This is a genomic window from Streptomyces sp. NPDC006624 (genome assembly GCF_040611555.1).
GTDB lineage: Bacteria > Actinomycetota > Actinomycetes > Streptomycetales > Streptomycetaceae > Streptomyces.
In genome coordinates, this window is record NZ_JBEXOM010000010.1 from 56,545 (window position 1) to 112,763 (window position 56,219).

The 56,219-nt window shown below is 72.8% G+C and carries 50 protein-coding genes, 1 tRNA gene, 1 pseudogene and 1 riboswitch (1 of these 53 running past the window's edge); of the genes and pseudogenes, 30 read left to right on the forward strand and 22 right to left on the reverse strand.

The features are described from left to right. Window positions 1–103 precede the first annotated feature (103 nt). Complete coding sequence (gene fahA / locus ABZY20_RS19895; RefSeq protein WP_356442833.1) at window positions 104–1,315, reverse strand: fumarylacetoacetase; 1,212 nt, start codon at window positions 1,313–1,315, stop codon at window positions 104–106. A gap of 318 nt (window positions 1,316–1,633) precedes the next feature. Here fahA and ABZY20_RS19900 point away from each other — a divergent pair, with 318 nt between their 5' ends. From ABZY20_RS19900 to ABZY20_RS19920, 5 genes are read left to right on the forward strand one after another with little or no spacing between them, the layout of a single operon-like run. Then, a complete protein-coding gene (locus ABZY20_RS19900) occupies window positions 1,634–2,884 on the forward strand; it encodes a DegT/DnrJ/EryC1/StrS family aminotransferase (RefSeq protein ID WP_356442834.1) in 1,251 nt (416 codons plus the stop codon). Window positions 2,885–2,888: 4 nt separating this feature from the next. Continuing rightward, on the forward strand, window positions 2,889–5,522 hold the full coding sequence (locus ABZY20_RS19905) for a lipopolysaccharide biosynthesis protein (protein WP_356442835.1): 2,634 nt from the start codon (window positions 2,889–2,891) through the stop codon (window positions 5,520–5,522). A gap of 45 nt (window positions 5,523–5,567) precedes the next feature. Then, the gene (locus tag ABZY20_RS19910) at window positions 5,568–7,532 is read left to right on the forward strand and encodes a glycosyltransferase (protein ID WP_356442836.1); all 1,965 of its coding nucleotides are present in this window, start codon (window positions 5,568–5,570) and stop codon (window positions 7,530–7,532) included. Beyond that, window positions 7,529–7,966 carry a hypothetical protein gene (locus ABZY20_RS19915; RefSeq protein WP_356442837.1) on the forward strand — a complete coding sequence of 146 codons (438 nt, stop codon included), beginning with the start codon at window positions 7,529–7,531 and terminating at the stop codon, window positions 7,964–7,966. Before ABZY20_RS19910 ends, ABZY20_RS19915 begins: the two co-directional genes overlap by 4 nt. Window positions 7,967–7,998: 32 nt before the next feature. Further along, a complete protein-coding gene (locus ABZY20_RS19920; RefSeq protein WP_356442838.1) occupies window positions 7,999–9,144 on the forward strand; it encodes a glycosyl hydrolase in 1,146 nt (381 codons plus the stop codon). A 37-nt stretch (window positions 9,145–9,181) separates the two neighbouring features. Here the strand turns inward: ABZY20_RS19920 and ABZY20_RS19925 are convergent, their stop codons facing one another. From ABZY20_RS19925 to ABZY20_RS19935, 3 genes are all read right to left on the reverse strand, one after another. Next, window positions 9,182–9,958: a polysaccharide deacetylase family protein gene (locus tag ABZY20_RS19925; RefSeq protein WP_356442839.1), complete on the reverse strand. Its 777-nt coding sequence runs from the start codon at window positions 9,956–9,958 to the stop codon at window positions 9,182–9,184. Between the two features lie 599 nt (window positions 9,959–10,557). Further along, entirely contained in the window at window positions 10,558–11,847 is a 1,290-nt protein-coding gene (locus ABZY20_RS19930; RefSeq protein ID WP_356442840.1) for a glycosyltransferase, read from the reverse strand. A gap of 23 nt (window positions 11,848–11,870) precedes the next feature. Next, window positions 11,871–12,956: a GNAT family N-acetyltransferase gene (locus ABZY20_RS19935; protein ID WP_356442841.1), complete on the reverse strand. Its 1,086-nt coding sequence runs from the start codon at window positions 12,954–12,956 to the stop codon at window positions 11,871–11,873. Between the two features lie 174 nt (window positions 12,957–13,130). On the opposite strand from ABZY20_RS19935, the gene ABZY20_RS19940 reads away from it, so the two are divergent. Then, window positions 13,131–13,979 (forward strand): HAD family hydrolase, encoded by an 849-nt coding sequence (locus ABZY20_RS19940; protein ID WP_356442842.1) that lies wholly within the window; start codon window positions 13,131–13,133, stop codon window positions 13,977–13,979. Here ABZY20_RS19940 and ABZY20_RS19945 read toward each other — a convergent pair. Beyond that, window positions 13,943–14,713: a LysM peptidoglycan-binding domain-containing protein gene (locus tag ABZY20_RS19945; RefSeq protein ID WP_356442843.1), complete on the reverse strand. Its 771-nt coding sequence runs from the start codon at window positions 14,711–14,713 to the stop codon at window positions 13,943–13,945. The two genes, ABZY20_RS19940 and ABZY20_RS19945, sit on opposite strands and share 37 nt — an antisense overlap. A 3-nt stretch (window positions 14,714–14,716) precedes the next feature. Beyond that, a riboswitch (cyclic di-AMP (ydaO/yuaA leader) is annotated at window positions 14,717–14,891 on the reverse strand. A gap of 505 nt (window positions 14,892–15,396) precedes the next feature. Between ABZY20_RS19945 and ABZY20_RS19950 the strand changes: the two genes are divergently transcribed. The 4 genes from ABZY20_RS19950 (at window position 15,397) to ABZY20_RS19965 (ending at window position 19,821) form a co-directional block, all read left to right on the forward strand. Next, entirely contained in the window at window positions 15,397–16,410 is a 1,014-nt protein-coding gene (locus tag ABZY20_RS19950) for a polyprenyl synthetase family protein (protein WP_356442844.1), read from the forward strand. Window positions 16,411–16,641: 231 nt separating this feature from the next. Further along, window positions 16,642–17,904, forward strand: coding sequence for a sigma-E factor regulatory protein RseB domain-containing protein (locus ABZY20_RS19955; RefSeq protein WP_356442845.1), 1,263 nt, complete (start codon window positions 16,642–16,644; stop codon window positions 17,902–17,904). 65 nt (window positions 17,905–17,969) lie between these two features. Continuing rightward, window positions 17,970–18,956 (forward strand): ABC transporter ATP-binding protein, encoded by a 987-nt coding sequence (locus tag ABZY20_RS19960; protein ID WP_356442846.1) that lies wholly within the window; start codon window positions 17,970–17,972, stop codon window positions 18,954–18,956. Next, window positions 18,943–19,821 (forward strand): ABC transporter permease, encoded by an 879-nt coding sequence (locus tag ABZY20_RS19965; RefSeq protein WP_356442847.1) that lies wholly within the window; start codon window positions 18,943–18,945, stop codon window positions 19,819–19,821. The genes ABZY20_RS19960 and ABZY20_RS19965 overlap by 14 nt, the downstream gene beginning before the upstream one ends. Here ABZY20_RS19965 and ABZY20_RS19970 read toward each other — a convergent pair. The 3 genes from ABZY20_RS19970 to ABZY20_RS19980 form a co-directional block, all read right to left on the reverse strand. Beyond that, complete coding sequence (locus ABZY20_RS19970) at window positions 19,818–20,405, reverse strand: NAD(P)H-dependent oxidoreductase (protein WP_356442848.1); 588 nt, start codon at window positions 20,403–20,405, stop codon at window positions 19,818–19,820. The genes ABZY20_RS19965 and ABZY20_RS19970 overlap by 4 nt on opposite strands. Window positions 20,406–20,561: 156 nt before the next feature. After that, on the reverse strand, window positions 20,562–21,653 hold the full coding sequence (locus ABZY20_RS19975; protein ID WP_356442849.1) for an amidase: 1,092 nt from the start codon (window positions 21,651–21,653) through the stop codon (window positions 20,562–20,564). A gap of 68 nt (window positions 21,654–21,721) precedes the next feature. Next, a complete protein-coding gene (locus ABZY20_RS19980; protein WP_356442850.1) occupies window positions 21,722–22,219 on the reverse strand; it encodes a DUF6668 family protein in 498 nt (165 codons plus the stop codon). A gap of 159 nt (window positions 22,220–22,378) precedes the next feature. Here ABZY20_RS19980 and ABZY20_RS19985 point away from each other — a divergent pair, with 159 nt between their 5' ends. After that, on the forward strand, window positions 22,379–24,025 hold the full coding sequence (locus ABZY20_RS19985) for a tetratricopeptide repeat protein (protein ID WP_356442851.1): 1,647 nt from the start codon (window positions 22,379–22,381) through the stop codon (window positions 24,023–24,025). A gap of 14 nt (window positions 24,026–24,039) precedes the next feature. On the opposite strand, the gene ABZY20_RS19990 is transcribed toward ABZY20_RS19985, so the two are convergent. Further along, a complete protein-coding gene (locus ABZY20_RS19990) occupies window positions 24,040–24,990 on the reverse strand; it encodes a M28 family metallopeptidase (RefSeq protein ID WP_356442852.1) in 951 nt (316 codons plus the stop codon). 154 nt (window positions 24,991–25,144) lie between these two features. Then, window positions 25,145–25,618 (reverse strand): VOC family protein, encoded by a 474-nt coding sequence (locus tag ABZY20_RS19995; RefSeq protein ID WP_356442853.1) that lies wholly within the window; start codon window positions 25,616–25,618, stop codon window positions 25,145–25,147. 21 nt (window positions 25,619–25,639) lie between these two features. Between ABZY20_RS19995 and ABZY20_RS20000 the strand changes: the two genes are divergently transcribed. Continuing rightward, window positions 25,640–26,263 (forward strand): CGNR zinc finger domain-containing protein, encoded by a 624-nt coding sequence (locus ABZY20_RS20000; RefSeq protein WP_356442854.1) that lies wholly within the window; start codon window positions 25,640–25,642, stop codon window positions 26,261–26,263. A gap of 95 nt (window positions 26,264–26,358) precedes the next feature. On the opposite strand, the gene rarD is transcribed toward ABZY20_RS20000, so the two are convergent. Further along, on the reverse strand, window positions 26,359–27,396 hold the full coding sequence (rarD, locus tag ABZY20_RS20005; protein WP_356442855.1) for an EamA family transporter RarD: 1,038 nt from the start codon (window positions 27,394–27,396) through the stop codon (window positions 26,359–26,361). A gap of 123 nt (window positions 27,397–27,519) precedes the next feature. Continuing rightward, window positions 27,520–28,374, reverse strand: a complete 855-nt coding sequence (locus tag ABZY20_RS20010; RefSeq protein WP_356442856.1) for an NAD(P)H-binding protein — start codon at window positions 28,372–28,374, stop codon at window positions 27,520–27,522. 91 nt (window positions 28,375–28,465) lie between these two features. Between ABZY20_RS20010 and ABZY20_RS20015 the strand changes: the two genes are divergently transcribed. Continuing rightward, window positions 28,466–28,846: a helix-turn-helix domain-containing protein gene (locus ABZY20_RS20015; protein WP_356442857.1), complete on the forward strand. Its 381-nt coding sequence runs from the start codon at window positions 28,466–28,468 to the stop codon at window positions 28,844–28,846. Between the two features lie 34 nt (window positions 28,847–28,880). Here ABZY20_RS20015 and ABZY20_RS20020 read toward each other — a convergent pair whose 3' ends face one another. The 5 genes from ABZY20_RS20020 to ABZY20_RS20040 form a co-directional block, all read right to left on the reverse strand. Next, on the reverse strand, window positions 28,881–29,960 hold the full coding sequence (locus tag ABZY20_RS20020) for a 2-oxoacid:ferredoxin oxidoreductase subunit beta (protein ID WP_356442858.1): 1,080 nt from the start codon (window positions 29,958–29,960) through the stop codon (window positions 28,881–28,883). Beyond that, window positions 29,953–31,881: a 2-oxoacid:acceptor oxidoreductase subunit alpha gene (locus ABZY20_RS20025; RefSeq protein ID WP_356442859.1), complete on the reverse strand. Its 1,929-nt coding sequence runs from the start codon at window positions 31,879–31,881 to the stop codon at window positions 29,953–29,955. Before ABZY20_RS20025 ends, ABZY20_RS20020 begins: the two co-directional genes overlap by 8 nt. Before the next feature lie 166 nt (window positions 31,882–32,047). Further along, on the reverse strand, window positions 32,048–32,707 hold the full coding sequence (locus ABZY20_RS20030) for a response regulator transcription factor (protein WP_356443006.1): 660 nt from the start codon (window positions 32,705–32,707) through the stop codon (window positions 32,048–32,050). A 365-nt stretch (window positions 32,708–33,072) separates the two neighbouring features. After that, the gene (locus ABZY20_RS20035; protein ID WP_356442860.1) at window positions 33,073–34,434 is read right to left on the reverse strand and encodes a sensor domain-containing protein; all 1,362 of its coding nucleotides are present in this window, start codon (window positions 34,432–34,434) and stop codon (window positions 33,073–33,075) included. 295 nt (window positions 34,435–34,729) lie between these two features. Beyond that, entirely contained in the window at window positions 34,730–35,953 is a 1,224-nt protein-coding gene (locus ABZY20_RS20040) for a sensor domain-containing protein (protein ID WP_356442861.1), read from the reverse strand. Between the two features lie 253 nt (window positions 35,954–36,206). Here ABZY20_RS20040 and ABZY20_RS20045 point away from each other — a divergent pair, with 253 nt between their 5' ends. From ABZY20_RS20045 to ABZY20_RS20100, 12 genes are all read left to right on the forward strand, one after another. Then, window positions 36,207–36,614: an NADH-quinone oxidoreductase subunit A gene (locus tag ABZY20_RS20045; RefSeq protein WP_010041427.1), complete on the forward strand. Its 408-nt coding sequence runs from the start codon at window positions 36,207–36,209 to the stop codon at window positions 36,612–36,614. Further along, complete coding sequence (locus ABZY20_RS20050) at window positions 36,605–37,219, forward strand: NADH-quinone oxidoreductase subunit B family protein (protein WP_356442862.1); 615 nt, start codon at window positions 36,605–36,607, stop codon at window positions 37,217–37,219. The genes ABZY20_RS20045 and ABZY20_RS20050 overlap by 10 nt, the downstream gene beginning before the upstream one ends. Beyond that, window positions 37,216–38,667, forward strand: coding sequence for an NADH-quinone oxidoreductase subunit C (locus ABZY20_RS20055; RefSeq protein WP_356442863.1), 1,452 nt, complete (start codon window positions 37,216–37,218; stop codon window positions 38,665–38,667). Before ABZY20_RS20050 ends, ABZY20_RS20055 begins: the two co-directional genes overlap by 4 nt. Next, complete coding sequence (locus ABZY20_RS20060) at window positions 38,664–39,632, forward strand: complex I subunit 1 family protein (protein ID WP_356442864.1); 969 nt, start codon at window positions 38,664–38,666, stop codon at window positions 39,630–39,632. Before ABZY20_RS20055 ends, ABZY20_RS20060 begins: the two co-directional genes overlap by 4 nt. A 2-nt stretch (window positions 39,633–39,634) precedes the next feature. Next, window positions 39,635–40,372 carry a 4Fe-4S binding protein gene (locus ABZY20_RS20065; RefSeq protein WP_356442865.1) on the forward strand — a complete coding sequence of 246 codons (738 nt, stop codon included), beginning with the start codon at window positions 39,635–39,637 and terminating at the stop codon, window positions 40,370–40,372. Further along, window positions 40,369–41,010: an NADH-quinone oxidoreductase subunit J gene (locus ABZY20_RS20070; protein WP_356442866.1), complete on the forward strand. Its 642-nt coding sequence runs from the start codon at window positions 40,369–40,371 to the stop codon at window positions 41,008–41,010. Before ABZY20_RS20065 ends, ABZY20_RS20070 begins: the two co-directional genes overlap by 4 nt. Continuing rightward, window positions 41,010–41,423 (forward strand): NADH-quinone oxidoreductase subunit NuoK, encoded by a 414-nt coding sequence (nuoK, locus tag ABZY20_RS20075; RefSeq protein ID WP_356442867.1) that lies wholly within the window; start codon window positions 41,010–41,012, stop codon window positions 41,421–41,423. The genes ABZY20_RS20070 and nuoK overlap by 1 nt, the downstream gene beginning before the upstream one ends. Then, the gene (locus ABZY20_RS20080; protein WP_356442868.1) at window positions 41,420–43,414 is read left to right on the forward strand and encodes an NADH-quinone oxidoreductase subunit L; all 1,995 of its coding nucleotides are present in this window, start codon (window positions 41,420–41,422) and stop codon (window positions 43,412–43,414) included. The genes nuoK and ABZY20_RS20080 overlap by 4 nt, the downstream gene beginning before the upstream one ends. Before the next feature lie 6 nt (window positions 43,415–43,420). Beyond that, entirely contained in the window at window positions 43,421–44,995 is a 1,575-nt protein-coding gene (locus tag ABZY20_RS20085; RefSeq protein ID WP_356442869.1) for an NADH-quinone oxidoreductase subunit M, read from the forward strand. Then, window positions 44,992–46,515 carry an NADH-quinone oxidoreductase subunit N gene (locus ABZY20_RS20090; RefSeq protein ID WP_356442870.1) on the forward strand — a complete coding sequence of 508 codons (1,524 nt, stop codon included), beginning with the start codon at window positions 44,992–44,994 and terminating at the stop codon, window positions 46,513–46,515. The genes ABZY20_RS20085 and ABZY20_RS20090 overlap by 4 nt, the downstream gene beginning before the upstream one ends. A gap of 299 nt (window positions 46,516–46,814) precedes the next feature. Then, window positions 46,815–47,678 (forward strand): zinc metalloprotease HtpX, encoded by an 864-nt coding sequence (gene htpX, locus ABZY20_RS20095; protein ID WP_356442871.1) that lies wholly within the window; start codon window positions 46,815–46,817, stop codon window positions 47,676–47,678. Further along, the gene (locus ABZY20_RS20100) at window positions 47,675–48,067 is read left to right on the forward strand and encodes a YccF domain-containing protein (protein ID WP_356442872.1); all 393 of its coding nucleotides are present in this window, start codon (window positions 47,675–47,677) and stop codon (window positions 48,065–48,067) included. Before htpX ends, ABZY20_RS20100 begins: the two co-directional genes overlap by 4 nt. 476 nt (window positions 48,068–48,543) lie before the next feature. On the opposite strand, the gene ABZY20_RS20105 is transcribed toward ABZY20_RS20100, so the two are convergent. Continuing rightward, window positions 48,544–49,788 (reverse strand): APC family permease, encoded by a 1,245-nt coding sequence (locus tag ABZY20_RS20105; RefSeq protein ID WP_356442873.1) that lies wholly within the window; start codon window positions 49,786–49,788, stop codon window positions 48,544–48,546. Window positions 49,789–49,983: 195 nt separating this feature from the next. Between ABZY20_RS20105 and ABZY20_RS20110 the strand changes: the two genes are divergently transcribed. Next, a complete protein-coding gene (locus ABZY20_RS20110) occupies window positions 49,984–50,250 on the forward strand; it encodes a GlsB/YeaQ/YmgE family stress response membrane protein (RefSeq protein ID WP_356442874.1) in 267 nt (88 codons plus the stop codon). 138 nt (window positions 50,251–50,388) lie between these two features. On the opposite strand, the gene ABZY20_RS20115 is transcribed toward ABZY20_RS20110, so the two are convergent. Further along, entirely contained in the window at window positions 50,389–50,877 is a 489-nt protein-coding gene (locus ABZY20_RS20115; RefSeq protein ID WP_094054423.1) for a YajQ family cyclic di-GMP-binding protein, read from the reverse strand. Window positions 50,878–51,096: 219 nt separating this feature from the next. On the opposite strand from ABZY20_RS20115, the gene ABZY20_RS20120 reads away from it, so the two are divergent. From ABZY20_RS20120 to rox, 3 genes are all read left to right on the forward strand, one after another. Beyond that, window positions 51,097–51,178, forward strand: a tRNA-Tyr gene (locus ABZY20_RS20120). A gap of 329 nt (window positions 51,179–51,507) precedes the next feature. Then, complete coding sequence (locus ABZY20_RS20125) at window positions 51,508–52,119, forward strand: CAP domain-containing protein (RefSeq protein ID WP_356442875.1); 612 nt, start codon at window positions 51,508–51,510, stop codon at window positions 52,117–52,119. A 182-nt stretch (window positions 52,120–52,301) separates the two neighbouring features. After that, window positions 52,302–53,729, forward strand: coding sequence for a rifampin monooxygenase (gene rox, locus ABZY20_RS20130; RefSeq protein ID WP_356443007.1), 1,428 nt, complete (start codon window positions 52,302–52,304; stop codon window positions 53,727–53,729). Between the two features lie 124 nt (window positions 53,730–53,853). On the opposite strand, the gene ABZY20_RS20135 is transcribed toward rox, so the two are convergent. Further along, a complete protein-coding gene (locus ABZY20_RS20135) occupies window positions 53,854–54,099 on the reverse strand; it encodes a hypothetical protein (RefSeq protein ID WP_356442876.1) in 246 nt (81 codons plus the stop codon). Window positions 54,100–54,141: 42 nt separating this feature from the next. Here ABZY20_RS20135 and ABZY20_RS20140 point away from each other — a divergent pair. Then, window positions 54,142–55,009 (forward strand): annotated as a pseudogene (locus tag ABZY20_RS20140) (IS5 family transposase); the annotation flags it as partial. Here the strand turns inward: ABZY20_RS20140 and ABZY20_RS20145 are convergent. After that, on the reverse strand, window positions 55,006–55,383 hold the full coding sequence (locus ABZY20_RS20145; RefSeq protein WP_356442877.1) for a hypothetical protein: 378 nt from the start codon (window positions 55,381–55,383) through the stop codon (window positions 55,006–55,008). The pseudogene ABZY20_RS20140 and the gene ABZY20_RS20145 overlap by 4 nt on opposite strands. A 100-nt stretch (window positions 55,384–55,483) precedes the next feature. After that, window positions 55,484–56,219: the 3' portion of a transposase family protein gene (locus tag ABZY20_RS20150; protein WP_356442878.1), read on the reverse strand. The gene runs 35 nt beyond the window's last position; 736 of the gene's 771 nt are visible here — the last part of the coding sequence; its start codon lies off the right edge, out of view; its stop codon occupies window positions 55,484–55,486.

The following is a 56,219-nucleotide window of genomic DNA, read 5'->3' on the forward strand; positions in this document are numbered from 1 at the left end:
GCCCAGTATGACGGGCCGGGCGGTGTGCGTCAGGGTCCGAGCGCACGGGAGAACCGGGAGGGGCGACGGGCGACCCGTCAGGCCGTCCCCGGCTCGCGCCGCGTCAGCCCTGCACGATCCGCCCGGTCACCTCGCCCAGCCCCACCCGCACGCCGTCGGGCCCGGGGGCCCAGGCCGACAGGGTCACCACGTCGCCGTCCTCCAGGAACGTCCGCTTGCCGTCCGGGAGTTCGAGCGGGTCGCGGCCGTTCCACGTCAGTTCCAGCAGGGAGCCGCGCTCGCGTTCCGACGGGCCGCTGACCGTGCCGGAGCCGTAGAGGTCGCCGGTGCGCAGGGAGGCGCCGTTCACGGTCATGTGGGCCAGCTGCTGTGCGGCCGTCCAGTACATGGTGGAGAAGGGCGGTTCGGAGACGACGTGGCCGTTGACGGCGACGCTGATGCGCAGGTCGTAGCCGCCGGGTTCCTCGTCGCTGTCGTCCAGGTACGGCAGCAGCTCGTGGGTACGGGCCGGGGGTGCCACGAGGGCCTCCTCCAGGGCGTCCAGCGGGGTGATCCACGCCGACACGGAGGTGGCGAAGGACTTGCCGAGGAACGGGCCGAGGGGGACGTACTCCCAGGCCTGGATGTCGCGCGCGGACCAGTCGTTGAGCAGGCACAGCCCGAAGACGTGCTCGCGGAAGTCGCCGAGGGCCACCGGCGCGCCCATCCGGGACGGCACGCCCACCACGAAGCCGACCTCCGCCTCGATGTCCAGGCGGACGGACGGGCCGAAGACGGGAGCGGCGTCGGTGGGCGCCTTGCGCTGGCCCGAGGGGCGCGCGACGTCGGTGCCCGAGACGACGACCGTGCCGGAGCGGCCGTGATAGCCGATGGGCAGGTGCTTCCAGTTGGGGGTGAGGGAGTCCTCGGCGTCCGGCCGGAAGATCTGCCCGACGTTGCGGGCGTGGTTCTCCGAGGCGTAGAAGTCGACGTAGTCGGCGACCTCGAAGGGCAGGTGCAGCGTCACCCCGGACAGCGGGTGGAACAGCGGCTCGACCGTCTCGCGGTGGGACGGCACGGTCACCCACGCCGTCAGTGCCCGGCGCACGTCCGACCAGGCCGTACGGCCCGCCGCCAGCAGCGCGTTGAGGCTCGGCCGGGCCAGCAGGGAGGCGTAGGGGGAGCCGAGCGCGTGGGCCGCCGCGCCCGCGTCCAGCACGTGGTCGCCGAGCCGGACGCCCACCGTCCGTCGGTCGGAGCCGGGGAGGGAGAACACGCCGTACGGCAGGTTGTGCGGGCCGAAGGGGTCGCCCTCGGGGACATCGAAGGGGGGCATCGGGTGCTGCCTCGCTTTCGGGTGCGCCATGTCGTCGCCACGCGTTCGTGGTCGTGCCACACGTTACGGGTGACATGGCCGTCCTGGGCAGAGCCGCAGGAGACGGATGCGGGCGATCGGGGCAGGTGGGCCCGGCTGCGACCGGAGGGTTCGGCCGGCCGTGACCGGTGCGGCGGACGAGGCCGCACATGTGTACGTGCCGGAAGTTATCCACAGGACGCGACGCAATCTTGACGGAGCGGTGCGAACGGGGCGACTCTGGGCGGGTGCCGGAAGGCCTCGGGGAGGGGGCGTTCCGACGGCACACCAGGGGGGCGGATGGCCATTGGGGAGGCCGGTCCGGGCTCGGCGCGGCGTGGTCTCCAGCCGGAGCGGCTGGAACAGACCATGCGCGGACGGCTCGGCCGGGAATGCGTGTACGTACCGTCGTGCCGCTTCGGGTTGTACGTGGCGCTGCGCCACTGGTGCCCGCCCGGCGGACGGGTGCTGATGTCGCCGGTCAACGACGACGTGATCTTCTTCGTGGTGCTCGCGGCCGGACTGCGGCCGGTGCAGGCGCCGTTGCACCCGCTCGACGCGACCCTCGACGTCGACGCCGTGCCCGAGGACGTCTGGGGCTCGGTGTCGGCCGTGCTGACGACGAACCTGTACGGCAATCCGGACCCGGCGCCGCGCCTGAGGCGGAAGTGCGACGCCCTGGGCATCCCGCTGTTCGAGGACGGGGCGCACGCGATCGGCAGCAGGGCGGGCGACCGGCCGGTCGGGGCGTGGGGCGAGGCGTCGGTGTTCAGCCTGTCCAAGCACGTGGGAGCCAAGGCGGGAGGGATGCTGGCCCTCGCCGACGCAGGGCTGCGGGAGGCCGTGGCGGAGACCTGCGCGGCCCTGCTCGCGCCGCGCCGGGCACGCGCCGAACTCGCCTACGCGGTCCGGCCGTACGCGGAGGCGGCGGTGCGCGGGCTGCGGCTGCGGCGGGCCGCCCGGGCCGCGATCCGGCAGCTGGGACTCGCCGACCGCGAGGGGATCCGCATGCCGCTGCGCCCGGACGCGCTCGCGCGGGCCGCGCACCGGGCGCCGGGACTCGACGCCCACCACCCGTGGCTGCGCGTCGACCTGCACGACTACCGCCTGCGGTCCGGTCCGCTGCGGCTGCGGCGCATCGGCCGCGCGCTCGACCGGCTCGACGAGGTGCTGGACGCCTGCCGCGCCGGCACGGAGCTGCTGCTGGCCACACCGTGGGCCAGGCCGCGGGACGACGCGTACGGGACCCAGCCGCTGTTCCGCGTCCCGCTGTTCGTCGAGGACCGCGACGCGGCGATCGCGGCCCTGGCACGGCGGGGCGTCGTCGTCGGCTACCTCTACGACCCGCCCCTGGACGACTACGCGGGCCCGGAGTTCACCGACCCCTCGCCGGCCCCCGAGGCGGCGCGCTGGTTCGCGCGGCACGCGCTGCCCGTGGACCCGCTGCGGGCGCGGACGGTGATCGAGGTGCTGGAGCGGTCCGGGGTCCGGCCGGCCCAGGCCCCGGGACGGCTGTCCCGGAGCGGGCCGACACCGGGAGGGCTGGGGTAGTCCCGTGGCGGAGATCCAGGTGCACGAGCCCGCCGCCGCGCGCACCGGCGACGGCGCACCGCAGCCGGCCGACGGCGGGCACACCCACGACTCGCTGTTCAAGAACGCCTACTTCCTCATGCTCAGCACCGGCGTGTCCGCCGTGCTGGGCCTGGGGTTCTGGCTGGTGGCGGCCCGCTACTACACGGAGGAGGCCGTCGGGCAGGGCTCCGCCGCCATCGCCGCCATGCGGCTGCTCGCCAGCATCACGGCGACCACGATGATCGGCGCCGTCGTCCGCTTCGTGCCGCGCGCGGGGCGGGAGACCGGACGCCTGGTGTGGGGCACGTACGCGGTCAGTTCGCTGGTCGTGGCGCTCGCCGCGGCCGTCTTCCTGCTCACCCTCGACGCGTGGGGGGACTCGTTCGCGCCCCTGGGCACCCCGGCGGCGGGCGCGGTGTTCGTCGCCGCGTGCGTGGCCTGGGCGCTGCTCACCCTCCAGGACGGGGTGCTCACCGGACTGCGCAAGGCGGAGTGGGTGCCGGCGGGGAACGCGGTCTTCTCGGTGGGCAAGCTCGTCCTGCTGGCCGTCTTCGCCGGCTCGCTGCCCGTCCTCGGCATCTTCGTGTCCTGGGCGGCCGCGATCGCCCTGTCCACGCTGCCGCTGGGCTGGCTGATCTTCCGCAGGCTCATCCCGGGGCAGGCGGAGGCCGACCGCGACAAGGACCCGCCGAAAGCCCGGGAGATGGGCCGCTTCCTGGCCGGGGACTCGCTGGGGGCGCTGTTCAGCCTGGCGATGATCAATCTGCTGCCGGTGATGGTCGCGGTCCGCTTCAGCGCCGCGGAGAACGGCTACTTCTACGTGGCGTACACCGTCGGCGGCACGATGGAGTTCATGGCCATCAACATGGCCTCCTCCCTCACCGCGCACGCCTCGCACGACCCGCGCCGCCTCGCCGACGGCGTCAGGGGCGCGCTGCGCCGGATGACGCTGCTCCTGGTCCCGGTCGTGCTGGTGCTGGTCGCGTTCGCCCCGCAGATCCTCACGCCCTTCAGCCCGGACTACGCCGAGCACGGTTCGACGGTGCTGCGGCTGCTCGCCCTCGGCGCGCTGCCCCGGGTGGTGGTGGAGCTGTACATCGGCGTGCTGCGCGTGCAGGGGCGCACGGGAGTGCTGGCCGCGCTCCAGGGGGCCATGTGCGCGCTGGTGCTGGGCAGCGCGGCCCTGCTGTTCACCCCGGCCGGGATCGCCGGCGCCGGCTGGGCGGTCCTGCTGAGCATGACCGTCATCGCCGTGGTCGCGACGGCCGGCCTGCGCGCGGCCCTGCGACCCGGCGACAGCGCCCCCGCCGTCCGCCCGCCCGGCGACGACCCGTCCTACGGCACCCGCTGGGCGAGGCTGAACGCCACCGCCGGATACGGCACGACCTGGGCCCGTCGGGCGGCGTACCAGCCCGGGGACGACGACCGGGACACGGTCACGCTGTTCATCGGCCGCCCCGGCTACGAGCGCGAGGCACTGCAGGCGGACACGCTGGCGCTGATCGTGCGGCCGGAAGGACCGGGGCGGGGTGCATTGCCCGTACCCGACTCGGACGAGGGGCCGGGCCGGGGCGCACCGCGTGCACCCGAGGTGCCCGACCCGGACGAGGGTTCGGGGTGGGGTGCACCGCGCGTACCCGGTGCGGGCGACTCGGACGAGGGGCCGGGCGGGGACGGATCGCGCGTGTCGGGTGTCCCGGGCCGGGGCGAGAGGCCGGGCCGGGGAGCACTGCCCATACCCGACTCGGACGAGGGGGCGGGGCGGGGTGCACCACGCGTACCCGGTGCGCCTGGCCGGGAGGAGGAACCGGGCCGGGGAGCACTGCCCGTACCCGACTCGGACGAGGGGCCGGGCCGGGGCGCACCGCGTGCACCCGAGGTGCCCGACCCGGACGAGGGGCCGAGGGAGCGGCGGCTGCGGGGTGCCCTGTGGAGCCTGCTCGGCGTCGCCGCGGTCTTCTTCGTGGCGCCGCTGCGCGACCTGCCCTGGTCCGGTGCGGCAGGAGGAGCTTCCCAAGCGGCCCTGACCGGACGGCAGTTGCTGGACGGCCTGCCGCTGCCGTCGCTCACCGCGGGCGGCCTGCTGCTCGTGGTGTTCGCCGCCGCCGTCACCCTGTGCGTGCGGCGCGACCCGTGGCTGCCGGGCGCGGCGCTGTCCGCCGCCCTGCTCGCCCTGTGGACCGCGCCGGCCGCCCTCGGAGCCGAACCCCGGCCGGTGGACGGGGCGTTGTACGACAGGGCGGCCGGCTTCCTCGCGGACGCGCTGGGCCTCGGCGGGCCCGAACCGCTGCTGCGCTGGGCGCCGCCGGTCTGCCAGTTGCTGTGTCTCGTGCCGCTGTGGCTGCTGCTCGCGCGTGCGGGCGGGCGGCTCACGTGGCCGGGGCGCTGGGGGGTGCTGTATCTCCTCGCGGTCGGCGGCTGGGTGTGGCGCGAGGCGCTCGCACCGTTCGCGCCGCCCCTGCTCGCCGCCCTCACCGTCTTCGCCGTCTTCGCCGTCCTCGTCCCGCTCCTGCCGCTCGGTCTCCGTGCCGTGCGGGCGCGGGACCCTGACCGCTTCGCCCGCGCCACCGGGAGCGAAGCGGCCGACCGATCACCGAACGGCCCGTACAGCGCCTGATCGAGCCCGCAGCCGACAGAGCCGAACCGCCAGGGGGGAACCACCGTGCGTCCGCCAGCAACACCGAAGGAGAGAGCCACGCCGGAGCCCACGCCCGCGCGCGACGGCGCCGACGCCCCCGGCAGCGGCCCCGAGACCGCCGGCCAGTCCTCCAGCCCTGCGTCCCAGGAGTCGTCCAGCCCCGCGCCCGAGCCCGTGACGGACCTGTCCGACCTCGCCCCGGTGTGGCCGGGGCGCCGTGCACTGGCCTGGCCCGGCCTCCCGCTGCTCGCCGCGCTCGCGCTCTGGGCGTACGCCGTGCGGCACACCGACGTCTCGCGGCTCGACGACTACGGCCTGGTCACCGCGCTGCACCCCGCCTTCTGGGCCGGGCTCGCGGTGCTCACCGCCGGTTTCTGGTGGACGGTCCGCGATCCGCGCAGGCCGGGCGCCTGGGCGGCGGCCTACGTCGTCGGCCTGCTCGTGATGGAGCGGGCCACCCAGGCGCTGGTCTACCCGACGCCGCTGTACGCCTGGGCGTGGAAGCACGACGCGGTCGTCGACCACCTGCTGAGCGCCGGCGGCCTGCAGACGGCCGACCAGGTCGGCGACATGGCGGTGTACGACCAGTGGCCGGGCTTCTTCGCCGCCCAGGCCGCCCTGGTGCGGCTGCTGGGCGTGGAGTCCGCCACGATGTTCATGGCCTGGTGGCCCCTGGCCTCCAGCCTGATGCTGCTGCTCCCGCTGCTGCTGATCTACCGCACCTTCACCGAGGACCGGCGGCTGATCTGGACGGCCGTCTGGCTCTTCTGCGTCGCCAACTGGGTCGGGCAGGACTACTTCTCGCCCCAGTCGGTGGCCTACGCGCTGCACGTGGGCGTCCTCGCGGTCGTCCTGCGCCGCTTCGGCCGGTCCGCGGTGCGGCGGGGGCGGCCCCGGCAGGCGGTGTGGACGGTGGTGATCACCGTCATGATCGTGGCGATCGTCATCTCCCACCAGCTCACGCCGGGCATGCTGGCCGTCTGCCTGCTCGCCCTGTGCCTCAGCCGCCGCCACCGCGACTGGGTCCCGGTGGTCACGACGGTGGTGATCTTCCTGGCCTGGTGCCTGACGGCCGCGCTGCCCTTCTTGTCCGCCGCGATGCCGGACATGATCCGCTCCGTCGGCGACATCGGCGCCAACGTCGAGACCGGCTACGGCACCACCCCGACCGGCACCGGAGCCGTCGCGACCTCCTGGGCGGCGCGGCTGCTGTCCGGCTCGGTCCTGCTGCTCGCGGCGCTCGGCGTGCTGCGCCGGCGGGCGCTGCGCCACCGCGCCCGGCCCCTGCTGCTGGTCGCGGCGGCCCCGCTGCCGATGGTCGCGGCGAGCAGCTACGGCAGCGAGATGATCTTCCGGGTGCTGCTGTTCATGCTGCCCGGAGCCGCCTTCTTCGCCGCCGCCGCGCTGCTGCCCGAGGTCCGCACACCGGCCGCCGACGCCACCGCCGGGGAGACGGGCGGCTTCCGGCCCGCCCCAGTACAGGGCCGCCGACGGGGGATCGCCACCTGGGTGCCCCTCGGCGCCCTGCTGCTCGGCACCCTGGCGTTCGTCCCGGCCTACTCCGGCAAGGACCGGATCAACTACTTCCCGCCCCAGGAGGTCGCACTCGTACGGCAGCTCCTCGACCAGGCGCCCGACGGCTCCCTCGTGGTGGCCGCCAACCGCAACTACCCGATGGCGTACGGCTCCTACGGCAGCATCGACCACTACTGGTTCCTCGACGACGCCCGCGGTCACGTCGACCGGATCGTCCGGAGCCCGGCCGCCACCCTCGCCGGCGACATGGCCGGGGTGGAGCGGCCGGCCCGGGCCTACTTCCTGCTCACCCAGGGGCAGATGGCCGACTCCGAGATGAACGGGCAGCTCACCGGAGCGCAGCTGGACCGCGTCCGCAGGTCTGTCGCCGCCTCGCCGCGGTTCCGCCTCGTGGCGGCCAACGACGCCGGATGGCTCTACGAACTCAGGCGTACGGGAGGAGCGGAGCGATGACACCGCAGGAACTCGTGGTCCGGATGCTGCCGCCGTTCGGCGGCTGGCTGGCGCTCGCCGCGCTCGCCCTGCCCGGCGGGTCACCGCTGCGGGGCGCGGCGGTCGTCGTCTTCCTGGCGGCCGGGCCGGGCGCCGCACTCGTCAGAGTGTGCGCCCCCGCGCTGGGGGCGCGGCCCGCCGAAGGGCCCGGCGAGCACCGCGACGCGGACTTCGCCCGCCGCTCCGACCTGCTGGAACGGCTGATGCTGACGCTGTTCCTGAGCATCGGCGCCGTGATGCTCGTGGCGACCGTCCTGATCGCCACGCACACCTTCAGCGCGCAGCGGGTGCTGCTGGCGCTGACCCTGCTGACCACACTCGCCGCGTTCTGCCCGCCGCTGCGCGCCTCCCCGCCGGCGGCGCCGCCGAGGACACCGAAGGGTTCCGTTCCGTGAGGTTCTCCCGTTCCGTGAGGTTCTCCCGTTCCGTGAGGTTCTCCCGTCCCCACCGTCCCTTCCGCCGCGACCCGCAGGGGCACGGCCGGCACCGCGGGAGGTCCCCGGAGGAGCGCCCGCCCGGCGGCCCCCCGGCGTCGGGCCGGCGCCGCCTGCTGCTCACGTCCGCGACGGTCGTCAGCGCGGTCCTGGTCGGCGCGCTCGCCCTGCGCGACGCCTCCGGACCCGCCCCGGGAGCCGCCGGCGCCCGGGCCGACTGCCGCCCCACGGCCCTGCTGGAACCGCCGTGCGGCGCCTGGTTCGGGGCGTTCGTGCCCCACGAGCGTCACGACCTGCCGGAGAGGGTGCGCGCCTACGAGAGGCGCGTGGGCCGCGCCCTCGACATCGTGTACACGTACCACGACATGTCCCTGCCCGAGGGCACCCGCCGCGAGGGCCAGCTGCTCACCCCGGAGGAGCGGCGCGTCGGCGAGGACCGGCTGCTGCTGCTCTCCTGGGAGAGCAAGTGGTGGGGCGGCACGAAAGCGCAGCAGCCGACCTGGCGGCAGATCGCGGCCGGGGAGCTGGACGAGACGGTCATCGACGTCCAGGCCCGGCGCATCAAGGACTACGGCAGGAAGGTGTTCCTCTCCTTCGACCTGGAGATGGACACCCGCACCCCGGCCAACGGCACCCCCGCCGAGTACGTGCGGGCCTACCGGCACATCCACGACCGGTTCCGCGCCCTGGGCGTCGACAACGTCGTGTGGACGTGGATCACCACCGGCTACCTCGACCACGCCGACGAGATCAAGGCGATGTACCCCGGTGACGACTACGTCGACTGGATCGCCTACAACCAGTACAACTACTACCGCTGCCACGACACCGGCTGGCGCAGCTTCGCGCAGACCCAGGACGCCGCGCACGCGTGGATCCGGAAGAACATCTCCGACGACAAGCCGCTGATGCTCTCGGAGTTCGGCACCGCCGCCGACCCGGCCCGTCCGCAGCGGCAGGGCGAGTGGTACGCGCAGGTGCCGCGCGTGCTCAAGGGCCTGGAGGGCGTCAAGGCCGCCCTGCAGTGGAACCACCGCGACCCGGGACCGCACTGCGACCTGGCCCTGGCGAACGACGCGGCCTGGAAGAGCCTCCGCGAGGCGGTCGCCGACCCGTACCTCAACCAGCCGCTCCGGTGACCCGGCGACCGGCCGTCCGCCCGACCCGGCGGCCGGGTCAGCCCGCGAACTCGGGCCCGCGCACCGCCGCACGGGCCCGCCGGTACCAGCGCCAGGCGATCGTCCTCGGCCCGTCCCGGTAGGGCGCGACCCGCGCACCCGTGCCCGCCAGCCAGCCCTCCACGTCACGGACGGTGTGGGAGCGCCGGACGATGAGCCGGGCGATGCGGTACCGCTCGTCCCGGCCGGAGCTGAGGGCGTGCCGGACGGCGGTCGCCGTCTCGTAGCCGGCCCGGGCCGACATGGCCCGCACGCGGGGGCTGTTGTAGCCGTGCGGATAGGCGAGATGCCGGACCTCGTGCCCGAGGGCGTCCTCCAGCACGGCCTTGGACATGCGCAGTTCGTACGCCAGGTCCTTGCCGGACAGGGTGTCGAGCTGGGCGTGCGTGACGGTGTGGCTGCCGATCTCCATGCCGGAACGTTCCAGCTCCGCCGCCGCGGCCAGCGTCATCATCGGGGCGGGCGGCAGCAGGCTGCGGCCGCCCGGGGCGAGGGCGCCGGTGGTGAGATACGCGGTGGCGGGCAGACCGCGCTCGGCCAGCGCCTCGGCGGTGGGACCGGGCAGGTCGGCGAACCCGTCGTCGAAGGTGAGCAGCACGGGCCGGGGCGGCAGAACGGCCCGCCCGGCCAGATGGTCGGCGACCGCACTGATCGTGACGGGCGTCCGCCCGCTGCGGACCACGGCGTCGAGATGCGCCGCGAACTGCCCCGGCGTGACGGTGAACTCGGCGATCCAGGAGGGCGGGTCGTCCGTCACGCAGTGGTACAGGAACACGGGGAGTGCGCCCGACACCCCGACTGCGCCGGGCGGCGGTGCCGGATCGTGTCGGTCTGGTGCGCTGAGCGGTGGTGCCGGATGCCGCCGTTCCGGTGCGCCTGGCGGCGCTGTCGTAGGCCGTCGGTCCGGTGTGCCGGGCGGCGGTGTCGGATCGCGCCGGTCTGGTGCGCCAGGAGGTGATGCCGGATCCCGCCCATCTCGTGCACAGGGCGGCGCTGCCAGATCCCGCCCCTCCGGCGCGCCCCGCGGCTCTGCCGGAACCCGACCGTCTGGGGCGTCCCACGACGTTGCCGACCCCCGATCGTCCGGTGCGCCGCCCCGCTGCGGTGCCGACCCCCGATCGTCCGGTGCGCCGCCCCGCTGCGGTGCCGACCCCCGACCGTCCGGTGCGCCGCCCCCCTGCGGTGCCGACGCCCGACCCTCCTGCGCACCCCGCGCACCCCGCGTGCCCTGCGCCCCCTGCGCATCCCGCGCATCCCTCGCGCCCCGCGTGCCCTGCGCATCCTGCGCATCCTGCGCATCCTGCGCACCCTGCGCACCCCCCGCACCCTGCGCCCCCCACGCCCCCCGCTCCGCCCCGCCTCTACCCTCCGTGCTCATCCCGCCCCCTCAACCGCCGCGCGCAGCGCCCGCCGCGCCTTCAGATAGCCGACCGGTCCGTACACCATTCCCCGGCGCTGCAAGCGCGACAGCCGCCGCGGCCAGGGGTGTGTCCGTGCGTCGTGATCACCCGGCGCGCCACCGCCGCCCGTGCCGTCGTCCGCCGTGCGGACGGCGGTCAGTGCCCGCGCGTGGGCCAGCCCCCGCGGCAGCCGCGCGAGGAACGCGGGCAGCAGCGCGGGCCGGTTCACCAGCACCGCCGTCAGATAGGCGGTGAGCCCGGCCCCGTAGCCGTACGCCTGGGTCTCCAGGTCGCGCCAGGTCTCGCGGTGGTGGTGCCAGACCAGGGCGTACGGGGTGTAGTGCAGCCGGTGGCCCTCGGCCAGGACCCGGACGAAGCCGTAGAGGTCGTCGCCGCCCCGGGCGGCCGTCCCGGCACCGGTGGCCGGGTCGAAACCGCCGACGGCACGCAGCACCGCCGTGCGGAACGCCATGTTCGCGCCGGAGCCGAACCGCCCCGCCGTGAACGGGAACAGCGGCTCGTCGACCGGCGGGCGCGCCGGGTCGTACGTCCTTGGAGTGAAGCCTTTCGCGAAGCCGCCGTGGCTCTCCAGCAGCACCTGGGCCGGGGTGGTGAGCCGCGCGGGCAGGATCAGCCCGGTGCAGCACCCCAGGCCGGGGTCGGCGGCGAAGGGCGCGGTCAGCTCGGTCAGCCAGCGCGGATCGGCGATCACGTCGTCGTCGGTGAAGGCGACCACCTCGCCGCGCACCGCCTCCAGCCCGGCGTTGTGGGCGGCCGCGAGCCCCGGAACAGGCTCGCGGACGTACCGCACGCGCTCGGCGTACTTCCGCTCGACCAGCTCCCGCGTCCCGCTCGTCACGGGCGCGTTGTCCACCACGACGATCTCGCACCGCGGATGGTCCTGCGCCAGCAGCGAGTCCAGCGCCCGGGCCAGCTGCCCGGCCCGCTCCCGGGTGGCCACGACGACACTGGCGTACGGCGGCTCCCCCGGCGCACCGGTCTGCGCGTCGGCGCACTCCGCCCGCGCCCGCGCCTCCAGCACGATCCGCGGATCCGCCCCTTCCGGCACCCGCCCCAGCAGCGTGCCCACCGGGCGGCCATGCCGTCTGACCAGCACGAACACCTCTCCGTGCGTCACGGGCGGGCTCCCCGGGCCCGGTCTGAGCACCCCCTGGTCACCGTCGAGGTCCAGCTCGGCGACCTGCACCGCCCCGATGTCCAGGAACCGCCGGATCTCCTCGCGCGCACGCGCCGCACCGGCCATGCGCCCTCCCCCCCACTCGTGTGTCAGGTACGGCGCAGCCGGGCCGCGCCCTTCAGGGTCCGCGCGGCCAGCGACGCGAGCCGCGGCCGGCCACGGACGAAGCTGTGCGCGCGGCGCGCCGGCTCGCGGCTCAGCCAGTGCAGCGCCGCGCCCGCCCCCGGCCGCGTCACCGCGCCCTCGTACACGGGCAGTTCGCCCGTCCGCAGCGCGTCCTTGTACTCAGCGGCGCCCCGCCCCAGGTCGAGCGTGCCGACGCCCTCGGCGGCCGCGGCCTCGGCCATGCGCAGATGCAGCACCAGACCCGGCGAGTACTTCGAGAACTCCGGGTCGTACGCCGGGAACCAGCAGGCCAGCACCGATGCCGAGCGCAGCCCGAAGTGCGCGGCGACCGGCCGCTCCCCGGCGTACAGCACGGACAGCGTGCCGCTGCACTCCGGTGCCCGGGTCCGCGACAGCCGCCCGACGAGCCGGGTGATCCACTCCTGGGCGAAGCGGTCCCGGCGGCCCGTCCTGCGGTACTGCGCCGACTTCCACGCCATGAGCGTGCGCAGCGCGGCCGGGTCCCGCTCGTCGAACACGAACCGCACCGCGCCGACCTGCCGCCCCAGCCGGCGTTCCTTGGCCAGGGTGGTCTTCAGGAACTTCGGCGACCGGGCGCGCAGCACCGACTCGTAGGTCTCGTAGCCCTTCTCGACGTCGACGAGGAAGGTCGCGTGCTCCTCCGCCGCGTGCCGGACGAACAGCCGCTGCCCGGCCTCCAGGTTGTCGAAGGCGAAGCTCGACAGCGAGCAGGCCCGCAGCAGCTCGCCGGTCTCCAGGTCCAGGTCAGGCCGCAGGATCGCGCCCTGCGCGTCCGAGACGCCGAGCCCGATCGCCCGGCCCTGCCCCAACGGGCCCCGCTCGTACGGCAGGAAACCGGCCGGCTCCCGCCCCTCGTACACCACCGCGATCCGGGCGCGCGGCCTCACCAGACCGACGGCCGCGGTGAACTCCGGTTCCATGAAGGGGTTGCGCGGCGCCCCCGAGGCCGCGCGCAGCGCACGCCAGCGCTCCTTCTCCCCCTCGCCGAGCTCACCGGGCCCGGCCACACGAATGCGCCCACTGCTCAACCCGACCCCCCCGATCAAGTCCCCCCTGGACTCTTGGAAGGTACCGCCCGGGACGCCCTCACGGGTAGGTAGCGGACCATGTTGCTGCCAACCGGTGCAGAGGGGCCTTCAACCGGGCAATCGGTGTGCACCGTGCGATGAAACGTACGCGCCCACTGTCCGTATTCTCTGATCATGGCCGCACCCATCGCATATTCACTCATCGCCACCGACCTGGACGGAACGCTGCTGCGCGGCGACGACACCCTGTCCGACCGGTCCCTCGCCGCGCTCGCGCGGGTGGCGGACGCCGGTGCCCAGCACCTCGTGGTGACGGGCCGGCCGGCGCCCAGAGTGCGACCGCTCCTGGACGACCTCGGCGCCCGGGGGCTCGCGGTGTGCGGGCAGGGCGCGCAGGTGTACGACGCCGGCGCGAACCGGCTGCTGTGGTCCGTCACGCTGGACCGGGAACTGGCCGAGACCGCGCTCGGCAAGATCGAGGCGGAGGTGGGGGAGGTGTACGCGGCGGTCGACCAGGACGGGGTCGACGGGCTCACCCTGATCGAGCCGGGCTATCTCATGCCCCACCCGACCCTGCCCGCGGTACGGGTCGAGCGGCGCGACGAGCTGTGGGCCGAACCCATCAGCAAGGTGCTGCTGCGCCACCCCCGGCTGTCGGACGACGAACTGGCGGCGACGGCCCGCTCGGTGGTCGGCTCGCTGGCGACCGTGACGATGTCGGGGCCCGGCACGGTCGAGCTCCAGCCGTGCGGTGTCACGAAGGCGACGGGCCTGGCACTGGCCGCCGAGCACCTGGGTCTGCGGCCGGCCGACACCATCGCCTTCGGGGACATGCCCAACGACATCCCGATGTTCGACTGGGCCGCCCACGGCGTCGCGATGGCCAACGCCCATCCCGAACTCAAGGCCGTGGCCGACGAGATCACCCTGTCGAACGAGGACGACGGCATCGCCGTCGTCCTCGAGCGACTGCTGGGCGGTGCGGATCAGTACGGGCCGTTGACGTTGTCGATCGAGCCGTAGCGGTCGGCCGCGTAGTTGCAGGCTGCGGTGATGTTGGCGACCGGGTCGTACGGGTCGTACGGGGTGCCCTCGACGTGGTAGGCGGCGAAGGTCGGGTCGATCACCTGCAGCAGGCCCTTGGAGGGGGTGCCCTTGGCGGCGTTGGAGTCCCAGTTGTTGATCGCCTGCGGGTTGCCGGACGACTCGCGCATCACGTTGCGGTGGATGCCTTCGTAGGAGCCCGGGATGCCCTTCTGCGCCATGATGTCGAGCGCCTCGCGGATCCATCCGTCGAGGTTGTTCGCGTAGGTCTTGGCGGAGGCCTGGGTGGCCTGGGCGGCGCCGCCGGCGGGCTTGGCGGCCGGCTTCGCCGGGGCGGACGACGGGGTCGCCTTCTTCGCGGCGGGGGCCTTCACCGTCTTGACCTTCAGCTTCAGACCCGGGTGGATCAGCTTCGGGTCGTCGCCGACGGTGGCGCGGTTGTCCTTGTAGAGCTGCTTCCAGCCGCCCGAGACGTCGTACTTGTCCGCGATGCGGTAGAGCGAGTCGCCCTTGGCCACGGTGTGGGTGAGCGACTTGGCGGGCTGGGCGGCCTGGGGAACGGACCGCACGGCGGCGCTCTGGGGTTCGGCGGCGACGGCGTGCGTCGCGCCGAGGAGCGGCAGGGTCAGTGCCGCTCCGCCGGTGCCGACGGCGATGACACGGCGGGTGATCGGGTTCGTTCCGGTGCGACGGTGCTTACCTCGTGCGGGCATGGCGATGTTCCTCTCCGGCGCCTGCGAGGTGAGCTGTCGGGTTCGGGCCGGAAGATGCCCGGCCGCGCAGGGAGCTGTCGTTCCGTGCGCGGCTTCACCCCGAGCCGTTCCGCTGTGCGGACCGGCGACTTACCTGGGTCCCCCGCTCCTGCCCTGCGTGAGTGGTCGGTTCTGTGGGGTATCCGGGCGGGGGCAGGATTCGGCGTCCGCTCGGACAGGGCCGGAACGTATGCGAGAGCACATGTCGGGAACAAGCAGCGGCGTCACATATCGCGCCTGTTGACCTTGGTCGGGGGGTATGGGGGTGCTTGATCCTTTGCGGTTGCCAAGGCTCAACTGGCTTTCGGTGGACGGGGGTACGGGCCGGTGCCGGGGTGGGGCCGCCGGAGGGCGGAAGTGATTCAATTCACTGATCACGTTCCGGGGCGCAATGCTCCGCAAAGGGAATTTGCTCTATTCACACGGCAAATCGCATATCACCCACCACGTCATGGAAAGTGGATAAATGTCTGTTCTTATGAGCTGATCGGGAGCATGGCGGTCGTGATCGGATACCGCCCGGCCTGTAACCCCGGGCGCTGGCGGTGATCGAAACGTGACCGGATACGCTGACTCGAGTGAGGGCAGCGACCTATCGACAATCCGCGTAATCACCGGCAGACACAGCAGACAGGAGACCCCTCGTGACCGACGTCGGGCCGTTCGGGCTGAGCGTGCGGGACCAGGCTCTGGAAGCCGACGTCCAGGCCGGGCTGACGGCTGTCGAGGAAGGCTTGCTCGAGGCCACCAAGAGCGAGGTGCCCTTCATCACGGAGGCCGCCCAGCACCTGGTGCGCGCCGGCGGCAAGCGGTTCCGGCCGCTGCTGGTGATGCTCTCGGCCCAGTTCGGCGCCGACCGCCACGCACCCGGCATCGTGCCGTCGGCCGTCGTCGTGGAGCTGACCCACCTGGCCACGCTCTACCACGACGACGTGATGGACGAGGCCACCGTGCGCCGCGGGGTGGACAGCGCCAACACGCGCTGGGGCAACTCCGTCGCGGTCCTCACCGGCGACTTCCTCTTCGCGCGCGCCTCGCACATCCTGGCCGACCTCGGCCCGGAGGCGGTGCGCGTGCAGGCCGAGGCGTTCGAGCGGCTGGTGACCGGGCAGATCCTGGAGACCGCCGGACCGCAGGACGGCCGCGACCCCGTCGAGCACTACCTGGACGTGCTGGGCGGCAAGACCGGCTCGCTGGTCGCCGTCTCGTGCCGCTTCGGCGCGATGATGTCCGGCGCCGCCGACACGGTCGTGGACGTGCTCACCCAGTACGGCGAGCGGCTCGGCGTCGCCTTCCAGCTCGCCGACGACGTCCTGGACATCGCCTCCGACTCCCACGAGTCCGGCAAGACGCCCGGCACCGACCTGCGCGAGGGCATCCCGACGCTGCCGGTGCTGCGGCTGCGCGAGCGGGCCGCCCGGCTCGGTCTCGCGGACGACCTCGCCCTGTGCGAGCTGCTGGACTCCGACCTCACCGACGACGCCCGGCACGCCGAGGCCCTGCGCCTGCTGCGCGCCCACCCGGCGCTGGAGCAGGCCCGGCGGGACACCGTCCGCTACGCCCAGGAGGCCCGCTCGGCGCTGGCACCGCTGCCCGAGTGCGCCGCGAAGACGGCCCTGGTGGAACTGTCCGACGCCGTGGTGCACCGCGCCGGCTAGCCGCCGTCCCTCCTCACGACCCCTACGGGTCGGGGGAGATGCAGCCCTGTCGTGTCATACCGCAGCAGTACGCGGAGTTGAGCCCGCGGTCTGACGTATCTCCCTGGCCGATTTGGTCAGATGGAGACCACGGAAAACACCACTCCTCACCTGTTCGGGTGAGAATGGCGGCTCAGGGACGAGTGCGAGGACGACACGGACAGCCGCCGCCGACACGGAGGTAGGGCACACATGGCACCGCACGCATCCGACGACAGCACGACCGCCGGGGAGGCCGAGGAGCGGCGCTCCGCGCGCCGCAAGGCCGCCCGGTACGTCGTCCCGGTCACGGTGATGGGGGTGGCGGCGGCGACGATCGGGCTGGTCCCCGCACTCGCCGACTCCGGCGACCCCGACCTTCCGAAGATCACCGCCGAGCAGCTCATCGAGAAGATCGCCCAGTCGGACGTGGAGCAGCTGTCCGGCACGGTGAAGATCAGCACGGACCTCGGCCTGCCGAACCTCGGCGGTCTGGAGTCGAGCCTGCTGTCCGGCGCGGCGGGCGGGGGCGAGGGCGGCTCCTCCGCCGACCCGACGGCCAAGCTCACGGAACTGGCCTCCGGCACGCACACCCTGCGCGTCGCGGCCGACGGCCCGGACCGGCAGAAGCTGTCGCTGCTGGAGAACGCCGCCGAGTACAGCCTCATCCACAACGGCAAGGACGTCTGGGCCTACGACAGCGAGTCCAACGAGGTCTTCCACAGCACCGGTCACGACAGCCCGAAGCACCACAAGGGGCAGCCGCCGGCCACCCCGAAGGACTTCGCCAAGGAGGCCCTCAAGGCCGTCGACGACACGACGTCCGTGACCGTGGACGGCACCGCCCGCGTCGCCGACCGGGACGCCTACAAGCTGGTCATCGAGCCCAAGCAGTCCGGTTCGACGGTCGGCGCGGTCACGGTGGCCGTGGACGCGAAGACGGGCATGCCGCTGAAGTTCACGCTGACCCCGGCGAGCGGCGGCGCGGCCGTCGTCGACGCGGGCTTCACGCAGGTGAGCTTCGCCGAGCCGGCCGCCTCCACCTTCGACTTCACCCCGCCCGCGGGCGCGAAGGTCACCGAGGAGAAGGACGCGGCCAAGCACGCCGGGAAGCACGCCGACAAGCACGCGGGGAAGGACTTCGAGAAGGGCTTCGGCAAGGGCGACGCGCCCCGGCACACCCCGGGAGCCGGGGCGGGCCACGGCGAGGGCCCCGACGGCATGAAGACCATCGGCGAGGGCTGGAACGCCATCGCGACCTTCGACACCGGCGGCGAGGGCATCCCCTCGGGCGAGGGCGGCGGCGACCTCGGCGGCTTCATGGACTCGCTCGGCGACAAGGTCGACGGCGAGTTCGGCTCGGGCACGGTCTTCTCGACCCGCCTGGTCAACGCCCTGGTCACCGACGACGGCAAGGTCTACGTGGGCATGGTCACCAAGGACGCGCTCGTGAAGGCGGCCGACGCCGGGAAGTAAGTCCCCTGCCGCGCGGGGGCGTCGGGCCCGGGCCGGCGCGGGACGCCGAGAGAACGAGGAAGCCGATGGGCGAACCGTCCGTCACACCACCGGAGCGGGAGGGCGCGGGTGCCGCGGCCGGGGAACCGGTCATCGCCACCCGCGCGCTCACCAAGCGCTACCGCGGCGGACAGCTCGCCGTCGACGGTCTGGACCTGACCGTCCCGGCGGGCAGCGTCTTCGGCTTCCTCGGCCCCAACGGCTCGGGCAAGACCACCACCATCCGCATGCTGATGGGCCTCGTCGAACCCACCTCCGGCACGGCGCGGGTCCTCGGGCAGCCCATGCCCCGGGCCACCCGCGCCGTGCTGCCGCACGTCGGCGCCCTCATCGAGGGCCCGGCCCTCTACGGCTTCCTCTCCGGCCGCGACAACCTGATCCGCTACGACTGCGCCGACCCGGCAGCCGATCCGCGCACCCGCCGCGCCCGGGTCGCCGCCGCCCTGGACCGGGTGGGCCTGACGGCCGCCGCCGGCAAGAAGGCCAAGGCGTACTCGCTGGGCATGAAACAGCGCCTGGGCCTGGCCGCCGCGCTGCTGCGGCCGCGCAGGCTGCTGGTCCTCGACGAGCCGACCAACGGCCTCGACCCGCAGGGCATGCGCGAGATCCGCGCCCTGGTCCGCGCCCTCGCCTCGGACGGCACGACCGTCTTCCTCTCCTCCCACCTGCTCGACGAGATCGAGCAGGTCTGCACGCACGCGGCCGTGATGGCCCAGGGCCGGCTGATCACCCAGGGCCCGGTCGCCGAGCTGGCCGCCGGGGCACGCGGCCGGCTGGTGGTGAGCACGCCGGATACGGCGGAGGCGGCCCGGGTGCTGAAGGAGCAGGGAGTCGCCGACGTCGTCGTCACGGACGACCGGGTGACCGGCGAACCCCCGGAGCGGGACCTCGCCGACGTGAACGCCGCACTGGTCACGGCCGGGGTGCGGGTGCGGGGCTTCGCTGTCGAACGGGCCTCGCTGGAGGACGCGTTCGTGGCGCTGACGGGGGAGGGTTTCGATGTCGCGGGCTGAAGCCGCCGCGGACGTACGGCCGGTGAGCCGGCTGTGGACCTTCGGGCTGCTGCGCAACGAACTCGTCACCACCTTCCGGCGCTGGCGCACCCTCGCGCTGCTGGCCGTGCTGGCGGGTGTGCCGGTCCTCATCGGGATCGCCGTCCGGATCGAGACGGGTGACGGTGCGTCGCCCGGCGGGGGAGGCGGCGGAGGACCGGCCTTCATCTCGCAGATCACCAACAACGGCCTGTTCCTGGTCTTCACCGCCCTGGCCGCCACGCTGCCGTTCTTCCTGCCGATGGCCGTCGGGGTCGTCGCGGGCGACGCGATCGCCGGGGAGGCAGGCGCCGGCACCCTGCGCTATCTGCTGGCGGCTCCGGCCGGCCGCAGCCGGCTGCTGCTCACCAAGTACGCGACCGTCGTCCTCTTCTGCCTGGCCGCCACACTCGTGGTCGCCGTCTCGGCCCTGGCCACCGGCGCGCTGCTGTTCCCCCTGGGCGATCTGACGACCATCTCCGGAACGCGGATCGGTTTCGCCGAGGGCCTGGGCAGAGCCCTGCTGATCGCCCTGGCCGTCGCCGCGTCACTGATCGGCGTCGCGGCCCTCGGCCTGTTCGTCTCGACCCTCACCGGCAGCGGCATCGCGGCGATGGCGACCACGGTCGGGCTGCTGATCACGGTCCAGATCCTCGACCAGATCTCGCAACTGGACGCCCTGCGGCCCTACTTCTTCTCCCACTACTGGCTGTCCTTCGCCGACCTCATGCGCGAGCCGGTCCACTGGGACGACCTGGCGAAGAACCTCGGCCTGCAGGCCCTGTACGCCGCCGTGTTCGGCTCGGCCGCCTGGGCGCGCTTCACGGCGAAGGACGTCACCGCCTAGTCCTGCCGCTCGTACGGGAACCGGGCGAGCGGCGCCTGCCGTGCGAAGAACGTCTTGGCGCGGGCCAGGGCCTCGGTGTCGTTCAGCACGTCCCCTGGCTTGCTGCCGTTGCCGAGCAGCACCCCGCCGAAGCGCATGCCCAGGTACGCCGCCGAGTTGCTGAGCGTGCCGACCAGCGGGTCGGCGACCACCTCCTCGGGGTGCGCGAGCGCGGTGACGCCCCACAGGGTGCGTCCGGCCAGGGTGGACTTGAAGTCGACTCCGGGCGTGCGCAGCCAGCCGGACCAGTGGTCCAGGTAGCGCTTGGTCTGCGCGGAGACCGAGTACCAGTACAGGGGCGAGGCGATCACGATGTCCGTCGCCGCGAGCGTGGCGTCGAGCAGCAGGGCCGTGTTGCCCTCGGTCGGGCGGACGTGGTCGCTGTCGTGGCGCAGGTCCTCGAAGTCCGGGAGCGGGTGCTCGGTGAGGTCGATCCACTGCTGTGCGACGTCCGGGGGCAGTTGCTCGGCGGCCCGGCGGGCCAGCAGTTCGGTGTTGCCGTCGGCGCGGGCGCTGCCCAGGACGAAGAGGAAGCGGCGGGTCATGGGGGTCCCCCTTGAGATCGGCGTGCGCTGCTGACAGTCGATTGCATTCACCTGCATCATATGTGCATGCATCTAAAAGCGGAAGGGCGGGAAGGAGGGGGCGGGAAGGGAAGGGCGGGAAGGGGAGGTGGCACTCAGGGGCGGGCGGGCAGAGCGTCAGTCCTCTCCCCGCTCCTCCGCCGCCCGTGCCGCCGCCAGCAGCAGCCCCTCGCCGCCGTGCCGCGCCACCAGCTGCAACCCGGCCGGGCTGCCGTCGGCGCCGAAGCCCGCCGGGAGGCTCAATGCCGGATGCCCGCTGAGGTTGAACGCCCAGGTCAGGGAGGTGGAGTAGCGGTCACCCGGGCCCTCGTGGCCGTGCGGTGCGGTGGGGACGGTCGGCGTCAGCAGCAGCTCGGCGCCGGCGAACAGCTCCGTCAGCCGCCGGTCGTTCTCCGCCCGGACCCGCCGCGCTTCCGCCTGATCGGCACCGGGCGTGCGCAGGGCGAGCCAGGCCGGCCCGGGATCCAGGAGCCGCAACGGCACCCGCGGCCGGACGAGCCGTACGACCCCCGCCGCCACGAGCCGTTCCACCGCGGCCCGGGCGAGCGCCACCGGCTCCGGGTCGGGCCCGGCGAAACCGAGGTCGGGGGACCAGACGGCCCTGACGGGAAGCGGCGTCCGCGCCGGTACCGGCTCCCGCGCCACCGCCTGCCACCAGCCCGCCGCGTCCGACGCGGAGCGGGCGAGCACACCGGGCACGGCAAGTCCCGTACGGTCGGCGGACGGCAGCCGTCCGACCGTGGTCTTCAGCCCGAGGACCCCGCACCACGCCGCCGGGATCCGCACCGATCCGGCGCCGTCGCCGCCCGTCGCCAGCGGCACGAGACCGGCCGCCACCGCGACCGCCGCCCCGGCCGACGAGCCGCCCGGCGTACGGTCGGGCCGCCACGGGTTGACGGTCCGCCCGCGGGCGCCGAGCCCCCAGGTCTGCCAGGGCGTCCCCGGCCCCGGCACGGAGGTCGCGCCCACCGCGACACAGCCGGCGGCCAGCAGCGGACCGGCGGCGCGCAGCCCGCTCCGCCCCTTCACGGCGACCGGCACCCCGGCGAGCGGCAGCGCTCCGCTGTCCCCGGGCGCACCCCCGCGGCGCCGGTCGAGCAGCGTGTCCAGCTCATCCGCCCGCCGCAGCGCCCGCTCGTGCCACACCTCGACGAACGCGCACAGCTCCGGATCGGCCCGGTCGATCCGCTCCAGCGCCGCCGCGACCACGTCGGCCGCGCGCAGTTCCCGGGCCCGTACGCCCGCCGCGATGCGCCCGGCCGGCAGGGGCGGGGCCGTCAGCGCGCCGCCCCCGTCAGGCGGGCCAGGTCGGCCGTCTCGCGCGGGGGGTGACCCGCCTCGCCGAGCCGCCAGGCCGGCACCCACGGCACGCGGTACACGTCGATGACCGACTCCAGGGACCTGACCCGCTGCGCGAGCGGGCGCGGCAGCCGGCCGGGCGCGTCCGCCACGAGGACGACGGCGTCGAGGTCCAGCCCCGGCGGGGCCTGCCCGCGCCGGAACACCTCCACCGCGCCGGCGACCGAGTCGAGCCCCGCCGCGTGGGTCCGCGCGACCAGCAGCACCGACCGGGGATCGGCGGGCCCGGGCCAGGCGCGGCCGCTGTCATGACCGCCGTAGACCGCCGCGAGCGTGGAGACGCCCGCGCCGCCGTGTGTGCCGACCCAGGAGAAACGCCGTGCCGCGCGGTCGCGGGCGGGCACCGGCGGTCCGGGCTCGGTGGTCACCGGGCCGCGGAGCCAGATCTCCGGTCCCGGTCGCATGCCTGTCTGCATGCCCTTCTCCTCCCTCGTACGGCCGGTCCTCATGCCTCGCGGAACGACCCGTGCCGGGGCCCGGGCCGTTGGGACGAGCCTGTGACACCGCGGTGACGTGAGAAACGAGGGCGAGCGGACACACTCGACCATAGGTGTACGACGCCGAGTGAGGGGACGATGGCTCGACTCAGCCGCGAGAAGAAGCGGGAACAGAAACAGGCCGCACACGCGGCGGCCCCGGCGGCGCCGATCGACGTCCACGTCCCCGCGGCCGGGCCGGAGCCGGGAACGGGGCCGGGAACGGGGCCGGGGGGCGTGAACGACGGCGCGACGGTCGGCGGCGTCCCGGTCTTCGCGGCCCCCGGCGAGGAGATCCAGCGCGCCGTCCTCGACCGCCTCCACCACATCGCCCTGGCCACCGGCCGCCCCGTCCTCGCGACGGTCCACGACGAGCGCATCGGCTACGTCGTCCCGCTCCGCGTCGACCCGGACGGGTCCAGCCACTTCACGTCCGAGCCGGTCCGCACGGGCCCGGCGGAGCCGGAGCGGCCCCAGGGCGACAGGGCCACGCACGTCCTGCGCCCCGCGACCGAGCCGGCTCGCGAGACCGCCCTGACGTTCCCGCTGCGGGCGGTACCGGAGGAGCAGGCGGCGGACGAGCCGGTACCGACGTTCGAGCTGCGAGCCGTCCCCGACGCGCCCCACCCGGAACCGCCCCACCCGGAACCGGCCCACCCGGAACCGGAGGGCACCCGGCCCGCCTCTCCCGGGCCGGTTGTGTCTCCTGGTGCGGCCACACCTCCCGGTGCAGCCGTCCCTCCCGGTACGGCCACACCCCCCGGTACGGTCGCGCCTCCCACCGGTGAGTTCGGCCCGCCTCCGCCCATGGACGCGAGGCCGCTCCCCGCTCCCGGGACCGGCCCCGGGCCCGTGCCGGACACCGGCCCGGTTCCGCACCCGCCGACCGATGCCCGGCCGGGGACGCACGCCGGGCCAGGGTCCCGACCGGCCGCGCACGCCACGACCGATGCCCACCCGGCCGCGCAGGCCCCGACCGATCCCCACCCGGCCGCGCACGCCACGACCGATGCCCACCCGGCCGCGCAGGCCACGAGCGATGCCCACCCAGGCACGCACGCCCGACCCGACGCCGGTCCGGCGCCTCACGCGGCAGCCGATGTCCGCCCCCGGCCGCTCCCGGACGCCACCCGGCGTACCGGGGGCGGGCGGGAGCCCGGTCGCGGGCCCGTTCCGGAAGCCGCTCTGCTCGCCGCCGACCCGGACCCCAAGCCCACCCCCGCCCGCGGCTTCGACGCCGTCGCGGAGGCCGTGCTCGGGGACGACCCCGGCGCCCCGGGCGGTCCGGCCACGCCGGCGTTCCTCGCGGAGCCGGTCGCGCGGATCAACCAGGCCGTGAAGGAGGGCCGGATCGAGGCGGCCGCCTCACTGGCGGACCAGACCGTCGCGCAGGCGTCGGGGGCGCTGGGGCCGGAGCACCCCGAGGTGCTCCGGCTGGGCGAACTGACCGCCTACATCGCCTACTTGGCCGGTGAGCCGCTGCGCGCCTTCCAGCTGTCGATCGACCTGGCCGGTGCCCGCCGCCGTGCCGGTGACGCCGAGGGCGCCTACGGCAACGTGCGCAGCGCGGCCACCGCCTGGCGGGCGGTCCGCGACCCTGCGCTCGGGCTGCGGCTGGGGCGCGACCTGATCGGCCTGTGGACCGAGTTGGCCGCCGGGGAGGGCCCCGCCGCCGAGGAGATCGAGGAGCTGGAGTCGGCCCGGGCGCGCATGGGCCGTCTCACCGAACGCGCCCGCAACGCGTAGGCGGAGTAGGGAAGTTACTGGGACAGCTCCCACACCGCGTACGCGAGGGCGTCGCTGTTGCGGTCGAGGGCGGTGTCGTTGATGTTGGCGGTGGTGTCGCAGGAGGAGTGGTAGCAGCGGTCGAAGGACTGCCCCGCCGTACCGCCCCACTTGGCCGCCTGCGCCGCCGTCTTCGTCCGGCTCGCCCCGGTGAACAGCCCACCCACCGGTACGCCCGCGCTCTTGAAGGGCGCGTGGTCGGAGCGGCCGTCGCCCTCGGTCTCGATCTCCGTGGGCACGCCGATGCCGCTGAAGTACGTCTTGAAGGTCTTCTCGATCGCCGGGTCGTCGTCGTAGACGAAGTAGCCGGGGTTCGGGGAGCCGATCATGTCGAAGTTCAGGTAGGCGCTGATCCGTGAACGGTCCGCGGAGGCCAGCCGGTTGACGTAGAAGCGGGAGCCGACCAGGCCGAGTTCCTCCGCGCCCCACCAGGCGAACCGCAGGTGCTTCGCGGGCTTGTACTGCGCGCGGGACACGGCGAGCGCGGTCTCCAGGACGGCGGACGAGCCGGAGCCGTTGTCGTTGATGCCGGGCCCGGAGGAGACGCTGTCGAGGTGGGCGCCGGCCATCACGACCTGGTTCGCGTCGCCGCCGGGCCAGTCGGCGATCAGGTTGTAGCCGGTGCGGCCGGAGGCGGTGAACTGCTGGACGCTCGTGGTGTATCCGGCCGCGTCCAGCTTGGCCTTGAGGTAGTCGAGCGAGGCCTTGTAGCCGGTGCGGCCGTGCGCGCGGTTGCCGCCGTTGGCGTTGGCTATGGACTGCAGCTGGGTCAGGTGGGCCTTGACGCCCGCCAGGGGTATGTCCGGCGCGGCGGCCACTCCGGTGGGAGCGGAGGATGTGGCGTCCGCCACGGCACCGCCGGTCAGGAGCATGGCTGTTGCCATGCCGCCCGCGGCGACGGCGCGCGCGGAAACGGAGAGCTTCATGTGGGGGCTCCGAATTCCGTCGGGTGGCCCGTGGGGTGTCCACGGGCAGCCCACAGTGCATGGGGTGCCTGGATGGTGAAGGTGGTACTGACTTTGCGTCAAGACCTGTATCAGGACACGCCGTTGCCGCTCGGGACCGTCCGCCGGCCCGCCGTCACTGGACGCAGAACTCGTTGCCCTCCGGGTCCGCCATGACCACCCACTCCCCGCCCGGCTCCGCCACCCGCCGCAGCACGCTCGCCCCGAGCCTCTCCAGCCGGGCGACCTCCTCCTCGCGCCGCCCCTGCCCCGGGTGCAGATCGAGGTGCAGCCGGTTCTTCGCCGTCTTCGCCTCCGGCACCCGCTGGAACAGCAGCCGCCGCCCCAGCCCCGTCCCGCTGTCCTGCTCGAAGGGGTCCTCGGGGTGCCGTACGGCCACCAGGTCGCGGAAGGCGAGGCGGCCGTGGAACTCGGCGGTGAGCTCCGCCGGCAGGGCACCGGCCGCGAGCAGCTTCTCGATGAGCGCGCTGTTGTCCTCGGTCACGTAGTGGAGGGCGGCGGCCCAGAAGTCGGCCTGTGCGTGCGGGTCGCCGGCGTCGATGACGACCTTGAAGTGCACGGGGGCGGGTGAGTCCGGGGTCGATGTCATGTAACCACTTATAGTGGTTAGGTGAGTGGACGCGCAGGAGAATCGCCGGGCCGGGCACCCGGACTGACGCTGGTCTCGTCCCAGGGCAAGCCCTACCGCTTCGACCCCGGCGCCCTCTGCCTGGAGTTGCTGACGACCGGCGGGCCCGGCGCCTACGCGCGCTGGGAGGTACTGCACGAGCCGGCGGACCTGATCGCCTGGACCGTGCGCAGCCGTCTGCCGGACGGGCTGGACCTCACCGTCTCCGCGGGGGAACTGGAGCGGGTGCGCGCCCTGCGGGACGCCCTGTTCCCGCTCGCCGCCGCCCGCGCCCACGGCCGCCCGCTGCCCGCCGCGCACCTGGACGTCGTGAACGCCGCCGCGGCCGGGCTCCCGCTCGCGGCCCGTATCGCACCGGACGGCAGCCGCGCCTGGGCCCCGGCCCAGACGGGCTCCCGGCTGCTCGCCACGGTCGCCCGGGACGCGGTCGACCTGTTCACGGGCCCGCACGCCCACCGCGTCCGCGAGTGCGGCGCCCACAACTGCCATCTGCTGTTCGTCGACACCTCACGGCCGGGCCGCCGCCGCTGGTGCTCGATGGAGCACTGCGGCAACCGCGAGAAGGTCCGCGCGCACCGGGCCCGCCAGGCACCGGCGGGGCCGTAGCCGTAGCCGCAGCCGCAGCCGTCTCCGCGTCACCGTCGGCGACCCGAGGGCCGTGGTCCGCTCCCCGTGAGCGATGCCGCCGCCGCGACCGCGGTCTACGGCCTGGTCTCGACCGGGTCCGCTCCGGCGGTCACGCTGTCGGCCTCCCTTGCGGCGGGGTCCGTGCCGGTCGTCGCGGTGGCGGGAGGCGCGTTCCTGCCGGTGGCGAGCGCGCGGGCGGTCCGGCGCGCGGTGCGCAGCGCGTCCCAGGTGAGCAGCGTGAGCGCCAGCCACACCAGCGCGAACCCGGCCCAGCGCTCCGGCGGCATCTCCTCGTGGAAGTAGAGGATGCCGAGCAGGAACTGGAAGACGGGCGTCATGTACTGCAGCAGACCGATGGTGGACAGGGGCACGCGGATGGCGGCCGCGCCGAAGCAGACCAGGGGGAGGGCGGTGACGATCCCGGCCGAGGCCAGCAGGGCCGCGTGGCCCGCGCCCTCGGTGGTGAAGGTGGAGTCGCCCCGGGCGCTCAGCCACGCCAGGAAGGCGAGCGCGGGCAGGAACTGGATCGCGGTCTCGGCGGCGAGCGACTCCACGCCGCCGAGGTTCACCTTCTTCTTCACCAGGCCGTACGTGGCGAACGAGAAGGCGAGGCAGAGGGAGATCCACGGGGGCCGGCCGTAGCCGACGGTCAGGACGACGACCGCGGCGCAGCCGGTCCCGACCGCCGCCCACTGCACCGGCCGCAGCCGCTCCTTCAGCAGCAGCACACCGATGGCGATGGTGACCAGCGGGTTGATGAAGTAGCCGAGCGAGGCCTCGACGACGTGCCCGGAGTTCACGGACCAGATGTACAGGCCCCAGTTCAGGGTGATGACCGCGGCGGCGAGCGTGATCAGCCCCAGCTTGCGGGGCTGGCGCAGCAGCTCGCCGGCCCAGGCCCAGCGGCGCAGCACCAGCAGGGCGGCGCCGACGAAGAGCAGGGACCACACCATCCGGTGGGCCAGGATCTCGGTGGCGCCGGCGGGCTTCAGCAGGGGCCAGAACAGGGGCACCAGGCCCCACATCCCGTAGGCCGCGAAGCCGTTCAGCAGTCCTATGTGCCGCTCACCCCTCGGCTTGCGCGTCACGGGCCCCTCCTTCGCGCCTTGCATCGGTCCGCGGGGACGACGGTAACGCCGAGCGCCCCCGGCTGTCATGCCCGTATCGGCATACGGTCATGACAGTCCGGGGGCGCTCGGCGTCGAAAGGGCTTTTGCCTGCTCCGGCCGGGGGCGTCAGTCCTCGAGCGCGGCGGCGACGGCCTCGGCGAGCGGCGTGGTCGGGCGGCCGATCAGGCGGGACAGGTCGCCGGTGGGGACGACCAGCTCGCCCTTCTCGATGGAGGCGTCGACGCCCGCGAGCATCCGCGCGAACGGCTCGGGCAGGCCCGCGCCGGTCAGGATGCCGGTCAGCGCCTCGAGGGAGACGGCCTGGTAGGTGATCTGCCCGCCGGTCTGCCGGCTCAGCTCGGCGGCGTACTCGGCGAAGCTCCAGGCGGTGTCGCCGCCCAGCTCGTACACCCTGTTCTCGTGCCCCTCGCCGGTCAGCACGGCGACGGCGGCAGCGGCGTAGTCGGCGCGGGAGGCGGAGGAGACCCTGCCCTCGCCGGCCGCGGCGACGACCGCGCCGTGCTCCAGCACCGGGGCGAGGTTCTCGGTGTAGTTCTCGTGGTACCAGCCGTTGCGCAGCAGGACGTGGGGCACGCCGGAGTCCCGCAGGAGCGCCTCGGTGCCGCGGTGGTCGTCCGCCAGCGCGGCGGTCAGGGTGCCGGGGGCGCTGGTGTAGGCGAGCAGGGCGGCACCCGCGGCGCGGGCCGCGTCGATCACGACCTTGTGCTGCCGCACCCGCCCCTTGTCGAACTCGGTGCCCGAGATCAGCAGCACCTTGTCCCCGGCGGAGAGCAGGCCGTCGAAGGAGGCGGGGGTGTTGTAGTCGGCCACGGCGATCCGCACCCCGCGGTCAGCGAGGTCGGCGGCCTTCTCCGCGCTGCGCACCACCGCGGTGATCTGCTCGGCGGGAACCTTGTCCAGCAGCTGCTCCACGACGTGACGGCCGAGGTGTCCGGTGGCTCCGGTGACGACGATGCTCATGATGACGACTCTCCTTGTGGGGTTCGATGGCACTAACCCTAGGAGGGGCGCTAACTCTTGGAAAGTACCCACTTTGAAGTAAGGTACTGGCATGACAGTAAGTGCCAGTGAGGCGCGATGCCCGTACCGGCTCGTCCTGGAGCACGTCACCAGCCGCTGGGGCGTGCTCGTCCTGATGGAGCTCCTCGACCGCCCCCACCGCTTCAGCGAGCTGCGCCGGGCGATCGACGGGTACGAGGGCCGCGGCGTCAGCGAGAAGATGCTCGCCCAGACGCTCCAGATCTTGGAGCGCGACGGACTGGTCCACCGCGACGCCAAGCCCGTCATCCCGCCGCGCGTCGACTACTCCCTCACCGACCTGGGCCGCGAGGCCGCCGTCCAGGTCCGCTCCCTCGCCCGGTGGACGCGCCGGCGCCTGGACGACGTGGAGCGGGCGCGCCGGGCGTACGACGAGGCCCGGGCCGCCTCCTAGCGGTCCCGGGCCCCGGTGTCGTTCCCCGCGCGGCTCAGCCGACGACCGTCCAGGTGTCGCCGCCCGCCAGCAGCGCCGCCAGGTCGCCCTTGCCGTGCTGCTCGATCGCCTGGTCCAGCTGGTCGGCCATCTGCGTGTCGTAGACCGGCCGCTCCACCGAGCGCAGCACCCCGATCGGGGTGTGGTGCAGGGTGTCCGGGTCGGCGAGCCGGGACAGCGCGAACGCCGTGGTCGGCGACGGGGAGTGCGCGTCGTGGACGAGCACCTGGCCCTCGTTCTCCGGCGTCACCGCGACCACCTTCAGATCGCCGGTCTGCGGGTCCCGTACGACGCCCTTGGCCTGGTCGGCGCCGAAGCGGATCGGCTTGCCGTGCTCCAGCCGGATCACGGCCTCCTCGGCCTGCTGCTTGTCCTTCAGGGCGTCGAAGGCGCCGTCGTTGAAGATGTTGCAGTTCTGGTAGATCTCGATCAGCGCCGTGCCCTGGTGGGCGGAGGCCTGGCGCAGCACCTCCGTCAGGTGCTTGCGGTCGGAGTCCACCGTCCGCGCCACGAACGACGCCTCGGCGCCGATCGCCAGCGACACCGGGTTGAACGGCGCGTCCAGCGAGCCCATCGGCGTCGACTTGGTGATCTTCCCGACCTCGGAGGTGGGGGAGTACTGGCCCTTGGTCAGGCCGTAGATCCGGTTGTTGAACAGCAGGATCTTGAGGTTCACGTTGCGGCGCAGCGCGTGGATCAGGTGGTTGCCGCCGATGGACAGCGCGTCGCCGTCACCGGTGACGACCCACACCGACAGATCCCGGCGCGAGGACGCCAGGCCGGTGGCGATGGCGGGGGCGCGGCCGTGGATGGAGTGCATCCCGTAGGTGTTCATGTAGTACGGGAAGCGGGAGGAGCAGCCGATGCCCGAGACGAAGACGATGTTCTCCTTCGCCAGCCCCAGCTCGGGCATGAAGCCCTGCACCGCCGCGAGGATGGCGTAGTCGCCGCATCCGGGGCACCAGCGCACTTCCTGGTCGGACTTGAAGTCCTTCATCGACTGCCTGCCCTCGGCCTTGGGGACCAGGGACAGCGCCTCGACGGTGCGGGTGCCGGTCGTGGACGTCTCAGCCATCGATGGCCTCCTTCAGCGCCGCGGCGAGCTGCTCCGCCTTGAACGGCATGCCGTTGACCTGGTTGTAGGAGTGGGCGTCGACCAGGTACTTCGCCCGGATCAGGGTGGCGAGCTGCCCGAGGTTCATCTCGGGGATCACCACCTTGTCGTAACGCTCCAGCACCGCGCCCAGATTCCGCGGGAAGGGATTGAGGTGGCGCAGATGCGCCTGCGCGATGGACTCCCCGTCCCGGCGCAGCCGCCGCACCGCCGCCGTGATCGGCCCGTACGTCGAACCCCAGCCGAGGACCAGCGTCCGGGCACTGTCCGGGTCGTCCACCTCGACGTCCGGCACCTCGATGCCGTCGACCTTCGCCTGCCGGGTGCGCACCATGAAGTCGTGGTTGGCCGGGGCGTAGGAGATGTTGCCCGTGCCGTCCTCCTTCTCGATGCCGCCGATCCGGTGCTCCAGACCCGGCGTGCCCGGGACCGCCCACGGACGGGCCAGCGTCTGCGGGTCCCGCTTGTACGGCCAGAACACCTCGGAACCGTCGTCGAGCGTGTGGTTCGGGCCCTGCGCGAACTGCACCCGCAGATCGGGCAGCTCGTCCAGCTCCGGGATCCGCCAGGGCTCGGAGCCGTTGGCGAGGTAGCCGTCGGAGAGCAGGAACACCGGCGTGCGGTACGTCAGCGCGATCCGCGCCGCCTCCAGCGCCGCGTCGAAGCAGTCCGCCGGAGTGCGGGGCGCGACCACCGGCACCGGCGCCTCGCCGTTGCGGCCGTACATCGCCTGCAGCAGGTCCGCCTGCTCGGTCTTGGTCGGCAGACCGGTGGACGGGCCGCCGCGCTGGATGTCCACGACCAGCAGCGGCAGCTCAAGAGACACCGCCAGGCCGATCGTCTCGGACTTCAGCGCCACACCCGGGCCGCTCGTCGTGGTCACGGCCAGCGAACCGCCGAACGCGGCGCCCAGCGCCGCCCCGATCCCGGCGATCTCGTCCTCCGCCTGGAAGGTCCGCACACCGAAGTTCTTGTGCTTGCTCAGCTCGTGCAGGATGTCCGACGCCGGAGTGATCGGGTAGGACCCCAGATACAGCGGCAGATCCGCCTGCCGGCTCGCCGCGACCAGCCCGTACGACAGGGCCAGGTTGCCGGAGATGTTGCGGTAGACGCCCGGTGGGAACGCCGTGGCCGCCGGGGCGACCTCGTAGGAGACCGCGAAGTCCTCGGTCGTCTCGCCGAAGTTCCAGCCGGCCCGGAACGCGGCGATGTTGGCCGCCGCGATGTCGGGCTTCCTGGCGAACTTCGACTTCAGGAACTTCTCCGTGCCCTCCGTGGGCCGGTGGTACATCCAGCTCAGCAGGCCCAGCGCGAACATGTTCTTGCTGCGCTCGGCCTCCTTCCGGGTGAGGTCGAACTCCTTGAGCGCCTCCACGGTCAGCGTGGTCAGCGGCACCGGGTGCACGTGGTAGCCGTCCAGCGACCCGTCCTCCAGCGGGGACGTCTCGTAGCCGACCTTCTGCATGGCCCGCTTGGTGAACTCGTCCGTGTTGACGATCACCTCCGCACCGCGCGGGAGGTCGCCGATGTTCGCCTTCAGCGCGGCCGGGTTCATCGCCACCAGCACGTTCGGCGCGTCACCGGGCGTGAGGATGTCGTGGTCGGCGAAGTGCAGCTGGAAGGACGACACACCCGGCAGGGTCCCGGCGGGCGCCCGGATCTCGGCAGGGAAGTTCGGCAGCGTCGACAGGTCGTTGCCGAACGACGCGGTCTCCGAGGTGAAACGGTCACCGGTGAGCTGCATGCCGTCACCCGAGTCCCCCGCGAACCTGATGATCACCCGGTCGAGGCGCCGGACGTCCTTCCCGCCCGCCGCTGTGCGCTGCTCTCCTGCGACTGCTCCGTCGGCCTGCTCCGCTGGGCTACTGACCTGGCTGGTCACTGAACTGGACCTCCTTCGAGGCGGCTGTCCCGGACAGGCCTTCCCGTAGGCCTCCCTGGATCAACCCTACGACCGTAAGGATCGCCTTCCCTGAGTCATTCGCATCTTGGACACACCTTTGGGAGGTACCGGTCCGGCCGGGAACGGAAGCGGGACACCCCCGCGGTCACGAATTGAGGTACGTCAGCACGGCCAGCACCCTGCGGTGATCCCCGTCGCTCGGCGACAGCCCCAGCTTCAGGAAGATGTTGCTGACGTGCTTCTCGACCGCCCCGTCGCTGACCACCAGCTGCCGGGCGATCGCCGAGTTCGTCCGCCCCTCGGCCATCAGCCCCAGCACCTCGCGCTCCCGCGGGGTGAGCCCCGCGAGCACGTCCTGCTTGCGGCTGCGGCCCAGCAGCTGCGCCACCACCTCCGGGTCCAGGGCCGTACCGCCCCCGGCCACCCGCACCACCGCGTCCACGAACTCCCGCACCTCGGCCACCCGGTCCTTCAGCAGGTAGCCGACGCCCCGGCTGGAGCCCGCGAGCAGCTCCGTGGCGTAGCGCTCCTCCACGTACTGCGACAGCACGAGCACCCCGAGCCCCGGGTGGGCCTTGCGCAGCTGCACCGCCGCCCGCACGCCCTCGTCGGTGTGCGTCGGCGGCATCCGCACGTCGGCCACGACCACGTCCGGCAGCTCGCCCTGCGCGTCCAGCTCCGTGATGGTCTTGATCAGGGCCTCGCCGTCCCCGACGCCGGCGACGACGTCGTGCCCCCGGTCGGTCAGCAGCCGGGTCAGGCCCTCCCTGAGCAGCACGGAATCCTCGGCGATGACCACCCGCACCCTGTCCTCCACGATGTTCGGCCCCCCACAGCCCGACGCCGCCCGTCCGCGGCCCACAACGGCTCCACGCCCACCCGTGCGACGGGTCCAGCATTTCAGTATCGGAGGGCGGATGGGGACGGCGACGCAAAACGCGGGGGTGGGCGTCAGGTCTGGGGGAGGGGGTGGTCCGGGGGTGGGCGTCGGATCCGGGGAGTCGGTCGGGCTCTGGGGAGGGGTTCGTGCCCGGGGCGAGGGTCGGGCAGAGCGAGCAGGATCGCGGGCCAGGGAATCGGTCCCCTGGCCCGCTGATCCGCTGGCCCGCTGGCCCCCGGCCCGCTTGCCGCCTCACGGGACGGAACGGTCGTGCCGGTCCCGCCCGCAGGTCACCGCACGCGCTCGTCCCGCCACGGCAACTCCGCCGTCACCCGGGTCGGCCCGCCCACCGGCGAGTCCACGACCAGGATCCCGTCCACCGCGTCGAGCCGCTCCGCCAGCCCGGCGAGACCGGAGCCCTCGGCGGTGTCGGCCCCGCCCACGCCGTTGTCCACGACCTGGAGCATCAGCCGGTTCTCCGTCCGCCAGACCTCCACACCCGCCCAGGTCGCCCGCGCGTGCTTGCTGATGTTCTGCAGCAGCTCCGACACCGTGAAGTACGCGATGCCCTCGATCGCCGGCGCGGGCCGCTCCACGAGGTCCACCTCGACCCGCACCGGCACCGTGCAGCGCGACGCCACCGCCGACAGCGCCGCGTCCAGCCCCCGGTCCGTCAGCACCGCCGGGTGGATGCCCCGGGCCAGGTCACGCAGTTCCTGCAGCGCCGTCTTCACCTCGCCGTGCGCCTCGTCCACCATCCGGGCGGCCGCCTCCGGGTCCTCCTGGAGCTTCTCCTTCGCCAGACCCAGATCCATCGCCAGCGCCACCAGCCGCGCCTGCGCCCCGTCGTGCAGGTCCCGCTCGATGCGCCGCAGGTCGGCCGCCGCCGTGTCGACCACGACACCCCGGTCCGACTCCAGCTCCACCACCCGCGAGGCCAGCCGTGACGGCCCGAGCAGCCCGTGCACCATGAGCCGGTCCACCATCGTCAGCGCCCGCACGATCCACGGCGTGGCGATCGTGAACAGCAGCCCCACCAGCGCCGTCACCGTGATCTCGAAGGCGTTGTCCAGGTAGACCCGGTGCGTCTCGTCGCCGTACAGCTGGATCCCGTCCTGCCCGGCGTACATCGGGAACACCCAGAACCACAGCGGGTACGTCAGCAGCCCCCAGCCCAGCGTCCACACGGTCACGGTGACGGCGAAGGAGAACACCGCCCAGGGCAGGTGCAGCACCGCGTACAGCAGGGCCCGCCACGAGCTGCCGCTCTTGAGGACCGCGCCCATCCACGCCATGGCCCCCTGCTTCCCCACCCGCAGCGGCTCCGGCTCGGCCACGTCCAGGTCGAGCAGCGCCCGGGCCCGCGCCCGCTCCAGCACCCCGATGCCGCGGCAGCCGGCGAGTGCCCCCGCCAGCACCGGTATGCCGAGGAACGTCACCAGCAGGCCCGCCCCCAGCGACACCATGGTGACCGCGTAGGTGAACAGCAGGATGCTGATCGGCAGGCTCAGCAGGACGTAGCCGAGCTCGCGCCAGGTGCGGCCCTCGACCGGCGCCCGCAGCGCGGCCGGCATCCGGTGCCGCCGTTCGGTGCTCCCGGGGTACCCGGCCCCGCTGTCGAGCCCGTACCCCTGTCCGTACTCCGTGGCCATCGGCGTCGTCCTTCTCCTCGTCCTGCGGCTGTTCCCCCGTACCTCCACCCTGCTCCGCCGCAGGTCGGCGGACCATGGAGTCCGTCGGCGTCTTGGACGGGGGGTTTTCCCCACCCGGGGCGCGCGGGGCGGGTGCGAACGCACGCGCGGGGCGGGTGCGTTCGCCCTGCCGGACCGGCAGGGCGAGAGCCGGACCGGCAGGGCGAAAGCCGTGCCCGGCTGCCGGAGCGGCTCCCGGTGCGGCTGCCGGAGTGGCTCCCGGAGCGGCGCGTGCCGCCCCGGTTCGCCGGTACGCCTAGCGCGGGGTGTCCGGGGCGGAGTCGTCCGTGCGGTCGCGCCACGGCAGCTCCGCCGTGACCTTCGTCGGGCCGCCCTCGGGCGACTCCAGGACGAACAGGCCGTCGACGGCGTCCAGCCGGTCGGCCAGGCCCTTCATCCCCGTACCGCCGTCCAGCCGCGCGCCCCCGCGGCCGTCGTCCCCCACCTGGATCAGCAGCCGGTCCCCGGTCCGCCAGACGTCCACCGAGGCCGACCGCGCCCCGCTGTGCTTGCTCACGTTCTGCAGCAGCTCCGAGACGGTGAAGTAGGCGATGCCCTCGATGGCCTGCGCCGGGCGCTCCACCAGGTCGACCGTCACCTTCACGGGGACCGTGCAGCGCGAGGCGACCGACGACAGCGCCGCGTCCAGACCACGATCGGTCAGCACCGCCGGGTGGATGCCGCGGGCCAGGTCCCGCAGCTCCTGCAGCGCCAGCTTCACCTCGCCGTGCGCCTCCTCGACCATCGCCGCCGCCGCGTCCGGGTCCTCCAGCACCTTCTCCTTGGCCAGGCCGAGCCCCATCGCCAGATTGACCAGCCGCGCCTGCGCCCCGTCGTGCAGGTCCCGCTCGATGCGCCGCAGGTCCGCGGCGGCCGTGTCGACCACGACCCCCCGGTCCGACTCCAGCTCGGCGATGCGCCGCTCCAGCTCGTCGGACGGCGACAGCAGCCCGCGCACCATCGCCCGGTCGGCGTTGGCCAGGCCCCGCGCGATGAACGGCAGCACCGGCCACAGCACGAACAACGAGGTCAGCGTGACGGTGAAGGTGAGCACACCCCACGGCAGCCGGATGGACTCGTACAGCACCGCACGCCAGCCCACCGGGTCCTTCAGCGACATCCACAACCGCGGCAGGAAGCCGCCCGCGCCGCGCAACGGCAGCCGGCTCGGCTCGTCCACCCGCACCCCGAGCAGCGCCCTGGCCCTCGCCCGCTCCATCCGGCCCAGCAGCCGCGCTCCCATGAGACTCACCGCCAGCAGCGGGAACCCGACCACCGTGATCGTCAGCCCGAAGCCGGTGAACAGCACCGTCACGACATAGGTGAAGCCGAGCAGCGCCACCGGGAGGTTCGCCAGGAGGTGCGCGATCTCCTTCCAGGTGTGCCGGTCGTAGGCGAGACGGGGCGGCGGCGGGTGGCCGTCCTGCCCGGCCGCCGTCGAAGCCCCCTGCGCGCCGGGGGACGGGAAGCGTTCGGTCATGTGCGTAAGCGTGCCCGGCCCCGGGCGGCCGCGCCATGAGGTGGGCCGGCAGGATCGACTGAGGAAAACCCCACCCCCGCGCACCAGCCCGTGACGGGCTGCTTACCCTGCCTTTATCAGGGCCTAGACTCCCGTGCGTACAGATCGTCGAACAGCGGCACCCGCCTTCCCGGCCGTTCCCGGCCGTTCCGGGCCGGGGGCCGCGGGATCGTCGCGGGAACCCAGTCCGAGTTTCAGGGAGCGAGGGACGGACGTGCCGGAACCGACCGTCGTCACCACGACCGTCGTCGCGGCGGACTACTTCCAGTCCTATTCGGTCGTCGGACTGCTCGCCGTGGTCGGCGTGCTGTTCGTCGCCGTCGCCTTCGGGGCCGGCCGCCTGCTGCGGCCCGTGGTCCCGACCCCCGAGAAACTCCTGACCTACGAGTGCGGCGTCGACCCCGTCGGCGAGGGCTGGGCCCACACCCAGGTCCGCTACTACGTCTACGCCTTCCTCTACGTGATCTTCGCCGTCGACTCGATCTTCCTGTTCCCCTGGGCGACCGTCTTCGCCGCCCCCGGCTACGGCGCGACGACCCTGGTCGAGATGTTCATCTTCCTCGGCTTCCTGGCCGTGGGCCTGCTCTACGCATACAAGAAGGGCGTCCTGGCATGGACGTGACCCCCTCCAGCCCCGAGCCCGTGCTGCTTCCCGAGCCGAAGCGGCTGGGCGCCCTCGCGCGCCTCGCACCCGAGCCGATGAAGGTGATCCTCAACTGGGGCCGCCGCTACTCGCTCTGGGTCTTCAACTTCGGCCTCGCCTGCTGCGCGATCGAGTTCATCGCCGCGTCGATGGCCCGCCACGACTTCATCCGCCTCGGCGTGATCCCCTTCGCGCCGGGCCCGCGCCAGGCCGACCTCATGGTCGTGTCCGGCACGGTCACCGACAAGATGGCCCCGGCGGTCAAGCGGCTCTACGAGCAGATGCCCGAGCCGAAGTACGTCATCTCCTTCGGCGCCTGCAGCAACTGCGGCGGCCCGTACTGGGACTCGTACTCCGTCACCAAGGGCGTCGACCAGATCATCCCCGTCGACGTCTACGTCCCCGGCTGCCCGCCCCGGCCCGAGGCGCTGCTCCAGGGCATCCTCAAGCTCCAGGAGAAGATCGCCCGCGAGTCGCTGGGGGAGCGGTACGGCAGCACCGCCGACCGTCCCTCGACGGCGGCACTGCAGAGCGGACTGGTGCGGCCACCCGCCCCGGAACCGGCCCCCGGGGAGGGACGATGAACGCGGTCGGCTGGCTGCCCGCCGACGCCGGTGAACTCTTCGGCCCGGACGCCACGGCCGAGGAGTCCTACGAGGTCCTCACCGTCGACGTCCCCCCGGCGAGCTGGATCCCCGCCCTGGAGACCGCCCGCGACCGGCTGGGCTGCACCTACTTCGACTGGCTGAGCGCGGTCGACGAACCCGGCGCGGGCTTCCGCGTCGCGGCACACGTCGCGGCGCTGTCCCCGCTGAGGCGTCTCCTCCTGCGGACGACGGTTCCGCACGAGGCCGCCGCCCTGCCCTCGGCGGTCGCCGTCTACGCCGGTGCCGCCTGGCACGAGCGCGAGACCCACGAGATGTTCGGCATCATCTTCGAAGGCCACCCGGGGCTGGACCACCTGCTCCTCCCCGACAACTTCGAAGGCCACCCGCTGCGCAAGGACTTCGTCCTCGCCGCCCGCGTCGCCAAGGCCTGGCCGGGCGCGAAGGAACCGGGCGAGTCGGAGCACGGTGGCCCCAAGCGCCGCCAGATGCTCCCGCCCGGCGTCCCCGACCCCAACGAGTGGGGCCCCCTCAAGGGCCAGCTCCCCCCGGCCCCCGCCCGCCCGGCCCGGGGCGCGGCCCGCGCGGCGGGCGACCGCCCGGCCCGCGCGGCTCGCCCCTCCGGCGAACGTCCGGTGCGGCGGACCCGGTCGGCATCGGAGGGCTCGGCCAGCCAGACCGCGGCCGCAGCGTCTGGAACGAGGACGGAGAGGGGCACGGAGACGGGGACGGAGACGGAGGGGGCAGCGGTCGAGCCGAGGGCTACGGGCCCGACCACGACCACGAACTCGACTCCGAGCCCGACCTCCACCTCGGCTTCGGCTTCGGCCGCAGAGGGAGCCCTCTCGGCCACGGAGGCACAACCGCCTGCCGCCGATACCGGATCCCAGGCGGATGAGGCCGGGACCGCGAGCCCGTCGGCGGGGCCGCGCCGCGCGCGGAGCGCGAGCGAGGGCTCGGCATCGCAGCGGACCCGGCCGTCGGACACCTCCGCCGGCCCTCGCCGGGCGCGCAGCGCATCGGAGGGCAGCACCAGCCAGCGGGCGGCGACCGGCCCCGGTGAGAGCCGCAGCGGCGGCGACGCGGCCGGCGCTGAAACCGGCGACGAGCCGGCCAGGCCCTCGCGTACGCCGCGCAGCTCGGACGCCCCCTGGCACCACGCCCGCCCGGCGTTCGACGACAGCGCGGAGCGCGCGGAAGCCGCAGAGGCCGCACAGGCCGCAGAAGCCGCGGATTCCCGGGAGGACGCGGAGCCCGGAGCGGCCAAGGAGCCTTCGGAGGGCACGGGACCCACGAAGGCCACGAAGCCCAGGAAGCCCACGGAGCCGGCAGACAGCTCCGAGGAGCAAGCCCCCACCGCCCCGCCAGCACCCAGAGACCAGGCAGACCCCGAAGACCCCGAGGACCCGGCAGGAGGCCCGCAGTGAACGACGCGCTCGACGTCACCCTGCGACTCCTGATCGTCTTCGTCGTCTTCCTCACCTTCCCCCTGGTCATCGGCCAGACCGAACACAAGGTGATGGCCCACATGCAGGGCCGCCTCGGCCCCATGTACGCCGGCGGCTTCCACGGCTGGGCCCAGCTGATCGCCGACGGCGTGAAGTTCGCGCAGAAGGAGGACGTCGTCCCCGCGGGCGCCGACCGCCGCATCTTCCAGCTGGCCCCCGCCGTCGCCCTCCTGCCCTACCTCCTCGTCCTGCTCGCCATCCCGATCGGCCCGGGCGAGGGAGCCGTCGGCCAGGTCATCGACGCGGGCGTCTTCTTCGTCCTGGCCGTCATGGGCGTCGGCGTCCTGGGCTCGCTGATGGCCGGCTGGGCGTCCGCGAACAAGTTCTCCCTCCTCGGCGGCCTGCGCACCGCCGCCCAGCTCCTCGCCTACGAACTGCCGATGCTGCTGACCGCCGCCTCGGTGGCGATGGCGGCCGGCACCGTCTCCCTCCCCGGCATCCTCGACGCCTTCGAGTGGTGGTGGCTGCCCTGGCAGATCGTCGGCGCGATCGTCTTCTTCGTCGCCGGGCTCGCCGAACTCCAGCGTCCGCCCTTCGACATGCCCGTCGCCGACTCGGAGATCATCTTCGGCGCGTACACCGAGTACACCGGTCTGCGCTTCGCTCTCTTCCTCCTCGCCGAGTACGCCGGGATCGTCGTCCTGTGCGGCCTGACCACCGTCCTGTTCCTGGGCGGCTGGCACGGCCCCTGGGGCGCCGACGGCCTCGGCTGGGTGTGGACCCTGCTGAAGACCGCCGTCCTCGCCTTCATCGTGATCTGGCTCCGCGTCACCTACCCCCGCCTGCGCGAGGACCAGCTCCAGAAGCTCGCCTGGACGCTCCTCGTGCCCCTCGCCCTCGCCCAGATCGCCCTCACCGGCGTCGTCAAGGTGGTGATCCAGTAACCATGGCCCCGATTCCAGGAAGTGGCCTGGCCAAGGGCCTGGCCGTCACCCTCCGCACGATGACGAAGAAGTCCGTCACCGCGCAGTACCCGGACGCCCAGCCCGACCTCCCGCCCCGCACCCGCGGTGTGATCGGCCTGTTCGAGGAGAACTGCACGGTCTGCATGCTGTGCGCCCGTGAGTGCCCCGACTGGTGCATCTACATCGACTCCCACAAGGAGACGGTCCCGGCGGCGACCCCCGGCGGCCGCGAACGCAGCCGCAACGTCCTCGACCGCTTCGCCATCGACTTCTCCCTGTGCATGTACTGCGGTATCTGCATCGAGGTCTGTCCTTTCGACGCCCTGTTCTGGTCCCCGGAGTTCGAGTACGCCGAGACCGACATCCGCGACCTGACCCACGAGCGCGACAAGCTCCGCGAGTGGATGTGGACCGTCCCCGCCCCGCCGGCCCTCGACCCCGGCGCGGAGGAACCCAAGGAACTCGCCGCCGCCCGCAAGACCGCCGACAAGCTCGCCGCCCAGCAGGCGCCCCAGGATCCGCCCGCCCAGCAAGCCGCGCCGGCCACCGAGCCGCACGCCACCGAACCGCACCCCACCGAGTCGCACGCCGACGAGCAGGCCCGGGCGGCCGAGCAGCCCACCCGCCCGCAGGGTGACTCCCCGCAGCAGACCGACCAGCCGGAGACCGATCAGCCGGAGACCGATCAGCCGGAGACCGGGCAGGAGGGCCGGGCATGACCCTCTCCGCCACCACCGGCCTCCTCGCGTCCGGCCCGGCCAGGGCCGCCGCCGAGACCCACGGCTTCCTCTCCCCGACCGGCGTCGAGATCGCCTTCCTCCTCGTCGGCCTGGTCACCTTCGGCGCCGCGATCGTCACCGTCACCACCCGCCAACTGGTGCACGCCGCCCTGTGGCTGGTGGTCGCCCTCGGCGGTCTGGCCGTCGAGTACCTCCTGCTCACCGCCGAGTTCATCGCCTGGGTGCAGGTCCTCATCTACGTCGGTTCCGTCGTCGTCCTCCTCCTGTTCGGCCTGATGCTCACCAGGGCCCCCATCGGCCGTTCCCCGGACGCCGACTCCGGCAACCGGTGGGCCGCCCTCACCGTGGCCGTCGCCGCGGCCGCCGCCCTGGTCTGGGTCGTCGTCGACGCCTTCCGCACGACCTGGATCGACCTGGACGGCCCCGCCGCCGGCTCCACCGAGGCCACCGGCGCCAGCCTCTTCCAGAACTGGGTCCTCCCCTTCGAGGCCCTCTCCGTCCTCCTCCTCGCGGCCCTGGTCGGCGCGATCGTCCTGTCCCGCAAGGCGAAGCCCGAGGCCGCCTCGCCGACCGCCGAGGCCACCACCCGGCGCGACGACACGGAAGGGGCCCGCTGATGCACCTCGCCTATCCCGCCGTGCTCTCCGCCCTCCTGTTCTGCACGGGCCTGTACGGCGTCCTCGCCCGGCGCAACGCGATCCTGGTGCTGATGTCGGTCGAGCTGATGCTCAACGCCGTCAACCTCAACCTGGTCGCCTTCGACGTCTGGCTCAGCAGGGCCGCCGAGGAGACCCTGCACTCCGGCCAGGCCCTGACCCTGTTCACCATCGCCATCGCCGCCGCCGAGATCGGCATCGGGCTGGCGATCGTCCTCGCCGTCCACCGCAACCGCGGCACCGCGGACATCGACAAGCTCCGCGACACCGCCGAACGGCACGACCCCGACGGCCCCGGCAGCGACCGCCCGGGCAGCGACGCCCGCACGGCCGAGCAGTCCGGCGAGGCCCAGAAGGCTGAGGCCACCGCGTGACCACGACCACCCTCGCCGTCCTCGTCCCCCTCCTTCCGTTCCTCGGTGCCGCTGCCGGCCTGCTCCTGGGCCGCACGGCACCCGGCTTCGTCCGCCCGCTCGCCGTCCTGCCGACGCTCGCCTCCCTGGTGCTCGCCGCGCTGGTCGCCGCACGCCAGGGCGGGGACGCGGCCGTCGACGCGGCCACCGAACTCACCCCCACGGGCTCGGTCCCGATCGAACTCGCCCTGCACATCGACGGCTTCGCCGCCCTCGTCGCCGTCCTGGTCGGCCTGGTCGCCTCCTGTGTGCAGATCTACTCGACGGGCTACCTGCGCGACGACCCGCGCTACCCCTCCTACGCCGCCCTCGTCTCGCTGTTCACCTCCGCGATGCTCCTGGTCGTCTACTCCGGCGACCTGATCGTGCTGCTGGTCGGCTGGGAAGTCATGGGCATCTGCTCCTACTTCCTGGTCGGCCACTACTGGGAGACCCCGGAGGCCCGCGCCGCCTCCCTCAAGGCCTTCCTGGTCACCAAACTCGGCGACGTCCCCTTCCTGATCGGCCTGTTCGCCCTGGCCACCGACGCCGGGTCGTTCCGCATCACCCGGGTCCTGGGCGCCGTCGCGAACGGCTCGCTCGACCACCCGACGCTGATCGCGCTGCTGCTCCTCGCGGGCGTGGCAGGCAAGTCGGCGCAGTTCCCGCTGCACACCTGGCTTCCCGACGCGATGGCGGGCCCGACCCCCGTCTCCGCGCTGATCCACGCCGCGACGATGGTCGCCGCCGGTGTCTACTTCATCGCCCGTCTCCTCCCGCTCTTCGAGGCCTCCCAGGCCGCGATGGTCGTCCTCGCCGTCATGGCCGCCGTCACCATGGCCGGCTCGGCCCTCGCCGCGCTCGCCCAGGACGACATCAAGCGCGTCCTCGCCTACTCGACGATCGGCCAGCTCGGCTACATGACCGGAGCCCTCGCCGTCGGCGACCGCGGTGCCGCCGTCTTCCACCTCCTGTCCCACGGCGCCTTCAAGGCGCTGCTGTTCCTGGCGGCGGGCGTGATCATCCACGCCGCCGGCACCAACTCACTTGCCGCCATGTCCCGCATGGGCAAGCTCCGCGACCGCGTTCCGGACGCCTACTGGACGATGACCGTGGCGCTGCTCGCACTCGCCGCGATCCCGCCGTTCAGCGGCTTCTTCTCCAAGGAGGCCGTCCTCGGCGCCGCCGAACACGTGGTCGGCGGACACACCGAGCACGCTCCCGCCGCCGCGGCCTGGATCGTCCTCGCCGCCGGTCTCGTCACGGCCCTGCTCACCGCCGCCTACGCGATGCGCCTGTGGCTGCTGGCCTTCCGGGGCCGGGGCGCCGAAGCCCCCGACCACGGCAGGCAGCCGCTGACCATGACCGTCGTGCTCTGGGTCCTGGCGGTCCCCTCCCTGGCTCTGGGCGGCTTCGCGTTCCGTGCGCTGCCCGACTGGTTCGACGGACGCGACCTCGGCCCGACCCTGACCACCTCCGTGCTGGGCACGGGCGTGGCCCTGGTCGGCGGCATCGTCATGTACGGCGCCTGGCGGCACACCACCGCGCTCGCCGCGGGCGCCCCCCTGGGCGCCGTCGCGGCCCACCCGGAGGGCGACGCCGCCCTGGTCGAGGCGGAAGCCATCGCCACCCACAAGCCGGCCTACGGCGACATCGCCTACGCACCCGACCCCGCCGACCCGGGACGGCTCCTGCTCGGCCCCCTGCACCGGCCCGCGGCCGCCGGCTTCCACCTGGACGCCGTGTACTCGGCCCTCTTCGTCCGCCCGGTCCAGGCCGCTGCGAGCCTCGTCCGGTTCCTCGACCGCGAGGTCGTCGAGACCTACGTACGCGGTGCGGGTGCGCTGCCGGGCTGGCTGGGCACCGCCGTGCGGCGCGCCCAGACCGGCAACGTCCAGACCTATGTGAGCGCGCTGCTCGCCGGCACCGTCGTCCTCGCGGTCGCCGCCGTCCTCGTCGCCACGGGAGCGTGAGCAGGCGTGATCGATATCAGCGAGTCCGTGATGCAGTTCCTTCTGGCGTTCATCGTCGTCGGCCCGCTCCTCGGCGCCGCGGCGGCTCTCCTGCCGGCCCCGCCGGGGCTGAAGGGGAAGTCCCCCGAGCAGGCCGTGCTGCGGCACGGCGTCACCGTCACCGGCGCGATCCTCGTCGCGGCGATCGCCCTGGTGCTCGGCTTCGACCACGACCAGCCGTCGAAGATGCAGGCCAGCACCGACATCAGCTGGATCCCGGCACTCGACGTGCGCATCCACCTCGGCATCGACGGCATCTCCCTCCCCCTTCTGGTCCTGACCGCGCTGCTGACCTTCCTCTGCGCGCTCTACTCGTACTTCAAGATGCCCGCGGGGCCGTCCCCGAAGGCCTTCGTGGCCCTGCTGCTCGTCCTCGAGTCCGGCACACTCGCGACCTTCGCCGTCCTCGACCTGCTGCTGTTCTTCCTCGCCTTCGAGATGGTCCTCATCCCGATGTACTTCCTCATCGCCCGCTGGGGCGGCGAGGGCCGGAGCCAGGCCGCCTGGCGGTTCATCCTCTACACGCTGCTCGGCTCTGTGGTCATGCTGCTCGGCCTGCTCCTGATCGGAATCAAGGCGGGCACGTTCGACATGGTGGCACTCGCCACTGACAACGGCCGGTCGCTGACGGCGTCCGTGCAGGTCATCGCCGTTCTGGCGATCGGGATCGGGCTCGCGGTCAAGACCCCGATGTGGCCGCTGCACAGCTGGCTCCCCGACGCCCACACCGCGGCCCCGACCGTCGGCTCGGTCCTGCTGGCCGGCGTCCTGCTGAAGATGGGTACGTACGGATTCGTCCGGATCCTGCTGCCCATCGCCCCGGACGGCTTCCAGACCTTCGCCCCCTACCTCGCCGCCCTGGCCGTCGTCGGCATCATCTACGGGTCCCTGGCGTGCCTCGCCCTCGCCAAGCAGGGGGCGAAGGGCGACCTCAAGCGCCTGATCGCGTACTCCTCCGTCGGCCACATGGGCTTCGTGCTGCTCGGCATCGCCACCATGACCCCGACCGGCGTGAACGGCGCCCTGTTCGCCAACATCGCCCACGGCCTCATCACCGGCCTGCTGTTCTTCCTGGTCGGCGCCCTGAAGGACCGCACCGGCACCACCGACCTCGACACCCTCGCCGAGGAGACCGGCGCCGCCCTGTACGGCAAGGCCCCCCGCCTCGGCGGCCTGCTCGCGTTCGGCGCGGTCGCCTCGCTCGGCCTGCCGGGCCTGGCCGGGTTCTGGGGCGAGATGCTCGCCCTGTTCGGCGCCTTCCGGCCCGCCGAGGGCCTCAGCCGCCCCGCCTTCCTCACCTTCATGGCGATCGGCGCCTTCGGGACGTTGCTGACGGCCGCCTACGTGCTGATCGTGGTCCGCCGGGTCTGCATGGGCGCCCAGCCCCGGAGCGCGCCGGCCTTCCCCGACGTCCGCTCGTACGAGCTCGCGGCCTGGGCCCCGCTCGTCGCCCTCACCGTCGTCGCGGGTCTCTGGCCCAAGGCCCTGCTCGGCCTGAGCGACCCGGCCGTCCAGCAGCTCCTCTCAGGAGGCACCCGATGAGCTCCCCGGCCCCGGCCCTGGCCGCCTCGCTCGTCCAGTCCGTCGACTGGCTCGCGATCGCCCCGCCCACCCTCGCGGCGGTCGTCGCCCTCGTCGTCCTGGTCGCCGACCTGTTCGTGCCCGAGCACCGCAAGGCACTGCTCGGCTGGACGTCGGTGGCGGGCCTCGCCGCCGCCACGGCGCTGCTGCTGCCCCTCCTGGACGGCGCCCGCAGCACCTTCTGCCTCACCGGCGACGCCGCCGTCTGCAGCTACACCGCCGACCGCTTCACCCTGGTCATCCAGTTCCTGGTGCTCGGCGGAGCCCTCCTGTCGGCCCTCCTGTCGGTCACCGCCCTGAAGGACGCCCGCAAGGAGCTGCCCGAGGGGGAGTACTGGTTCCTGCTGCTGTCCTCCGCGGCCGGCGCGGCCCTGCTGCCCGCCTCCCGCGACCTCGCCACCCTGATCGTCGCCCTGGAGGTCGCCTCCCTGCCGGCGTTCGCGCTGGTCGGCCTGAGGTACGGCGACCGCAGGTCCTCGGAAGCGGCCCTGAAGTTCTTCCTGTCCTCGGTCACCGCGACCGCGGTCAGCCTGATGGGCGTCAGCTTCCTGTACGCCGCCACCGGCACCCTGCACCTCACCCTCATCGCGGACCGCATCCAGGGCGTCGACGGGCAGCTCCAGACGCTCACCCAGACCGGTGTCGTCCTCACCCTGATCGGCTTCGCCTTCAAGACGGCGGCCGTGCCCTTCCACTTCTGGGTGCCCGACACGTACGTGGGAGCGCCCCTGCCGATCGCCGCCTATCTGTCGGTCATCGGCAAGGCGGTCGGCTTCACCGGCCTGATCCTCGTCACGGTCGTCGCCCTCCCGTCCTACGCGGACGTCTGGGGCCCCGCCCTGGCAGCCCTGGCCGCGCTGACCATGACCGTCGGCAACGTCGGGGCCCTCAGGCAGCAGGCCACGCGCGCGTACAGCGCCGTACGCCTGCTCGCCTGGTCCTCCGTCGGCCAGGCCGGCTACCTCCTGGTGCCGATCGCGGCCGCCGCGTACTCCGGTGACGCCGAGAAGTCGATCGGCTCCACCGTCGCCTACGCCCTGATGTACGGCGCCGTGAACCTGGGCGCCTTCGCCGTGGCCGCACTCGTCGCCCGCACGAAGCCGCTCAACCGCGTCGCCGACTACCGCGGCCTGTACGCCTCCAGCCCTCTGTCCGCGCTGCTCCTGGCGTTCTTCCTGCTCTGCCTCGCCGGGCTGCCGCCGGGCATCATCGGCCTCTTCGCCAAGGTCACGGTCTTCTCGGCGGCGGTCGACGCCGGCCTCGGCTGGCTGGCCGTGGTCATGGCCGTCAACGTCGTCATCGCGCTCTTCTACTACCTCCAGTGGACGGCCCTGCTGTTCCGCGCCCCCGAGGGTGATACCGCGAAGCACCGCGTCCCCGCCCCGCTCACCGCGGCGATCGCCCTGACCGGCGTCCTGGGCATCGCCCTGTCCGGCGCGCCCCAGCTGGTCCTGCGCTTCACCGACACCGGGCTCTTCTGAGGCGGCCCGTCCCGCCCGGACTCACACCCGTGCGCCCGGACCGCCACACCCGGACCGTCGCGCGGATCTCGCTTTCACCACGCGCGCGTGGGGCACTCGGCCCCGCACGCGTGCGTGGCGCGTCCGGACGCCGTCACCCGTACGGTCCACGGCCGGCCCGGTACGCACAAGGGAACTAGTGCCTCCCGCCTGGCGTTGACCAGTACGGGAGGGTCCACTGGATGTAGGACAGCGGCACCAGTGGCACCGCAGAAACCGCAAGCAAGGGTCCCCCTGCCGCACCACTTGGAGGGCGCACCGTGCACCGCCGGCACAACGGGCTCAGGACAGCGATCCTCCTCGGGGGACTGTCCGCCATCATCATCCTCATCGGCAGCTTCTTCGGCCGCACGGGGCTCGTGATCGCCGTCCTGGTCGCGCTGGCGACCAACGCCTACGCGTACTGGAACAGCGACAAGCTGGCCCTCCGCGCGATGCGCGCCCGCCCGGTGAGCGAGTTCGAGGCCCCCCAGCTGTACCGCATGGTCCGCGAGCTCTCCACCCAGGCCCGCCAGCCCATGCCGCGCCTGTACATCTCCCCCACGGAGGCCCCCAACGCCTTCGCCACGGGCCGCAACCCGCGCAACGCCGCCGTGTGCTGCACCGAAGGCATCCTCCGCATCCTGGACGAGCGTGAGCTGCGCGGTGTCATCGGCCACGAGCTCAGCCACGTCTACAACCGCGACATCCTCATCTCGTCCGTCGCCGGCGCCCTCGCCTCCGTGATCATGTTCCTGGTCAACTTCGCCTGGCTGATCCCGATCGGACGCTCCGACGACGACGACGGCCCCGGCCTGCTCGGCATGCTGCTGATCATGATCCTGGGCCCGCTCGCCGCCGCGCTCATCCAACTGGCCGTCAGCCGCTCCCGGGAGTACCAGGCGGACGCCTCCGGCGCCCAGCTCACCGGCGACCCCCTCGCCCTGGCCAGCGCCCTGCGCAAGCTCGAACTCGGCACGAAGCAGCTCCCGCTGCCGCCGGAGCCGCGTCTCGAGACCGCCAGTCACATGATGATCGCGAACCCGTTCCGCCCCGGCCAGGGCCTATCGAAGATGTTCTCCACACACCCGCCGATGGCGGATCGCATCGCCCGGCTCGAGAAAATGGCAGGTGGGAACCAGTGAGGACCGTACTGAACGTCATATGGCTCGTCCTGAGCGGCTTCTGGCTGTTCCTCGCCTACATGGCGGCGGGTCTGCTCCTGTGCATCACCATCATCGGCATCCCGTTCGGCATCGCGGCCTTCCGCATCGGGGTCTACGCCCTGTGGCCCTTCGGATACACGACGGTCGAGCGCCGTGACGCGGGTGCGCCGTCCTGCGTCGGCAACGTGCTGTGGCTGGTGCTGGCGGGCTGGTGGCTGGCTCTCGGCCACATCGCCACCGGCCTGGCCCTGTGCATCACGATCATCGGGATCCCGCTCGGCATCGCCAACTTCAAACTCATCCCGATCTCGCTCTTCCCGCTGGGCCGCGACATCGTGCGCACCAGCGAGCCGTTCGCGGTGCGCTGAACCGCGGGGCGGGACCGTCCCGTTTTCCACAGGCCGGGGGTTGTCCACAGGCTCGCACGGCGCTCGGCGGCGGCACGCATCATGAACGCATGACCGCGAACGAGCAGATGACGCCCCGAGTACCGACCAGCCTCCACAACGACCGTCCGTCCCAGCCTCCACAACGCCCTTCACGGCCGCCGGACTTCCCACCCGTGCAGGCCGGCACGGCGTGAGCACCCTGACGGAAGTGGCCGACCGGATCCCGCCCGTCGGGCGGAGCAACCGAGGGGCCCGGCCCGGTCGGCGCACACCCACCAACGACAGCCACGCCGCGCCCTCGCCCGCCTGCCGGCCTCACACCCGTCCGCCACCGCAGCAGCCGCCTACGGCCACCGCCGCCAAGGCCGCATCCACTGACGGCCACCGCCGCCCACGGTCACATCCACTGACGGCCACCGCCGCTCACCTCCGCACCCGCTGACGGCCACCCCCGCCTACCGCCGCGCCCACCATCGCCGCACCCCGTACGCGGCCACGCCCACGACCAGCCCGCCCGCGCCCACGACCACCGACACCCCCGGCAGCGAGAACGCCAGCACGAGGCACCCGGCCAGCCCCACCACCGGCACCACGCGTGCCGTGGGCGCCGAATCCAGCGTCCAGGCCGAGGCATTGGCCACCGCGTAGTACGCCAGCACCCCGAAGGAGGAGAACCCGATCGCGCCCCGGACGTCCACCGTGGCGGCCAGGACGGCGACCACCGCACCCACGGCCAGCTCCGCCCGGTGCGGCACCTGGAACCGCGGGTGCACAGCCGCCAGCGCACCCGGCAGATGGCGGTCCCGGGCCATGGCCAGCGTCGTCCGCGAGACGCCCAGGATCAGGGCGAGCAGCGACCCCAGCGCGGCCACGGCCGCACCCACCCGCACCACCGGCACGAGCCAGGGCAACCCGGCCGCCCGTACCGCCTCGGCCAGCGGCGCGGCCGCATCGCCCAGTGCGTCCGGGCCCAGCACCGAAAGGACAGCCAGCGCCACACAGGCGTACACCACCAGCGTGATGCCCAGCGCCAGCGGGATCGCGCGCGGGATGGTGCGCGCCGGATCCCTCACCTCCTCGCCGAGCGTCGCGATCCGCGCGTACCCGGCGAACGCGAAGAACAGCAGACCGGCCGCCTGCAGCACCCCGCCCGCACCGCCCGACGCCCCGATGTCCAGCCGCCCGGCATCGGCTTCGCCCGACACGAGACAGCCGACCACCACGGAAGAGAGGACCGCCAGGACCACCGCCACGATCACCCGCGTCAGCCACGCCGACTTCTGAATCCCGCCGTAGTTCACCGCGGTCAGCGCCACCACGGCCGCGACCGCCACCGCGTGCGCCTGCTCCGGCCAGACGTACGTGCCCACGGTGAGCGCCATCGCCGCACAGGAGGCCGTCTTCCCGACCACGAACGACCAGCCCGCGAGATACCCCCAGAACTCCCCGAGCCGCTCACGCCCGTACACGTACGTGCCGCCCGAGGCGGGGTAGAGGGCGGCGAGGCGAGCCGAGGACGTGGCGTTGCAGTACGCGACCACGGCCGCGACGGCGAGCCCGAGGAGCAGACCGGACCCCGCCGCCTGCGCCGCCGGTGCGAGGGCGGCGAAGATCCCGGCTCCCACCATCGAGCCGAGTCCGATGACGACGGCGTCACCGACACCGAGGGTGCGGCGCAGTCCGGAACCGTGGGCTGTCATGCGACGCACCCTACTGATCAGCGCAACCGGTGGGTGAGGCGCGGACGTCCTCCCCGGCAAGACGGTGTGAACGCGCGCGGCGAGGACGGCGTACGCGGAAAGACACGACGCACCACCCACGGCCACGGCCGGCCGGGAGCAAGATCACAGGCCCCGGAAGAGTGCGGGCACAGCGTGGAAGGGCAGGTTCACGGCATGACCATCATCAGCTGGATCATCCTGGGGCTGTTGGCCGGGGCCATCGCGAAGTTCCTGTTGCCGGGACGCGACCCGGGCGGCCTCATCGGCACGACCCTGATCGGCGTCGCGGGGGCGTTCATCGGCGGCTGGATATCGGCCCGCTGGATGGACCATCCGATCAGCAAGGACTTCTACGACGGCGCGACCTGGGCGGCGGCGATCGGCGGCTCCCTCGTCCTCCTGATCGTCTACCGCCTGCTCTTCGGCAACTCGCGTGACTGACTGCGCCCCGCCGCTGCCGACAGGAGAGAAGGGCGGACACCCCAGCGGGTGCCCACCCTTCTCGTAGCCGCGCAGTCCATGGAGCCCGGGGGCTGAACCGGTGCTGCCGGTCCTACCGGCCCTTCCGGTCCTGCCTGTCTACCGGTAGTTCACGAACTGCATGGCGAAGTCGAAGTCCTTGCCCTTCAGCAGGGTGATGACGGCCTGCAGATCGTCACGGCTCTTGGAGCTGACCCGCAGTTCCTCGCCCTGCACCTGCGCCTTCACGCCCTTGGGGCCCTCGTCGCGGATGGTCTTCGCCACCTTCTTCGCGTTCTCCTGGGAGATGCCCTCCTTGATGGACGCGAAGATCTTGTACTCCTTGCCGGAGAGCTGGGGCTCACCGGCGTCCAGCGCCTTCAGCGAGATGCCGCGCTTGATCAGCTTGGACTGGAAGACGTCGAGGATGGCCTTCACCCGGTCCTCGGAGTTCGCCTCCATGAGGATCTTCTCGCCGGACCATGCGATCGAGGCGCCCACGCCCTTGAAGTCGTAGCGCTGCGAGATCTCCTTGGCGGCCTGGTTCAGTGCGTTGTCGACCTCCTGCCGCTCGACCTTCGAGACGATGTCGAAACTGGAGTCGGCCATGTCCTGTGGCTCCTTGTATCGGGGTGCGTATCGTGCGTACCGGCGTACGGGGCGGCCGGCGGGCCCGTTCAGGCCCCTCGTCGCATCCGGACAAGCCTAGCCACCCCCCGCCCTCGGGGCGCCGATCAATCGGGTGGCGAAGCACCCCTCCGCATCAGGTATCGTTTACGTCGTTGCCACGGAGCACCGCCGAAAAGCGGTGCGACGAGCAGCCACCCCGGCGGTGTGCCCGAGCGGCCAAAGGGAGCAGACTGTAAATCTGCCGGCTCAGCCTTCCCAGGTTCGAATCCTGGCGCCGCCACACTGGGGAAGACCCCCTTCCATCTGCCTCTGCGCAGACGGGAGGGGGTCTTTCGTTGTCCCTATCGCGCCCTCTCGCGCTCACTCCCCACCGGCGTGACGCGTCTCACCCACCACCACATGGAGCCGACGCCCCCTCGCCCCCGCTCTCGCCCTCCTCGCCCCGCCCTCGGCTCGCAGCGACGTCCACTCACGCGCTTCTCTCTGTTTCCCCCGAACGAACGGCTGAACAGAACAGCGGAAATAAAGATCGCTGCGGTGTTTCTGTCGATGCGGTGTCCCCCTTGAATTCGCGGCGCGCGAAGAAAAGCGGAGGGAAAGGTGATCGGGATGCACAGGGCCGTGCTAGCCGTGGCGGGCACTCTTCTCGCCTGGGCCGCATCGCCCGTACCGATGTCACCGATGTCGCTGTCGTACGCCCAACTGCCCTCCTGGCCCGCGCACGCACCCGCTCGAACCCATGCGTCCGTGCCCGGGGACAGCGCCACGCGCACCCACCACCGTCCGTCCCGCGAAGGCATGGCGGCAGCGGTACGAGCGGCCGGCGCGGTGCGTGCGGCGGACGCGGCGGGCGAGGTCGTCGCGGCCGTCAACCGCCATCGCGCGCGGGCCGGTTGCCGCCCCTTGCGGTTGCGGGCCTCCCTCAATCGGGCCGCCTGGGCACACAGTGCCGACATGGCCCGCAGCCGGCACCTCGGCCACACCGGGACGAACGGCAGCAGCCCCGCCTCCCGGATGCGCGCGGCCGGCTACCACCCACGCCACGTCGCCGAGAACATCGCCGCAGGTGTGCGGACACCGCAGGCCGCCGTCCGCACGTGGATGCACAGCGCCTCGCACCGGGTGCTCATCCTCACCTGCCGCTACACCCACGCGGGGGTCGGCGTCGCGAGGGGACACGGAGGCCTCTGGTGGACGCTCGACCTGGCCACCGGCCGCTGAGGTCACAGACGCAGTAATGACCGCGGAAAAGACACACACGCAGCCGGAAAAAGAAAAAGCAAGGAGACATGCGCTCCTTGCCACTCTCAACTTATAGCGCACGGGGGGCCTTGCGGCAAGCCCCCCTCAGTGCCGCAGAATCCTCGGCCTGAAGGAAAAGCGGGCGAAAAATGGGGGTTGTCTTGATCGATGTGATCATTGCCGGTGGTGGCCCGACCGGGATGATGCTGGCCGCCGAGCTCCGGTTGCGCGGGGCGCACGTGGTCGTGCTGGAGAAGCTGGCGGAGCCGACCGGGCAGTCCCGCGCGCTCGGCCTGCACGTGCGCAGCATCGAGGTGCTGGACCAGCGCGGTCTGCTCGAACGGTTCCTCCCGCTGGGGACGAAGTACGAGACCGGCGGGTTCTTCGCCGGCATCCTCAAGCCGTGGCCCGGCCGGATGGACACCGCGCACGGGTACGTCCTCGGCATTCCGCAGGCCGTCACCGAGCGGCTGCTGACCGAGCACGCCGTGGCAGCCGGCGCAGAGCTGCGGCGCGGCACCGAGCTGGTCGGACTGAGCCAGCACGAGGAGGGGGTGACCGCCGAGCTGGCCGACGGCACCCGGCTGCGTTCGCGCTACCTCGTCGGCTGCGACGGCGGCCGCAGCACCGTGCGCAAGCTGCTCGGCGTCGGCTTCCCGGGGGAGCCCAGCAGGACCGAGACGCTGCTGGGCGAGATGGAGCTGACCGCGTCGCCTGAGGAGTTGGCGGCGGTCGTGGCCGAAGTCCGCAAGACGCACTTCCGGTTCGGCACCATGCCGCTGGGGGACGGGGTGTACCGGGTCATCGTGCCCGCCGAGGGGGTGGCCGAGGACCGTACGGTCGCGCCGGCCTTCGAGGAGTTCAAGAAGCAGCTGCGGGCGTTCGCCGGCACCGACTTCGGGGTGCACTCGCCGCGCTGGCTGTCCCGTTTCGGCGACGCCACCCGGCTGGCCGAGCGCTACCGGGTCGGCCGGGTGCTCCTGGCGGGCGACGCGGCGCACATCCACCCGCCGACCGGGGGGCAAGGGCTCAACCTCGGCATCCAGGACGCCTTCAACCTCGGCTGGAAACTGGCTGCGGAACTGGGCGGTTGGGCGCCGGAAGGCCTGCTGGACACCTACCACAGCGAACGGCACCCGGTGGCCGCCGCCGTGCTGGACAACACCCGGGCGCAGATGCAGTTGCTGTCCCCCGAGCCGGGGCCGCAGTCCGTGCGCCGGCTGGTCGAGGAGCTGATGGACTTCGAGGAGGTGAACCGCTACCTCATCGAGAAGATCACCGCGATCTCCGTCCGCTACGACTGCGGCGAGGGCCACGAACTGCTCGGCCGGCGGCTGCGGGACGTACCGCTCAAGCGCGCCCGTCTCTACGAGCTGATGCGCGGCGGCCGAGGGCTGCTCCTCGACCAGACCGGGCGGCTCTCGGTGGCCGGCTGGGAGGACCGCGTCGACCACGGCGTCGACGTCAGCGAGGAACTGGACCTCCCCGCGGTGCTGTTGCGGCCGGACGGCCATGTGGTGTGGGCCGGCGAGGACCAGCAGGAACTGCTCGGCCGGCTGCCGCGGTGGTTCGGCCCGGCAGCCGGCTGAGCACCGCGCTCCGGTCGCTTATTCGCTTATTCGCCTATTCGCCTATTCGCTTGTTCGCTCAGTCGTCGGCGTGGGCGAGTTCGATGTCGTGCTCGTCCACGCCCGTGCCCGCGGCCCGACACGGTCACCGACGCCGTCCGCGGTCGGGTAGCCGGTCGCGACGACCGTGTACGCGCTGGTGTCCAGGTCGCAGAAGGCGTACGTCCCGTCGGGGCGTCCGGTTCGTGGCGAGCACGGTCCCCGCCGCGTCCACCAGCGTCACCCGCGCGTCGCTCAGCGGGGCGCCGCCGCCGAGCACCGTGCCCCGCACCTGCGCGCCGGGCCGCAGTTCCAGTTCGACCCGGGTCGTCCCGGCCGCGCCGAACAGCACAACTAGAGCGTGTCTCTTTGTCGGTTGGTCAGTTGATCGGATGTGTCTGTCCGGTTAGTGATCACTGATGCGATGTGGGACCGGATCGAGCCGCTGATGCAGGCCGATCCGGTCCGCGGCCGGCGGTGGGCCGACCACCGCCGAACCCTGGATGCCATCGCATGGAAGTACCGCACCTGCTCTCCCTGGCGCGACCCGCCCGACGAGCTCGGCTCGTTCCAGACCGCTCACAACGTTTGATCAGGTGGGCCGTGGACGGCACCTGGGAACACATACTCGCCGCAGTTCTGGCAGCGGCTGATGCTGACGCCGACATCGACTGGACCGTCTCGGTAAACTCCACCGTCTGCCGCGCCCACCAGCATGCCGCCGGAGCCAGGAAAAAGGGGCTCCAGGCCGGGACGAACCCGACGACCACGCACTCGGACGCTCCCGCGGCGGCCTGAGCACGAAAGTCCACCTCGCCAGCGACAACCGTGCACGGCCCTTGGCCCTCCGCGTCACCGCAGGCCAGGCGGGCGACGCCCCGGCCTTCGATACCGCCATGGCAGGCATCCGTGTTCCGCGAAGTGGACGCGGACGACCGAGAACCCGACCCGATGCCGTTCTGGCGAACCGCGCGTACTCATCCCGCGCAATCCGGAATCACCTGCGGCGACGCGGCATCCGCGCTGTCATCCCCCAGCCGTCCGACCAGATCGGCCACCGTTTGAGGCGAGGCCGCGCCGGCGGTCGCCCACCGGCTTTCGACGCCGAGGCTTATCGGCAACGCAACGCAGTCGAACGATGCATCAACCGGCTCAAACAGTGGCGCGGCCTAGCCATGCGAACGGACAAGCTCGCCATCGCCTACCAGGCCGCACTCCACCTCGCCGCCATCTTGATCTGGGCCCGGCGACAGACCGCTCAGCGATCGACCACCCAACGTGCGTCCTTCGGCCAGGACCCCGTCTTCACGATCTGCTTCACGAGCCTGAACGCCTCGTGGATGGGGACGGTGTCCTCATTTGAGTACTCGTCGTCCTGCCCGTTGGAGAGGACGAACCCGTCGCTCGAGCCCTGAGCTCCGGGGTCCACGGCATGCTCACCGGGATCGCCTTCCTCTTCAAGCAGCACCACCATCGCGCGCTCGGTATTCGTCACGAAGGCCAGCGATCGTCCAGACGAACTGGTCAGCCATGTCTCACGCTGCCCGCTGTCGATCCTCGACCGAAGTGCCCCCAGCACCGTCTCGGACGAGACACCCACAGGACTGTCGTCATTGATCACCCAGGACTCGATCACGAGCACGACGATCTCACGGGCAGTTCAAAGAGACAGTTTCTAAAGCGTGTTGCAGAAGGTCGTGTCCGGGCAGGTCAGGGCTGCTCTGGGAGCGGTCTGATCACGCTGCGAGTGCGAGGTTGTGCATGTGGGCTACGGCTTGCACTGCGTGGTGGAGGCCGTTGCCGCGCTGGCGGCAGTCGCGGAGGATCTTGTAGTGCTTCATGCGGGCGAAGGCGTGCTCAACGCGGGCTCGGACTGTGCGGTGCTCGGCGTTGTCCTCCTCTTCGCCGGACAGCAGGGCCCGTCCGGGGCGTTTGCGGTGCGGGACGACGAGCCCGGTGTTGATGTACGCGCCGTCGCCCAGGACGGTCACGCCTTCGCAGTGCCGGGCCAGGCCGGAGTCGCGCCAGGCCTTCGCGTCAGCGGTGTTGCCGGGCACCGGGCGGGCCGCGGCGATGACCAGCTTGGTGTCGGCATCAATGATGACCTGCACGTTCGCCGAGAACCGGTAGTTGCGCGAAGACGCCCCGGTCGTCCGGTCACGGACCGGGATGAGGGTGCCGTCCACGATCCACAGCCGGTCTGCCGCGTCTGGCGGTGCCGCTGCCGGCTCGATGGCCAGCAGCGGCCGCAGTCGCTGGATGACCCGGCACACCGTCGCAGGCGAGCATCCGAACAGCGGGGCGAGCTGGCGCATGGTGAGGTTCGTGCGGTAGTACACGGCGACCAGCAGCACGCGGTCGGCCAGCGGCAGGCACCACGGACGGCCGCCACCGGGCCCGTTCCCGCCCCGTTCACGAACCACCTTCAGCAGCCGCTCGAACTGCTTCATCCGCAGTCCCGTGAACGTCTCC

Excerpts from the sequence above, each read along its gene's own strand:
- ABZY20_RS20110 (WP_356442874.1), top strand. The coding sequence starts at position 49,984 with ATGACCATCATCAGCTGGATCATCCTGGGGCTGTTGGCCGGGGCCATC.
- ABZY20_RS19985 (WP_356442851.1), top strand. The coding sequence starts at position 22,379 with ATGGCTCGACTCAGCCGCGAGAAGAAGCGGGAACAGAAACAGGCCGCA.
- ABZY20_RS19940 (WP_356442842.1), top strand. The coding sequence starts at position 13,131 with ATGGCCGCACCCATCGCATATTCACTCATCGCCACCGACCTGGACGGA.
- ABZY20_RS19930 (WP_356442840.1), bottom strand. The coding sequence starts at position 11,847 with ATGGCCGGTGCGGCGCGTGCGCGCGAGGAGATCCGGCGGTTCCTGGAC.
- ABZY20_RS20015 (WP_356442857.1), top strand. The coding sequence starts at position 28,466 with ATGACAGTAAGTGCCAGTGAGGCGCGATGCCCGTACCGGCTCGTCCTG.
- ABZY20_RS19900 (WP_356442834.1), top strand. The coding sequence starts at position 1,634 with ATGGCCATTGGGGAGGCCGGTCCGGGCTCGGCGCGGCGTGGTCTCCAG.
- ABZY20_RS19915 (WP_356442837.1), top strand. The coding sequence starts at position 7,529 with ATGACACCGCAGGAACTCGTGGTCCGGATGCTGCCGCCGTTCGGCGGC.
- ABZY20_RS20010 (WP_356442856.1), bottom strand. The coding sequence starts at position 28,374 with ATGAGCATCGTCGTCACCGGAGCCACCGGACACCTCGGCCGTCACGTC.
- rarD (WP_356442855.1), bottom strand. The coding sequence starts at position 27,396 with ATGCAAGGCGCGAAGGAGGGGCCCGTGACGCGCAAGCCGAGGGGTGAG.
- ABZY20_RS20115 (WP_094054423.1), bottom strand. The coding sequence starts at position 50,877 with ATGGCCGACTCCAGTTTCGACATCGTCTCGAAGGTCGAGCGGCAGGAG.
- ABZY20_RS19965 (WP_356442847.1), top strand. The coding sequence starts at position 18,943 with ATGTCGCGGGCTGAAGCCGCCGCGGACGTACGGCCGGTGAGCCGGCTG.
- ABZY20_RS20020 (WP_356442858.1), bottom strand. The coding sequence starts at position 29,960 with ATGGCTGAGACGTCCACGACCGGCACCCGCACCGTCGAGGCGCTGTCC.
- nuoK (WP_356442867.1), top strand. The coding sequence starts at position 41,010 with ATGCACCTCGCCTATCCCGCCGTGCTCTCCGCCCTCCTGTTCTGCACG.
- ABZY20_RS19960 (WP_356442846.1), top strand. The coding sequence starts at position 17,970 with ATGGGCGAACCGTCCGTCACACCACCGGAGCGGGAGGGCGCGGGTGCC.
- ABZY20_RS19945 (WP_356442843.1), bottom strand. The coding sequence starts at position 14,713 with ATGCCCGCACGAGGTAAGCACCGTCGCACCGGAACGAACCCGATCACC.
- fahA (WP_356442833.1), bottom strand. The coding sequence starts at position 1,315 with ATGCCCCCCTTCGATGTCCCCGAGGGCGACCCCTTCGGCCCGCACAAC.
- ABZY20_RS19995 (WP_356442853.1), bottom strand. The coding sequence starts at position 25,618 with ATGACATCGACCCCGGACTCACCCGCCCCCGTGCACTTCAAGGTCGTC.
- ABZY20_RS20125 (WP_356442875.1), top strand. The coding sequence starts at position 51,508 with ATGCACAGGGCCGTGCTAGCCGTGGCGGGCACTCTTCTCGCCTGGGCC.
- ABZY20_RS19955 (WP_356442845.1), top strand. The coding sequence starts at position 16,642 with ATGGCACCGCACGCATCCGACGACAGCACGACCGCCGGGGAGGCCGAG.
- ABZY20_RS20105 (WP_356442873.1), bottom strand. The coding sequence starts at position 49,788 with ATGACAGCCCACGGTTCCGGACTGCGCCGCACCCTCGGTGTCGGTGAC.
- ABZY20_RS20055 (WP_356442863.1), top strand. The coding sequence starts at position 37,216 with ATGAACGCGGTCGGCTGGCTGCCCGCCGACGCCGGTGAACTCTTCGGC.
- ABZY20_RS20090 (WP_356442870.1), top strand. The coding sequence starts at position 44,992 with ATGAGCTCCCCGGCCCCGGCCCTGGCCGCCTCGCTCGTCCAGTCCGTC.
- ABZY20_RS19980 (WP_356442850.1), bottom strand. The coding sequence starts at position 22,219 with ATGCAGACAGGCATGCGACCGGGACCGGAGATCTGGCTCCGCGGCCCG.
- ABZY20_RS20070 (WP_356442866.1), top strand. The coding sequence starts at position 40,369 with ATGACCCTCTCCGCCACCACCGGCCTCCTCGCGTCCGGCCCGGCCAGG.
- ABZY20_RS20065 (WP_356442865.1), top strand. The coding sequence starts at position 39,635 with ATGGCCCCGATTCCAGGAAGTGGCCTGGCCAAGGGCCTGGCCGTCACC.
- ABZY20_RS19970 (WP_356442848.1), bottom strand. The coding sequence starts at position 20,405 with ATGACCCGCCGCTTCCTCTTCGTCCTGGGCAGCGCCCGCGCCGACGGC.
- ABZY20_RS20050 (WP_356442862.1), top strand. The coding sequence starts at position 36,605 with ATGGACGTGACCCCCTCCAGCCCCGAGCCCGTGCTGCTTCCCGAGCCG.
- ABZY20_RS20040 (WP_356442861.1), bottom strand. The coding sequence starts at position 35,953 with ATGACCGAACGCTTCCCGTCCCCCGGCGCGCAGGGGGCTTCGACGGCG.
- ABZY20_RS20035 (WP_356442860.1), bottom strand. The coding sequence starts at position 34,434 with ATGGCCACGGAGTACGGACAGGGGTACGGGCTCGACAGCGGGGCCGGG.
- ABZY20_RS19990 (WP_356442852.1), bottom strand. The coding sequence starts at position 24,990 with ATGAAGCTCTCCGTTTCCGCGCGCGCCGTCGCCGCGGGCGGCATGGCA.